This window comes from Streptomyces wedmorensis, from assembly GCF_000716445.1.
In the GTDB taxonomy this organism is placed as follows: Bacteria; Actinomycetota; Actinomycetes; order Streptomycetales; family Streptomycetaceae; genus Streptomyces; species Streptomyces wedmorensis.
This window is the reverse complement of the sequence record NZ_JNWK01000001.1, coordinates 115,083-172,753: the sequence shown is the minus strand read 5'-3', so window position 1 is coordinate 172,753 and position 57,671 is coordinate 115,083. Positions and strand designations below refer to the sequence as shown.

Annotated in this window: 45 protein-coding genes (1 of these 45 only partly in view); 24 read left to right on the top strand and 21 right to left on the bottom strand. The window is 74.2% G+C overall.

The annotated features are described in order from the left end of the window. The first annotated feature begins 28 nt into the window (after positions 1-28). The 3 genes from OO54_RS00705 to OO54_RS00695 all read left to right on the top strand — a co-directional run bounded on the left by OO54_RS00705 (position 29) and on the right by OO54_RS00695 (position 12,001). Positions 29-5,317, top strand: coding sequence for a DUF3892 domain-containing protein (locus tag OO54_RS00705; RefSeq protein ID WP_033200895.1), 5,289 nt, complete (start codon positions 29-31; stop codon positions 5,315-5,317). 145 nt (positions 5,318-5,462) lie between these two features. Then, positions 5,463-10,313: a hypothetical protein gene (locus OO54_RS00700; protein ID WP_033200894.1), complete on the top strand. Its 4,851-nt coding sequence runs from the start codon at positions 5,463-5,465 to the stop codon at positions 10,311-10,313. 5 nt (positions 10,314-10,318) lie between these two features. Beyond that, a complete protein-coding gene (locus OO54_RS00695) occupies positions 10,319-12,001 on the top strand; it encodes a hypothetical protein (RefSeq protein ID WP_033200893.1) in 1,683 nt (560 codons plus the stop codon). A 7-nt stretch (positions 12,002-12,008) separates the two neighbouring features. Here OO54_RS00695 and OO54_RS00690 read toward each other — a convergent pair whose 3' ends face one another. Beyond that, positions 12,009-13,664 (bottom strand): alpha/beta hydrolase, encoded by a 1,656-nt coding sequence (locus OO54_RS00690; protein ID WP_033200892.1) that lies wholly within the window; start codon positions 13,662-13,664, stop codon positions 12,009-12,011. A gap of 130 nt (positions 13,665-13,794) precedes the next feature. Here OO54_RS00690 and OO54_RS00685 point away from each other — a divergent pair, with 130 nt between their 5' ends. The 8 genes from OO54_RS00685 (at position 13,795) to OO54_RS00650 (ending at position 23,214) form a co-directional block, all read left to right on the top strand. After that, entirely contained in the window at positions 13,795-14,730 is a 936-nt protein-coding gene (locus OO54_RS00685; RefSeq protein WP_033200891.1) for a helix-turn-helix domain-containing protein, read from the top strand. 167 nt (positions 14,731-14,897) lie between these two features. Beyond that, complete coding sequence (locus OO54_RS00680; RefSeq protein ID WP_033200890.1) at positions 14,898-15,665, top strand: GntR family transcriptional regulator; 768 nt, start codon at positions 14,898-14,900, stop codon at positions 15,663-15,665. A gap of 60 nt (positions 15,666-15,725) precedes the next feature. After that, the gene (locus OO54_RS00675) at positions 15,726-15,953 is read left to right on the top strand and encodes a 4Fe-4S dicluster domain-containing protein (protein WP_017236562.1); all 228 of its coding nucleotides are present in this window, start codon (positions 15,726-15,728) and stop codon (positions 15,951-15,953) included. A 14-nt stretch (positions 15,954-15,967) separates the two neighbouring features. Further along, positions 15,968-17,317 (top strand): ABC transporter substrate-binding protein, encoded by a 1,350-nt coding sequence (locus tag OO54_RS00670; protein WP_033200889.1) that lies wholly within the window; start codon positions 15,968-15,970, stop codon positions 17,315-17,317. Between the two features lie 101 nt (positions 17,318-17,418). Further along, a complete protein-coding gene (locus OO54_RS00665) occupies positions 17,419-18,339 on the top strand; it encodes an ABC transporter permease (protein ID WP_234439195.1) in 921 nt (306 codons plus the stop codon). Next, positions 18,336-19,133: an ABC transporter ATP-binding protein gene (locus tag OO54_RS00660; RefSeq protein ID WP_033200888.1), complete on the top strand. Its 798-nt coding sequence runs from the start codon at positions 18,336-18,338 to the stop codon at positions 19,131-19,133. The genes OO54_RS00665 and OO54_RS00660 overlap by 4 nt, the downstream gene beginning before the upstream one ends. 111 nt (positions 19,134-19,244) lie before the next feature. Then, positions 19,245-22,109 carry a fumarate reductase/succinate dehydrogenase flavoprotein subunit gene (locus tag OO54_RS00655; RefSeq protein ID WP_234439196.1) on the top strand — a complete coding sequence of 955 codons (2,865 nt, stop codon included), beginning with the start codon at positions 19,245-19,247 and terminating at the stop codon, positions 22,107-22,109. Between the two features lie 265 nt (positions 22,110-22,374). Continuing rightward, positions 22,375-23,214, top strand: coding sequence for a VOC family protein (locus tag OO54_RS00650; protein ID WP_033200887.1), 840 nt, complete (start codon positions 22,375-22,377; stop codon positions 23,212-23,214). A gap of 223 nt (positions 23,215-23,437) precedes the next feature. Here the strand turns inward: OO54_RS00650 and OO54_RS00645 are convergent, their stop codons facing one another. Next, positions 23,438-24,907, bottom strand: a complete 1,470-nt coding sequence (locus tag OO54_RS00645; protein ID WP_033200886.1) for an MFS transporter — start codon at positions 24,905-24,907, stop codon at positions 23,438-23,440. Positions 24,908-25,030: 123 nt separating this feature from the next. Between OO54_RS00645 and OO54_RS00640 the strand changes: the two genes are divergently transcribed. Then, a complete protein-coding gene (locus OO54_RS00640; RefSeq protein ID WP_033200885.1) occupies positions 25,031-25,498 on the top strand; it encodes a MarR family winged helix-turn-helix transcriptional regulator in 468 nt (155 codons plus the stop codon). 123 nt (positions 25,499-25,621) lie between these two features. Here OO54_RS00640 and OO54_RS00635 read toward each other — a convergent pair whose 3' ends face one another. Continuing rightward, the gene (locus OO54_RS00635) at positions 25,622-26,458 is read right to left on the bottom strand and encodes a LysR family transcriptional regulator (RefSeq protein ID WP_033200884.1); all 837 of its coding nucleotides are present in this window, start codon (positions 26,456-26,458) and stop codon (positions 25,622-25,624) included. Between the two features lie 105 nt (positions 26,459-26,563). Between OO54_RS00635 and OO54_RS00630 the strand changes: the two genes are divergently transcribed. Beyond that, the gene (locus OO54_RS00630) at positions 26,564-27,289 is read left to right on the top strand and encodes an SDR family NAD(P)-dependent oxidoreductase (protein WP_033200883.1); all 726 of its coding nucleotides are present in this window, start codon (positions 26,564-26,566) and stop codon (positions 27,287-27,289) included. A 56-nt stretch (positions 27,290-27,345) separates the two neighbouring features. Here the strand turns inward: OO54_RS00630 and OO54_RS00625 are convergent, their stop codons facing one another. Next, on the bottom strand, positions 27,346-27,738 hold the full coding sequence (locus tag OO54_RS00625) for a YrdB family protein (RefSeq protein WP_078904983.1): 393 nt from the start codon (positions 27,736-27,738) through the stop codon (positions 27,346-27,348). A gap of 182 nt (positions 27,739-27,920) precedes the next feature. Between OO54_RS00625 and OO54_RS00620 the strand changes: the two genes are divergently transcribed. Further along, positions 27,921-30,899: a carbohydrate binding domain-containing protein gene (locus OO54_RS00620; protein WP_033200882.1), complete on the top strand. Its 2,979-nt coding sequence runs from the start codon at positions 27,921-27,923 to the stop codon at positions 30,897-30,899. A gap of 78 nt (positions 30,900-30,977) precedes the next feature. Here OO54_RS00620 and OO54_RS00615 read toward each other — a convergent pair whose 3' ends face one another. Further along, positions 30,978-31,304: a branched-chain amino acid transporter permease gene (locus tag OO54_RS00615; protein WP_033200881.1), complete on the bottom strand. Its 327-nt coding sequence runs from the start codon at positions 31,302-31,304 to the stop codon at positions 30,978-30,980. Then, positions 31,297-31,938, bottom strand: coding sequence for an AzlC family ABC transporter permease (locus tag OO54_RS00610; protein ID WP_209440895.1), 642 nt, complete (start codon positions 31,936-31,938; stop codon positions 31,297-31,299). Before OO54_RS00610 ends, OO54_RS00615 begins: the two co-directional genes overlap by 8 nt. A 206-nt stretch (positions 31,939-32,144) precedes the next feature. Here OO54_RS00610 and OO54_RS00605 point away from each other — a divergent pair, with 206 nt between their 5' ends. From OO54_RS00605 to OO54_RS00585, 5 genes are all read left to right on the top strand, one after another. After that, on the top strand, positions 32,145-32,603 hold the full coding sequence (locus OO54_RS00605; RefSeq protein WP_033200879.1) for an Lrp/AsnC family transcriptional regulator: 459 nt from the start codon (positions 32,145-32,147) through the stop codon (positions 32,601-32,603). 350 nt (positions 32,604-32,953) lie between these two features. Then, positions 32,954-33,337, top strand: coding sequence for a hypothetical protein (locus OO54_RS44820; protein WP_037944138.1), 384 nt, complete (start codon positions 32,954-32,956; stop codon positions 33,335-33,337). 517 nt (positions 33,338-33,854) lie between these two features. Then, positions 33,855-35,642: a S8 family serine peptidase gene (locus tag OO54_RS00595; protein WP_033201000.1), complete on the top strand. Its 1,788-nt coding sequence runs from the start codon at positions 33,855-33,857 to the stop codon at positions 35,640-35,642. A 242-nt stretch (positions 35,643-35,884) separates the two neighbouring features. After that, a complete protein-coding gene (locus tag OO54_RS00590; protein ID WP_033200877.1) occupies positions 35,885-36,796 on the top strand; it encodes an AurF N-oxygenase family protein in 912 nt (303 codons plus the stop codon). 33 nt (positions 36,797-36,829) lie between these two features. Then, a complete protein-coding gene (locus OO54_RS00585) occupies positions 36,830-38,488 on the top strand; it encodes an FAD-dependent oxidoreductase (RefSeq protein WP_033200876.1) in 1,659 nt (552 codons plus the stop codon). A gap of 86 nt (positions 38,489-38,574) precedes the next feature. Here the strand turns inward: OO54_RS00585 and OO54_RS00580 are convergent, their stop codons facing one another. Both OO54_RS00580 and OO54_RS00575 read right to left on the bottom strand, forming a co-directional pair. Then, complete coding sequence (locus OO54_RS00580; protein ID WP_033200875.1) at positions 38,575-39,153, bottom strand: type-2Aa cytolytic delta-endotoxin; 579 nt, start codon at positions 39,151-39,153, stop codon at positions 38,575-38,577. Positions 39,154-39,330: 177 nt separating this feature from the next. Continuing rightward, positions 39,331-40,098 carry a LysR family transcriptional regulator substrate-binding protein gene (locus OO54_RS00575; protein WP_033200874.1) on the bottom strand — a complete coding sequence of 256 codons (768 nt, stop codon included), beginning with the start codon at positions 40,096-40,098 and terminating at the stop codon, positions 39,331-39,333. Between the two features lie 193 nt (positions 40,099-40,291). Between OO54_RS00575 and OO54_RS00570 the strand changes: the two genes are divergently transcribed. The 4 genes from OO54_RS00570 to OO54_RS00555 all read left to right on the top strand — a co-directional run bounded on the left by OO54_RS00570 (position 40,292) and on the right by OO54_RS00555 (position 43,421). Then, positions 40,292-40,690, top strand: a complete 399-nt coding sequence (locus OO54_RS00570) for a DUF5997 family protein (protein WP_033200999.1) — start codon at positions 40,292-40,294, stop codon at positions 40,688-40,690. Between the two features lie 88 nt (positions 40,691-40,778). Beyond that, positions 40,779-41,750: a universal stress protein gene (locus OO54_RS00565; protein ID WP_051786617.1), complete on the top strand. Its 972-nt coding sequence runs from the start codon at positions 40,779-40,781 to the stop codon at positions 41,748-41,750. Between the two features lie 251 nt (positions 41,751-42,001). Next, entirely contained in the window at positions 42,002-42,502 is a 501-nt protein-coding gene (locus OO54_RS00560; protein WP_033200873.1) for a nucleotide triphosphate diphosphatase NUDT15, read from the top strand. Between the two features lie 118 nt (positions 42,503-42,620). After that, positions 42,621-43,421, top strand: a complete 801-nt coding sequence (locus tag OO54_RS00555) for a VOC family protein (protein ID WP_033200872.1) — start codon at positions 42,621-42,623, stop codon at positions 43,419-43,421. A 52-nt stretch (positions 43,422-43,473) separates the two neighbouring features. On the opposite strand, the gene OO54_RS00550 is transcribed toward OO54_RS00555, so the two are convergent. Continuing rightward, positions 43,474-45,063: a hypothetical protein gene (locus OO54_RS00550; RefSeq protein ID WP_033200871.1), complete on the bottom strand. Its 1,590-nt coding sequence runs from the start codon at positions 45,061-45,063 to the stop codon at positions 43,474-43,476. Between the two features lie 151 nt (positions 45,064-45,214). Here OO54_RS00550 and OO54_RS00545 point away from each other — a divergent pair, with 151 nt between their 5' ends. Further along, positions 45,215-45,880, top strand: coding sequence for a response regulator transcription factor (locus tag OO54_RS00545; protein ID WP_033200870.1), 666 nt, complete (start codon positions 45,215-45,217; stop codon positions 45,878-45,880). A 93-nt stretch (positions 45,881-45,973) separates the two neighbouring features. On the opposite strand, the gene OO54_RS00540 is transcribed toward OO54_RS00545, so the two are convergent. The 12 genes from OO54_RS00540 to OO54_RS00485 all read right to left on the bottom strand — a co-directional run. Then, on the bottom strand, positions 45,974-47,368 hold the full coding sequence (locus OO54_RS00540) for a sensor histidine kinase (RefSeq protein WP_234439198.1): 1,395 nt from the start codon (positions 47,366-47,368) through the stop codon (positions 45,974-45,976). After that, complete coding sequence (locus tag OO54_RS00535) at positions 47,361-48,728, bottom strand: FtsX-like permease family protein (RefSeq protein WP_033200869.1); 1,368 nt, start codon at positions 48,726-48,728, stop codon at positions 47,361-47,363. Before OO54_RS00535 ends, OO54_RS00540 begins: the two co-directional genes overlap by 8 nt. A gap of 5 nt (positions 48,729-48,733) precedes the next feature. Further along, positions 48,734-49,486 (bottom strand): ABC transporter ATP-binding protein, encoded by a 753-nt coding sequence (locus OO54_RS00530; RefSeq protein WP_033200868.1) that lies wholly within the window; start codon positions 49,484-49,486, stop codon positions 48,734-48,736. A gap of 88 nt (positions 49,487-49,574) precedes the next feature. After that, complete coding sequence (locus tag OO54_RS00525; RefSeq protein ID WP_033200996.1) at positions 49,575-49,769, bottom strand: hypothetical protein; 195 nt, start codon at positions 49,767-49,769, stop codon at positions 49,575-49,577. A 153-nt stretch (positions 49,770-49,922) separates the two neighbouring features. Beyond that, positions 49,923-50,594 carry an ABC transporter ATP-binding protein gene (locus OO54_RS00520; RefSeq protein WP_033200867.1) on the bottom strand — a complete coding sequence of 224 codons (672 nt, stop codon included), beginning with the start codon at positions 50,592-50,594 and terminating at the stop codon, positions 49,923-49,925. Then, on the bottom strand, positions 50,587-51,636 hold the full coding sequence (locus tag OO54_RS00515; protein ID WP_033200866.1) for an ABC transporter ATP-binding protein: 1,050 nt from the start codon (positions 51,634-51,636) through the stop codon (positions 50,587-50,589). Before OO54_RS00515 ends, OO54_RS00520 begins: the two co-directional genes overlap by 8 nt. Further along, positions 51,633-52,469, bottom strand: coding sequence for an ABC transporter permease (locus tag OO54_RS00510; protein WP_033200865.1), 837 nt, complete (start codon positions 52,467-52,469; stop codon positions 51,633-51,635). Before OO54_RS00510 ends, OO54_RS00515 begins: the two co-directional genes overlap by 4 nt. Then, a complete protein-coding gene (locus tag OO54_RS00505; protein WP_033200864.1) occupies positions 52,462-53,454 on the bottom strand; it encodes an ABC transporter permease in 993 nt (330 codons plus the stop codon). Before OO54_RS00505 ends, OO54_RS00510 begins: the two co-directional genes overlap by 8 nt. Next, positions 53,451-55,049, bottom strand: a complete 1,599-nt coding sequence (locus OO54_RS00500) for an ABC transporter substrate-binding protein (protein WP_033200995.1) — start codon at positions 55,047-55,049, stop codon at positions 53,451-53,453. Before OO54_RS00500 ends, OO54_RS00505 begins: the two co-directional genes overlap by 4 nt. Before the next feature lie 111 nt (positions 55,050-55,160). After that, the gene (locus tag OO54_RS00495) at positions 55,161-56,258 is read right to left on the bottom strand and encodes an acyl-CoA dehydrogenase family protein (RefSeq protein ID WP_033200863.1); all 1,098 of its coding nucleotides are present in this window, start codon (positions 56,256-56,258) and stop codon (positions 55,161-55,163) included. Beyond that, positions 56,255-57,436 carry an acyl-CoA dehydrogenase family protein gene (locus tag OO54_RS00490; protein ID WP_033200862.1) on the bottom strand — a complete coding sequence of 394 codons (1,182 nt, stop codon included), beginning with the start codon at positions 57,434-57,436 and terminating at the stop codon, positions 56,255-56,257. The genes OO54_RS00495 and OO54_RS00490 overlap by 4 nt, the downstream gene beginning before the upstream one ends. Further along, on the bottom strand, positions 57,433-57,671 hold the 3' portion of the coding sequence (locus OO54_RS00485; protein ID WP_033200861.1) for an NADPH:quinone oxidoreductase family protein. The gene runs 730 nt beyond the window's last position; 239 of the gene's 969 nt are visible here — the last part of the coding sequence; the start codon falls outside the window, past its right edge; its stop codon occupies positions 57,433-57,435. Before OO54_RS00485 ends, OO54_RS00490 begins: the two co-directional genes overlap by 4 nt.

Here is a 57,671-nt window from a genome sequence, read left to right as displayed (position 1 = left end):
CCGTCGACACCACCACCGGAGGGACGCGTTGAGCGGCCTGACCTTCCTGTCCTGGGTCCGTGAGGGACTCGCCGCCGCCGGGGGCGCCACCGACCCCACGTCCGGGCCGATGGCGTCGCGGACCGAAGTCACGCTGCGGCCGCGGCTGACCGGTCGCGACTCCGTGGCCGTACCGGCACGGCTGCTCGGGCCGGGGGACGTGACCGGGCTGGACGCCGGGCAGGTGCTGCGCGTGTTCCCGGCCGCCGAGGCGGCGGACGCGGAGCCGCACCTCTTCCCGGCGGTCGAGTTCGACCGGCCGGACCTGCCGTGGCTGTTCACCCCGGCGGGGGCCACCGAGCTGGGGCGGCTGCGCCCCTGGCTGGTCCTGGTGGTGGCCGAGGCGGACCACGCCGAGGTGCTGCCCTCCGACGGCGCGCTGCCCCGGCTGCGGTGCCGCCGGTCCGAGCTGCCCGACCTGGCGGAGTCGTGGGCCTGGGCACACGCCCAGGTGGCGACCGACGAGGGCGCGGACGAGGCCGAGGTGGACCGGATCCTGGCCGAGGAGCCGGACCGGACGCTGTCCCGGCTGCTGTGTCCGCGCAGGCTGCGCCCGCGCACCCGCTACGTCGCGGCCGTCGTCCCCGCGTTCGACGCCGGGCGACTCGCCGGCCTCGGCCATCCCGTGCCGGAGGGCGCTCTGCGGCCCGCCTGGCCCGCCGCGGGCGAGCAGCCCGAGGTGACGGAGTGGCTGCTGCCGGTGTACCACCACTGGCGGTTCACCACCGGGCTCGACGGCGACTTCGAGTCCCTCGTCCGCGCGCTCACCCCGCGCGCGCTGCCCGGTGACGTCGGGACCCGGCCGGTGGACGTCGGCGCGGCCGGCGGGGGCCTGCCCGAGCCGCCGTCCGGGCACCCGGGGCGGGTGCTCGACCTGGAGGGGGCGCTGCGGACCGCGGGCACCGATCCGCACCCGTGGCACGCGGAGACGGCCGCCGCCTTCCGTACCGCCTACAAGGCGGCGCTGGACCCCGGCCCGCTGAACACGGCGCTCACCCCGCCCGTCTACGGCTCCGCGCAGGCCGGCACCGCCGGTCTGCCCTCGGCGCAGGCCGGGCCCACCTGGCTGCGCGAGCTGAACCTCGACCCGCGACACCGGGCGGCCGCCGCGCTGGGCGCCGAGGTCGTGCGCCGCAACCAGGAGGACCTGGTCGCGGCCGCCTGGGACCAGGCGGCGGAGCTGCGGCGCGCCAACGAGGTGCTGCGGCAGGGCCAGTTGGCCCGTACGGTCGCCGAGAGCCTGCACCGCCGGCTGCCCGGGGCCACCCCCGGCACGGTCCCGGCGGGCGACGACCGGCTCGCCGCCCGGATGCTCCAGATGACCTCGGCGGTACGGGACGCCGTCGGCTACGGCGACGGGACCGCCGCCGGCGAGCTCGGCCGCAACAAGGAGGCCGACGCGGCGATGGACCCGGCGTTCCGGCGGCTGCTGCGGCCGGGGGGTCCGGTCGCGCGCCGGGCCGCCGCGTCCGGGACGGCTCCGGCGGCCGGCGACAGCGCCGCGACCGGGCTCGCCGCCTCGCTCGCCCGCCGCACCGAGGCGGCGGTGCCGCCGCTGCCGACGCCCGCCGGGCTGACCGGCGTCGACAACCTCTCCGGCCACGAGACCTTCGAGCAGCTGAGGGCCGACCGGCTGACCACCCGCTGGTGGGAGAAGGATCCGACCGAGCCGAAGGAGGACGTGGCCCCCGCGGTGCCCGTGGTGCGCTGGGTGGGCGCGGCGATACCGAACCGGGTGTTCGTCGTCACGGAGGACGGCCGGCTCATGTCCCGGGTCACCCAGCAGAACGTGCCCGGCTGGGTGGACCACGGATTCCCGCCCGGCACGACCTGCGCCTCCCCGCCCTCGGCCGTCCGTGACCTGCACGTCTTCGTCGTCGGCGCGAACGGGAACCTGTATCAGCTGCGGTGGGACGGCGACCAGTGGCTGTGGCTGCACCACGGCATGCCGTACGAGCACTCCACGGGCTACACCAGGCCCGTGGTGACCGGCGAGGGCCGGCTCGCGACGATCGCCCGGTTCGAGCCGGCGGACGGCGTCGGCCAGTCGGGCTACGTCGACCAGGCGGCCTATGTGGTGGACGACCGGGGCAGGCTGTGGGAGCTCAACGGCCGGGGGACGACCTGGTCCTGGAGGTCGCACGGGATCCCGGGAGGCACCGGGATCGCGGGGCTGCGCGTCCAGGGCGCGTGGGAGCTGCTGCTCGTCGAGACCACTCCCGCGGGAGCCCCGGCCGACCAGCCCGTGGGCAGCCTGATCCGCTACCGCCACAACGGCGCCCAGTGGGTCCAGGAGGACATGACCGGTGTGCGGCCGGCGGCCGGGGGACGCGGGTTCGACCCCGCGCGCGGCGTGCCCGTGCGGAACTCCGACGGTTCGTACCTCGGCATGGGGGTCGACAACCGCCTGTACCTGAGCTGGTGGCTCGGCGGCGTGCACCTGGTCTGGATGCCCGTCAACGACCTGCCTCCGCTCTCCCGCGTCCTCGGGCTCGGCGGCGACGGCTCCGCCGTCTTCTCGGACTCCACGTCCAGGGTCCTCGCGATCCCGTCGGCCACCGGCGTGCCCGGTGACGGCCGCGTCCCCTGCGGCCCCGACCAGGGTGTCCAGGGCGCCCCGTACGGCAACCTGATCCACGTGGTCGCGGACGGTCAGCTGATCGTCGTCGACCGCGCGGGCGACAACGACTGGTACCAGCTGGGGCGGCCGGAGTTCGGCGGCAAGGGCGACCCTGCTGCGCGGCCCCCGGCCCACATCCGCTGGAGTCCGAGGCTCGGGTTCCTGTCGAACCTGCTCGTCGGTCACGTCGACGTGCAGAGCGGCCCCAACGTCCCGTACCTGCGGGTCGGCCGGGGCACCGACTTCGACGGGTCCGTGCGCGGCGGCTGGCAGCTCAAGCCGGGCATGGCGGGGCGGATGAGCGCCGAGGACACCCAGGGCTTCGGCATCGCCACCGCCGACCTCGACAACTCGGGCCGTCCGGACGTCGCGGTCTTCTGGATCGAGAAGTTCAGCAACAACGGCCACGTCGGGAACTTCGGCCGCTACATGATCGGCCGCGACCTGGACACCGACGGCAACGCGGCCCGCTGGATCCCGCCGGTGGCCATGCCGACGCCGATGTCGACGGCCATGACCGCGAGCGGCGGCCTGAGCACACCCGTGAGCGTCCTCGCGGGCAGCTGCACGCTCGCCGACCTCGACGGCGACGGCAACCAGGAGCTGATCGTCGCCTACCTGGGCGGCATCAACGGCAACAAGCGGCTCTTCCTGCGCATCGGCTGGAACATCTCGCCCGAGAACGGCGTGGCGCGCGGCGGCTGGTCCGACTCCGTCGAACTTCCGTGGCCCGGAAGGCCGGACGAGTCCGCGCCCGTCGTCTGCGGCCTGGACGTCGCCGTCGCCGACCTCGACCACGACCTGCGCCCCGAGCTGATCGTGATGCTCGCCGAGAAGACCGCGGCCGGGGTCAAGGTCTCCTACCGGGTGGGCTGGGACATCAACGCCCGGGGCCGGGTGGAGCCGAACGCCTGGGGCCCCGTGGTGCAGGTGCCCGGCACGGTCCCCGCCGCCGCCGGCGCCGCCATCGCCGTCGCCGACTTCAGCGGCACGGAGAAGCCGGACCTCGTCGTCCTCGTCCTGGAGGACGGACCGACCACCAACTCGGCCACTTACCGCATCGGTTGGGACGTCGACGGGGGCGACGGATCACCGCGCTCCTGGTCCGCGCCGTTCGCCGCCGACACGGGCGGCTCGTACGGCTGGACCAACCAGGGCGCGGGCGTGGCCCTCGTCGACCTGCCCGGCACCGTCGCCGAACGCCGCCGCAAGATCACCTCGGACTTCCGGACCGCCGCCCAGGCGCACCAGAACGCGCTGCTCGCGGCGCAGGGCAGGGCGCTCCAGGAGACCGAACCCGCCCTTCCGCTCAGGCAGCTGGCAGGGGCGGTACGGGAGGCGACGGAGCCGGAGACGGCCGTCACCGCCCGGGTGGCCGCCCGCATCGACGGCGCGGACCTGGCCGGCTCGGGGCTTCCGGACCCGCTCGGGCCGCTCCTCGCCCCGCCGTCCTTCGCCCAGCCCATGGCGGAGCTGCTCACCGAGCTGGGCAGCGACCACCTGCTGCCCGGGGTGCAGAACGTCCCGGCGGACACGGTCACCCTGCTGCGCGCCAACGGACGGTTCATCGAGTCGTTCCTCGCCGGTGCCAACCACGAACTCGGCCGCGAACTCCTGTGGCGCGAGTACCCCACCGACCGGCGGGCCACCGCCTTCCGGTACTTCTGGGACGCGCGCGGCACCGTGGAACCGGGGCTGGAGCAGCCGGACGTGCCGCCGATGCGCGACTGGGGCCGCCACAGCTCGCTCGGCGAGACCGTGCGCCGGCCGGCCGGCGGTGACGACGCGGTGGTGCTGCTCGTCCGCGGCGAGGTCGTACGCCGATTCCCCTCGCTCGGGCTGCACGCCCGGCGCGCGCTGCCGTCCGCGGTGCCCGGCGGGCCGCGCCGGCTCGGCGAGCGGCGCCTGGAGCCGGTGTTCTCCGGGGAGATCGGCGCCGACGTGCTGTTCTTCGGCTTCCCCCTCACCGTCGCCGAGTCGCTGGGCTCGGAGACCGACCCCGGGTGGTTCTTCGTCTTCGAGGAGCACGCCACGGCGCCGTCCTTCGGCCTGGACGAGCCGCCCAGGGACGCCGTCTACGGGCCGAGTTTCTCCACCTGGCGGGACGTCGACTGGGCGAAGACCGTCCGCAGCGCGGAGGAGCTGGCCGCGCTGACGCACGTCGGCACCCGGCCGGCGTTCGGCGCCGACCCGCGCCCGCTGCACCCCGGCCCCGGGGCGCCGAGGCTCTCCTGGGGCCGCAACGCGGCCGCCCTGGCCCACATCACGCTCCAGCGGCCGGTACGGGTGGCCCACCACGCCTCCGCCCTGCTGCCGCTGCACGGCCCCGGCCTGCGGATCACCCACGTCCGCAAGAGGGCCCCCGGCAGCGACGGCGTCTTCGTCCGCGAGATCGCCGGCCGCCGGCCGGACGGCCGCTGGTGGCGCATGTCGCGCGCCGAGGCGCTCACCGCGCTCGACGGCCGTCAGGCCCTGTACGTGGAGCAGACCCCCGGCACCCGGGCCGCGGTCCTCGCGGTCCCGGACGGCAGCGGCGATCGCTACCTGCGCACCACCCCCAACGCCGACGCCGCCGACAACCTGCTCTCCCTCCCGACGATCCCACCGGAGGCCTACGAGGTCCCGGTGGCGTACCCGCCGCAGGGGGCGAGCTCGTGACGCCGCCGCCGTCGCCCGCGGCGCCGGCCCACGCGGCCCGGCCCTCTCCCGGAGGCGGCCCCCGGCCCGCCGCCGGGGCGGTCCGCCCTCCCTCGTACTCCGCGGCCCAGCCGCCCACCTCCGCACGCCACCTGGACGGACGCACATGACCACGCCACCGCCACCCGCCTGGACCCTTCCCACCGCGCTGCCCGTGGTACTGCTGCCCGTCCGGCTGGAGACCCGGTTCACCGCCGCCGAACTGCTCGTCCGGATCTATCCGGACGAGATCCACGTCGACACCCACGAGGTCCTGCTCACCGCCGACGAGGAGGCCTACGGACACCGCTACTGGCGCGGCATATGGGCCGCGCGCGGCGACGGGCCCGCCGAGGCGGCCGCCTGGGGCGAGCTCGCCGACCGGTTCGGGCACGAGCGGGCCGCCTGGGTCGCGCGCGTCACGACGCCGGTCAATCCGATGGACCAGCCGGGCACGGGCGGGGCGGACGCCCAGCCCGTGTTCCCGTCGCCGGGCGAGCAGCGCGCGGCGAGCTGGACGCGGCGGCCGGTCGCGCGCGCCCTGCCGAGCCGCTGGTACGTGGTCGGCCACCCGAAGGACCCGGCGGCGCCCGCCGTCACGCGGGTCACGGCGAAGGTCGGGGGCGCGGCGGGCGGCCCGCTGCCGGTGGGCCCGGCGCCCACGGCCGACCTGGAGGAGCTCGACCCGGCGGCCCCGCCCACCGACGACGCCACCCGCTGGCTGGTGGACTTCGCCGCCGCCGAGGCGATCGGCATGGCGGTGCGGCTGCCGCGCGGCACCGGATACGACCGGCTCTTCGCGTACGGCGTCCTGGAGGACAAGCCGACGGTCGCCACCGCCGAGCTGACCGCGCTCATCGAGGCGCAGTACTACACCCGCGGCCTCGGGTACGTGCCGCCGGGCGCGCCGTCCAACAACACGGCCACGGCCACCTCCCGCTACAGCCGCCGTGACCCCGCCAACCGCGAGGCGTACCAGGTCCGGCACTTCGACAGCGCGCCGACCGACGTCGACACCAACGCCGCGGTGCTCGCCAAGGCGTTCGGCCTGCCGCTCGTCGGCGCGACCGGCGGCCCCGCGCCGCTGGCCCGCGCCCGGGACGCGCGCCGCCGCGACCAGGCCGCCGCCCGGGACATGGCCACCGCACTGTGGGAGGCCACCTGGGGCTACTACGTGCGCCAGTTCGCCGAGGACCGGTTCTCCGAGACGCAGGTGCTCGGCGCCCGCGACCACGCCCGCCGCTACCTGCGTCCCGGCGGCCCGCTGCCCACCCTGCGGATCGGGAGCCAGCCGTACGGGATCCTCCCCGTGCTGCCGCTGGACCGCTGGACGGACCTGGAGAGCACCGGGATGGGCGCGCTGCGCCTCGACCCGGCCGTCCCCGGCTTCCTGCGGACCCTGCGCGACCGCATCTGGGCGCCGTCGGCCGCCGACCCGGACGCCGTGCCCAGGATCACCCGCGGCGCGGCCTCGCAGAGCACCGTCGCCGAGATCCTCGGCATGGCCCCGACCTCCCGCCGACTCCACGCCCGCAGCGCCGTCGGCACCGAGTACGTGGCCGCGCTGTGGCGGTTCGGCCCGCTCGGCCTCAACGACGAGTGGCGCACCGGCCTCGCCGGTCACGTGCGCGACCTCACCGCCCGGCTCGGGCTGCCCGGCTGGGAGTACGGCCCCGGGCGCGTCGTGTACGCCGACAAGGCCTGGCCCCTCGACCACCCGTGGACCGACGCCCCGGCCGGCACGCCCGGCGGCTCCCCCGCCCAGTACCTGGCCGCCCTCGCCGACCCGCTGAACCCGCCCGCGTGGGCGCGGGTCCCGGGGACCGCCGAGCGCGACAACCTGCCGTGGGCGCGCTGGTGTCACGACCTCGGCGCGGCCGGCGGCGACCCGGCGGCCCAGGCCCTGTCGACGCCGCTGCTCTACCGGCTCGCCCGGCACGCGCTGCTCGCCGAGTACGCCCGCGCCGTCGACTACGCGATCGGCACCGGCCGGGCCGAGCGGAACGAACCCGAACTGATCGACGTCGACGAGGCCGTCAGGACGGCGACCGTGTGGAAGCGCGCCAAGCGGCCCCTGCCTCCCGGCACCCCCGGTCCCGCCACCGCGGACGCGTACGTCTGGAGCCCCGAGGCCAAGAACCGGTCCGAGCTCCAGCCGCTGCACCAGACGCTGGCCGCGTTCAAGGCGCTGGCGCCGCTGCCCGCCGAGGACCTCGAACGGCTCCTCGCGCAGAACCTCGACACGACCTCGCACCGCCTCGACGCGTGGATCACCTCGCTCGCCACCAAGCGGCTCGCCTGGCTGCGCCGACCGGGCTCCTCGTACCCGTACGGCTGCCATCTCGGCGGCTACGGCTGGCTCCTCGACGTGACGCCCCGCGCGACCGGGCCGGCGGAGGTCGCGCCGGAGCGGCGCCCGGCGGGCGAGGAGACCGATCCCCTGGCCACGCCCGGCACCGTCGCTCCGTGGAAGCTGTTCGAGGCGGCCGACACCGCCGGACCGATCCACGCGCCCTCGTTCGCGCAGGCCACCACGGCCGCCGTGCTGCGCGCCGCCCAACGCGCCCACGGCGACCTGCCGGACGCGCCGACCGCGATCGACCTGCACTCCGCCCGCGCCCGCACGGCGGCCTGGCTGCTCGACGGCGTCCGGCAGGGGCAGCCCCTGGGCGCCCTCCTGGGCTACCGCTTCGAACGGGCCCTCAAGGACCACCACGTCCGGACGCTGACCTCCTGGGCCGACCGCTTCCGCACGCTCGCCCCGACGACCGCGACCCACGTCGACCACGACGGCACGGTCAGCGAGACCGTCGCCGCCCACGACGTCGTCGACGGCCTGCGGCTCCACCGGCGCCGCGCCTCCGGCCGTCTCGACCTGATCCACGACGTCGGCGTCCCGTCGACCGCGACGGAGGAACTCGCCGCCCTGGAAGCCGTCCTGGCCGATCTCGACGACGCCGTCGACTCGGTCGCCGACGCCCTCCTCGTCGAAGGCGTCCACCAAGCCGCCCAGGGCAACCCCCTCCGTGCCGGCGCCACCCTCGACGCCATGGGCAACGGCGAGGCCCCGCCCCCCGAGCTCGAGTCCCTCCGCACCCCCCGCACCGGCGACGCGATCACCCACCGCGTGATCGTGCTCCTTCCCGACCCGGCCGGTACGGGCTCCGCGGCGCCCACGCTCGCGCGTGCGGCCTCGGCGGGCGGCGAGGACGACGGTACGGCCCCGGCGCCGGCCCGCGCGCTCGCCGCCGCCGGCCCCGGCGGCGGAGCCGGGGACACCCCGCCGATCGTCGTCCTCCCGCCGACCGACGACGGCTCCGGCGACGGACCCGGCGGACCTCCCGGCAGCGGGGACCTCCCGGACGACGGGACCGGCGGCCCGGGCTCCGGCGGCGACCCCGGCACGGGTACGGGATCCGGCACGGGTTCCGATGACCCCGGACCCGACTCCGGTACGGGCACGGGCGGTTGGGCGATCGACCCCCTCACCCAGACCCGCGCCCTCGCCGAACCCGCCCTCGCCGCGTGGCTGACCGCACTGCTCCCGGCGCCCGACACCGTCACGTACGGCGTCCGCCTCGCCGACGGCAGCGGCCGTACGGTGCCGCTGGCCGGGATCCCGCTCTCCCCGCTGGACTGGCCGGCCCTGGGGCTCGACCCGGAGGCGCTGCCCGGTTCCGACCTGGAGCGGCACCTGCTGCTGCACGCCGACCGACTGCTCGCGGCGGACGAGCCGGATGCGCCGCGGCCCGTCTCCGTGCCCGTCGACGACGAGGGGCTCGGGCTGCTCCTGGAGACGGTCCGGGCGGCCCGGGAACTCCTTCGTGCGGCACGTCCGTTGCGACCGGCGGACCTCGCGCCGCCGGAGGCGGCTCCCGAGGGCGCCGACGCCGGGCCGGACGATCCGGCGTTGGAGCCGAGGGCCGTCGCCGTCCGCGAGGTCGTACGGCGCGCCGCGGCCGATCTCGCCACGCCGGGCGACCTGCCCGCCGCCACTCGCGTCGAGCGGCTGCACCGGGGCCTGGTCACGGCCAATCTCGTCGGCGTCCCGGCCGCGGCCCCGCCGCTGCCGCCGCGCCCCGGCGCGACGGTGGAGGAGCTCGCCGCGCACGCCGCGCTCCTGGCGCCGCTCGCCACCACGGTGGCTCCCGAACTCACCCGCAGGCTCGCCCTGTCGGCCACTCTCGACACCGCCCGCGCGCAGGGCGGGCTGCCGGTGGGAGCGTGGGCGCGGGAGGTGCTCGGAGCGCTGCTCGGCAGTGAGCTCGTGGTACTGCCCGGCTTCGCCGCGCCGGCGCCCGGACCGCTCAACGAGTCCCTCGCGCACGCCGACACGCTGCTCGCCGGCGACCCGCACGCGCCCGCCGGCTGGCTCGGCCGCCTCGGCCGGGTGCGGCGGGGGGTCGAGCGGCTCGTGACGACGCTCGGATACGCGGAGGCGCTGGAGAGCGGCGACGCGCTCACGGCGGTGGTCGCCCAGACCCCGTACACGGCGACCTCGGACCCGGCGCGCGCCGAGCGCTGGGCCGCGCTGCCCCCGGCGGCCGGGCAGAGCCCGGGCCCGCGGCTGTCCCTGGTCCTGCACACTCCGGACGGTGGCGTCGCCCCGGAGGAACTGCTGTCGGGGCGGCTGCGGGGGCTGATCGTGGACGAGTGGACGGAGGTCGTGCCGCGCGAGCGGCAGACGACCGGCGTCGCCCTGCACATCGACGCGCCGGACGCGGCGCCGCCGCAGACGGTGCTGCTCGCCGTACCGCCGGACGCGTCCCCCACGTGGACGCCGGACCTGCTCGGCGCGACCGTCCGGGCGGCACTCGACCTGGCGCGGCTGCGCGCCGTGGACTACGAGGCCCTGCACCCGGACAGTCCGACCGCGGTGGCCGACATCGGGCAGCTCGCCCCCGCCGCGCTCCTCGCCATGAACACCCGGTTCGAGGACGCGGTCGCCACCGACTTCACCCGCGGCCTCCGGAGGTAGGCGCCATGACTTCGATCACCAGCTGGACCCGGCTCGAACCCCGTGCCCGCACCGGGGACCTGCGGCCCTCCCTGGAGGGCCAGGTCCACGACCCCGCGTGGATGCTGGCCCGGCAGTGGCAGTTGGGCGAGTTCCTCGGCGACGACGCCGGAACTCCCGTATGGGTGCGGGTCCGTGGGCACGCGGACCGGATCACCCGCTACCGGCCGGGCCGTCCGGCGGGCGCCGGCACCGACTACGACGGCGCGACGCCGCTGGAGGCGCTGGTGGAGGCCGAGCCGGGCGGACCGCGGGCCACCTCCGCCGATCTGCGGTCCGGCGCCGAGGCGGGCCAGCACCTGCTGCGGCTGCTGCGTTCGGCCGGACTCCCGGCGGACGCGGTCGCCGAGGCCGTCGGAATGCTCCTGGACGACTTCCCGCTCGGTCTGACCGGCGAGGAGGGCGGAGTCGACGCGGCCACCCTGCGCTTCCTTTCGGTGCTGCGGGGTCGGGTGCCGGACGGGCACGCCCTCGCGTTCAGCCTGCACGCCTCGGCGCCGACCCCGGAGGAGCCGGGCTGGGGGCTGCCCCCGGCCGCGTACTCCGTGCTCCGCTCCTGGCTCGCCTGGTACGACGGACGTCACCTCACGGCGGTCGAGGGGGATCCCGCGTGGGACGCGCGGCGCCTGGAGCACCGCTTCTCGGTCGGCCTGTCCGAGGGCGGTACGGAGACCACGCTCACCGCTCCCGCTTATCAGGGCGGCACGCTGGACTGGACGGACTTCACGGCCGGCGGCGACACCGGTCTGGAGTCGCCCGCAGACCGGGAGTCCCTGCTCTCCACCACGTTCCCGGCGCCCGTGCGCTTCCCCGGGATGCCGGCCCGCCGGTACTGGGAGTTCGAGGACGCCCGGGTGGACCTCGGGGGTGTCGAGGCCGCTCCGTCGGACCTGGCCCGGATGCTGGTCGCCGAGTTCGCCACCGTGTACGGCAACGACTGGTACCTGGTGCCGCTCGACGTGCCCGTCGGCAGCCTCACCACGCTCACCTCGGTGGTCGTCGGGGACACCTTCAGCTCGGAGCTGGGCGGTCCGACGCTGCTGCCCGCGCCCGGTGCGGGGGCGGGGGACGCCCACTGGTCGGTGCACCGGCTCAGTACCGGGGACGGCGGCCGGCGCACCGGCCTGTTCGTGCCTCCCGTGACCGTCGGCGGCCTGGAGGGCGAGCCCGTCGAGGAGGTGCTGCTCGCGCGGGACGAGGGCGCCAACCAGGCCTGGGCCGTGGAACGCCGGGTGCCCACGCCGGTGGGCGGCTCCCTCGACCGCACCCGTACGGCTCCGACGCCCCGCCCCGCCCCGGCCGTGGCGGGCGGCACCGCCGTCTACCGGCTGATGAGCGACGTGCCGCCGCACTGGTTCCCGCTCCTTCCCCGGGAGCCGCGTCCCGGCGCTTACGTCCTGCGGCTCGGCCATCTCGACGGACCCGACGGCGCACCGCTGCGCCCGCTGGGGCGGCTGCTCGCGCCGGGTCTGCCGAACGCGTACGACCTGTTCTCCGAGGAGGTGCCGCGCGAGGGCGTCACCCTCACCCGGGCCCACCAGTACGCGCGGACCCGGGACGGACGGGGCGTGCTCTGGACGTCCCGCCGCGCCCGTCCGGGGCGCGGCGAGTCCTCCTCGGGGCTGCGGTTCGACGGCTTGGAGGACTGACCCCGGCTCAGTCCCGCAGCCGGTCGAGGACGGCGGCCATGGCCCGTGCCACGGCCGCCCGGGACTCCTCGGTGGGATCGACCAGTTCGAAGCCGTGGCGCCCGTGCGGCACGTCGACGACCTCGACGTCCGCTCCGCGCCCGCCGGCGGCGTCCAGGAACTCCCGCACGGTCGCCGAGAAGGCCGGGTGTTCGAGACCCGCCCGGGTCAGGACGACCGGCGGCCCGTCCGCCGTGCCCACGGCGGCGACGGGACGGAAGCGCGGTTCCACCGCGTCCCAGCCGGGCAGCGGCGCGAGGGCGGGGTAGCTCGCCGCCACGCACCGCAGCCACGGCGGGGGCGCGGCGAGCCAGTCCGCCGCGAGGAGCCCGCCGGTCGAGAAGAACCAGAGCGCGATCCGCTCCCCGTCGACCCGCGGGTCGGCGCGGACCAGCTCGACGGCCTCGGCGAGGTCCTCGGCGGCGATCGGGTAGTCGGCGACGCCGTGCAGCCGATGGTCCAGGGTCACCCCGATCACGCCCTCGCTCGCCGCGTAGCGGCCGTATCCGAGGAAGAACGGGGTGTCGCGTGGGGTGGGGCGCTGGTCGGGCGACACGGGGCCGCCGTGGACGAAGACCACGGCCGGCCTGGGGTGATCGGCTCCGGCCCGTCCTTCGGTGGCCGGGAGGTGGTCGGCGCCGTCCAGGAGGTGGTCGGCGTCGTCCGGGAGGTGCTGGGCGTCGTCCGGGAGGTGCTGGGCGCCGTCCGGGAAGTGGAGGTCGATCCGGCCCCGCCGCTCGCGCGGCACCTCGGGGAGGTCCATGAGGAAGGGCAGGAGGTGCGACGGCTGCTCGTGCACGCGCGCGGGTCCGTGCCCGTGTCCGGCCGCGCCCACCCGGTGACCTTCTCCGGCCGCCGCGTCGATCAGCACCCCGGCGAGTTCGGCGGGGGCGGAGAGCATCGGCCAGTGGCCGGTGGCCAGTTCGAAGAACCGCACCCGGGCGTCGGCGAGCTCCCGGAACTGCGGCGGGCCCGATTCCACCAGCATCTCCACCATGGCGATGCTCGACCCGTTGCCCGTGCAGAGCACTCCGGCGACCGGCAGCACGCCGGCCGCGCCGGTGAGCCGGAGCGGTTGCGTGAGGGTGGCGGGCGGCTGGGGCGCGGCGAGCCGCTCCAGGCGCTCCCAGGCGTAGGCGGGGATCCCCTCGGTGCTGCCCCAGCGCCGCCAGGTCTCGCGCGTCGGCGGCGGAACCGGCCCATGACCCCCGTCCCCACCCCCTTCGTGGTCGCCCCCGCCCGTCCCGTAAGCCAGGAGTTCCCGGACCTCCGGGTCGGGTACGGAGCCCACGGCGGGCCGTCCGTCCTCGGGGAGGCCCGTGTCCAGGGCGACGATCCGGGCCACCCGCTCCGGGCGCCGGTCGGCGGCGCCGAACACCGGGTGCAGGGCGTACCCGTGGCCGACGAGCACCACCTCGGGGGCTCCGATGCCGTCGATCAGCCGCACCAGGTCCTCGATGTGGGTCTCCAGATCGGTGCCTGGCCCGGCCTCGTCCCGTCGGTCCCCCATCCCGGTCAGGGTCGCGGGGTACGGCTCGGCTCCCGCGGCCCGGAGCCGGTCGGCGGTCTCCTCCCACACCCAGCCCCCGGTGAAGGGGCCCGACACCAGCACGAACGCGGTCATGATCGTCTCCTTGCGACTCCTCGGGGATGTCCCGCACCGCACGCTAGGAACTCCCCTCGGGGGAGATGCAAGCCCGGGCGGCACAATGGGTGCTCGTAGCCGATGCCGACCGCTGACGGAGGTTCACATCGTGTTGTCCGACGGTCTGTGGAGCATCGGGGAGCTCGCCGAGCGCGCGGGGGTCACCGTGAAGACCGTGCGCTTCTACTCGGACCGCGGTCTGCTGCCGGAGGCGGGGCGCAGTTCGGGCGGACACCGCAGGTACGGGCCCGACGCGCTCGACAGGCTCCGGTTGATCCGCTCGCTGCGCGCCCTCGACGTGCCCCTGCCCGAGGTCGACCGGGTCGTCCCCGGGGCGGAGGTCAGGGAGGACGTGCTGGAGGAGGTCGTCGCGGGGCGGTTGAGGCAGGTGGGCGCCCAACTGGCGGAGCTGCGCTGGCGCGAGGCGTCGCTGCGGCTGGTGCGGGACTGCGCGGCCGGGGAGCGTGCGGAGCGGCTGCGGTTGCTCGGTGCCGTGACCGTGCCGCCCGACACGGAGGCGCTGGCGCGCTTCTGGCGGCGCGTCCTGCCGGTCCGGCTCCCGGGCCGGGTGGTGTCGCTGGTCCTGGACTCGGTGGTGCCGCGGCCGCCTGAGGATCCGAGCCCGGCGCAGGTGCTGGCCTTCGCCCGGCTGCACGCGCTGGTCACCGACCCGCTCCTCGACACGGTGGAGTACCGGCCGGCGCCGCCGCTGCCGGACGGGGAGTACCGGCCGGCCGTGCTGTACGAGGGGCTGGCCGAGGCGTACGCGCTGGCCGCCTCGGAGGCGCGGGCCGGAGGGGCGCCGCAGGACGGCGGGGCGCTGGACTGTTTCGTGGCGGCGTACGCGCACGCGAGCGGGGTGCGGGACACCCGGGCGTTCCGCCGCCGGCTCGTCGGCCTGCTCGCCCTGCACGACGGTCCGGTCATCGGCCGTTACTGGAAGCTGGCGGCGGGCCTGTTCGCCCCGGACGAGCCGGTGCTCGGCGTCCTCCACCATCACCTGTCCGTCGCGCTCAGGGTCCAGGTCCACGCGCGGACCGCCTGAGGTCTCCCACATGGTGGGCGCCCGGCCGTCCACGTGCTGGGCGCCGGAGTGGCGGGTCTTGCCACCCGCCCAGTGTCGTCGCAGGTCAGAGGCGTACGCATGAGGTGTCAGGTGGCGCAATACTGCCGCAACACCACGGGAGCCGGTCCCCCGCTACGTTCCGTCCCATGCCCGCCGAACCCGCTTCCGCCGCCCGTCCCGTCGCCGCCGCCCGCCGCAGGCGGCTGCGGGCCGACCGGGCGCGGCAGCTCGCCGACCTGCTGCGCCACCAGATCCTGGCGGGCGGCTTCCCCGGCGGGGTGCTTCCGCTGGAGGACGCCCTCGCGGCGGACTACCGGGCCAGCCGCAACACCGTGCGCCAGGCCCTCGACCTGCTGCGGGGCGAGCGGCTGGTCGAACGGCGGGCGGGTGTGGGCACGGTGGTGGTCTGCGAGAAGTACCCGCACGGCCTGGACCGGCTCCAGGGGCTCGCGGAGACCCTGCGCGAACACGGGCGGGTCACCAACGAGGTCCGGACCGTCGGACCGGTGACCGCGTCCGGCCCCGTGGCCCACCGGCTGGGCCTCCCCGAGCACACCGACGTGCTCTGCGTCGAGCGGCTGCGGCGGCTCGACGGGCTGCCGCTCTCCCTCGACCTGTCGTACCTGCCGATGGACATCGGCGGCGAACTCCTCGGCTGCGACCTGGAGAACACGGACGTGTTCCGGCTCCTGGAGGAGCTGACCGGCGGGCCGCTCGGGCACGCGGAGATCACGCTGGAGGCCGTCAACGCCGACGCGCACTCCGCCGCCGTGCTCCAGGCCCCGCGCGGGGCCGCGGTCCTGATGCTGGAGCGGCTGACCTGCCTGCCCGACGGCCGGCCGGTGGACCTGGAGTTCATCCGCTTCCGCGGCGACCGCATCACCATGAGCGGCCTGCTGCACCGTTCGATCTGACCCCCAGGTCCTGTCCGACAGTCCCTGGTCCTCCCCGTACCCCCCTTCCTGGAGACAGTCATGCCTCTGGTCCCCCAGCGCGCCGACGTGCCCGTGACCATCGACGAGTCGAAGTGCATCGACGGCTGCACCCTCTGCGTCGACATGTGCCCGCTCGACTCGCTCGCGATCCGCGAGGACGACGGCAAGGCGTACATGCACGTCGACGAGTGCTGGTACTGCGGCCCCTGCGCGGCCCGCTGTCCCACCGGCGCGGTCACCGTCAACATGCCCTACCTGCTCCGGTGAAAGGCCTGACTCCCATGCGGTCACGAAGACTCGCCCTCGCACTCCCCCTCGCCCTGTTCCTCCCGCTCGTCACCGCCTGCGGCGACGCCGCCGACGGCGCGTCGGGTCCGTCCGGCGCGAAAACGGTCACCGTGACCGTCGGCTACCAGTCCAAGACCATCAACACCGTCACCGCCGGCACCCTGCTGCGTTCCCTCGGCTACTTCGAGCAGGAACTCGCGGCGGCCGGGAAGAAGGACGGCCTGACCTACCGGGTCGTCTGGCAGGACTACGCGACCGGCGCCCCGATCACCGCGCAGATGACGGCCGGAAAGATCGACATCGGCTCGATGGGCGACTTCCCGCTGCTGATCAACGCGGCGCGCGGAAAGCAGCTCAAAGAGCCCACCCGGCTCGTCGCGGTCACCGGGTACAACCTGCGGGGCGGCCTCAACACCGTGGTCACCGCCCCCGGTTCGCCGCTGAGGTCGCTCGCGGACCTGAAGGGCCGCAAGGTCTCCACCAGTGTCGGCTCGGCGGCCGACGGCACCCTGGTCCGGGCCCTGCGCCGGGCCGGACTCGACCCCGCGAAGGACATCTCCAAGCTCAACCAGCAGCCGAGCGTGGGCGCTTCGGCGCTCGCCGCCGGCAGCGTCGACGCGCTGTCCCAGTTCGTCGCCTGGCCCGGTCTGCTCGCCTTCCAGGGCCGTGCGACCGCCCTGTACGACGGCGCCGAGCTGAACCTGCCGACCTTCCACGGGGTCACCGTCCGCGAGGAGTTCGCCGAGCGGCGGCCCGGCGTCCTCGACGCCTTCCTCCGCGCCCAGCGGCGGGCGACGGACGAGCTGCGCGCCCGGCCCGTCGCCGCCGCCGAGTCCGTGGCGAAGGAGACCGGGCTGCCCGCGGAGGTGGTCTACCTCTACAACGGCGCCCAGGGCATCGCCACCTTCGACCCGGCGCTCCGCCCGGAACTGATCGCCGCGCTCAAGGAGGACGTACCGGTCCTGAAGGAAGCCGGTCTGGTGAACGACGTCGACGTCGACGCCTTCGTCGACACGGCGCCGCTGCGGCGCGCCGTCCCTGCGCCCGCCTATCCGAAGGCGACGGCGGCCAAGCCCGAACTGTGGCTGCGGGGACAGGAGTCGACCCGCTCCCTCGACAGCCCCGGCGCGCTCCTGCGGGCCCTCAAGGGCGCCGACGTGCGCGCCGCTTACGTGCCGGACGCCGTCACCGGCACGCTCTGGTTCGCGGACCGCGCCGTGTGGGTCGCGGACGGCGGCGAGTGGCGCGCCTTCGTGACCCGGGGGGCCGCGGAGCGGTACGTCTCCGGGCACGCGGGCTCGCGCATCGTCGCCTACGCGGACGCCGTGAGGCTCGCCTCGTGAGCGACGTGAGCGACGTGAGCGGTCCGAGCCGTACGGGCGGTCCGACCCGTGAGGGCGGTACGGGCGGTGCGGGTCGCCTGAGGAGCGGGAGGGGCACGGGCGTGGGCCGTCGGCTGGTGCGGGTGGCGTCCCTGGTCGTGGCGCTCGGGCTGTGGCAGCTGCTGACGTCGCTCGACGTGCGGCTGTGGCTGCGGTTCGACCAGTTCCCGACGGTCGTCGAGGTCGCGTCCGCGTTCGCCGACCGGCTGGGCACGGAGGCGTACCGGCAGGACCTGGGCCACAGCCTGCGCCGGATCGCGGTCGGCTTCCTCCTCGCCGCGGTCCTCGGGGTGGCGGCCGGCACGGCCGTCGCCCGGTCCCGGTGGGCCGCCGACCTCCTGGGTCCGCTGGTGGAGGTGGTGCGGCCGGTGCCGGCCATCGCCCTGGTGCCCGTGGCGATCCTGCTGCTGCCCACCAACGAGCAGGGCATCGTCTTCATCACCTGCGCGGCCGCCCTCTTCCCCGTCCTCGTGTCGACCCGGCACGCGGTGCGGGCGCTCAGCCCGGTGTGGGAGGAGGCCGTGCTGACCATGGGAGGCGGCCGGGCCCGGGTGCTGTGCTCGGTGGTGCTGCCGGGTGCCCTGCCGGGGATCTTCGGCGGCCTGTCGGTGGGCATCGGCGTCGCGTGGATCTGTGTGATCTCGGCGGAGATGATCTCCGGCGAGTACGGGGTGGGGTACCGCACCTGGCAGGACTACACGGTCGTCGACTACCCGGGGGTCTTCGTCGGCATGGCGACCATCGGCGCCCTAGGCTGGCTCACCTCCACGGCCGTGGAGACCCTCGGCCGCCGGGTCACCGCCTGGCTGCCGCGCCCGGCCGACCGCGTCCCGGCGGGTCCCGCCCGCACACCGGGGACCACCCGTTCCGCGGGGCCGGCCCCTGCCCCGGACACCGCCCCGACCGCCGACTCCGCCTCTTCCGCCCCCTCCGCCGCCTCCGCCCCGGCGGTGTCCCTGCCCGAGAAGGAGCCGGTTCGATGAGCACCGTGAGCCCGTCCGCAGACGCCGCCGACGCGACCGCGGCGCCCGCCCCGGCCTGGCCCGGTCCGGGGCCCGCGGGCGCGGAACTCGCCCTCCACGGCGTACGGCTCGGCCGCCCTGGCGCGGCCGACGTGTCGGGGCCCGCGGGGCTGCGGATCGCCCCGGGTGAGCTGGTGACCGTGGTCGGTCCGTCGGGCTGTGGCAAGACGACACTGCTGCGCACCCTCGCCGGGCTGCTGCCGCCGCTGGAGGGGCGGGTCACGCAGGACGGGGAGCCGATCCGGCGGCCGGGCGCGGACCGGGCGCTCGTCTTCCAGCACGACGCCCTGCTGCCGTGGCGGTCGGTCCGCGCCAACGTCGAACTGCCGCTGGCCATCCGACGGGTCCCCCGGGCCGAGCGGCGGCGCGCGGCGCGGGAGTGGCTGGAGCGGGTCGGGCTCGCCGAGCACGCGCTCAAGCTGCCGCACCAGCTGTCCGGTGGGCAGCGGCAGCGCGTCCAGCTGGCCCGCGCGCTGGCCGGCGGGCCCCGTGCCGTCCTGATGGACGAGCCGTTCGGGGCGCTCGACGCGCACACCAGGGCCGGGATGCAGGACCTCCTCGTGGAGATCCTGCGCGGCACGGGCGCGACCGTCGTCTTCGTCACGCACGACGTGGACGAGGCCGTCCATCTGGGCGACCGGGTCGTCCTGTTCGGCACCGGGGAGGTCCTCGACGTGCCGTACCCGCGGGTGCGGGAGGCCCGGAACGAACCCGCCACGGCGGCCCTGCGCCGCCGCGTGCTCGACTCCCTCTGAGGCCTCCGGTCCTCGATCCCCCCGTCACCGTTCTCCGTGCTCGGGGCGTCCGCGCCCCCGGCGCCCGAGGGCCCTCCGACCCTTCCGACCGCCTGCTGCGAAAGGCACTCCGTGGACACCCCCCTGACCGTCCCCGACCTCTCCGACGCGACCGAGCTCTCCTGTGACGTGCTCGTCGTCGGCGGCGGCACCGCCGGCACCATGGCCGCGCTGACCGCCGCCGAGCGCGGGGCGAACGTCCTGCTCCTGGAGAAGGCGCACGTCCGGCACTCCGGCGCGCTCGCCATGGGGATGGACGGCGTCAACAACGCGGTCGTGCCGGGCCGGGCCGAACCCGACGACTACGTCGCCGAGATCACCCGCGCCAACGACGGCCTCGTGGACCAGTCGACCGTCCGGCAGACGGCGACCCGCGGCTTCGCGATGGTCCGACGCCTGGAGTCGTACGGGGTGAAGTTCGAGAAGGACGAGCACGGCGAGTACGCGGTCCGGCAGGTGCACCGCTCCGGTTCGTACGTCCTGCCCATGCCCGAGGGCAAGGACGTGAAGAAGGTGCTGTACCGGCAGTTGCGACGGCGCGAGATGCGGGAGCGGATCCGGATCGAGAACCGGGTGATGCCGGTCCGCGTCCTCACCCACCCGGACGACGGCCGGGCCGTCGGCGTGGCCGGACTCCACACCCGTACCGGGGAGTTCGTCGTCGTCCGCGCGGGCGCGGTGATCCTGGCCACCGGGGCCTGCGGACGGCTCGGGCTCCCCGCGTCCGGCTACCTGTACGGCACGTACGAGAACCCGACGAACGCCGGCGACGGCTACGCCATGGCGTACCACGCGGGCGCGGCGCTCACCGGGATCGAGTGCTTCCAGATCAACCCGCTGATCAAGGACTACAACGGGCCCGCGTGCGCCTACGTCGCCAACCCGTTCGGCGGTTACCAGGTGAACCGGCACGGCGAGCGGTTCGTGGAGTCGGACTACTGGTCGGGGCAGATGATGGCCGAGTTCGCCGCCGAACTCGCCTCGGACCGGGGTCCCGTCTACCTCAAGCTGAGCCATCTGCCGGAGGAGACCGTCGACGCCGTCGAGTCCATCCTGCACACCACCGAGCGTCCCACCCGCGGCACCTTCCACGCGGGGCGCGGGCACGACTACCGCACCCACGACATCGAGATGCACATCTCCGAGATCGGCCTGTGCGGCGGCCATTCCGCCTCCGGGGTACGGGTGGACTCCCACGCCCGGACCACCGTGCCCCGGCTGTACGCGGCCGGCGACCTGGCCTCCGTACCGCACAACTACATGATCGGGGCGTTCGTCTTCGGTGACCTGGCGGGCGAGGACGCGTCGCGGTACAGGGCGTACGAAGGTGAGTTGGACCGGCGGCAGCTGGCGGACGCGCACGAACTCGTCTACCGGCCGCTGCGGCACCCCGACGGTCCGCCGCAGCCGCAGGTCGAGTTCAAACTGCGGCGGTTCGTCAACGACTACGTGTCTCCGCCCAAGACGGGGGCCCGGCTCTCCCTGGCCGTCGAGGCGTTCACCCGGATGTCGCGGGAGATCGCCGGTATGGGCGCGCGCACCCCGCACGAACTGATGCGGTGCGCGGAGGTCTCGTTCATCCGGGACTGCGCCGAGATGGCCGCGCGGGCCTCGCTGGCCAGGACCGAGTCCCGGTGGGGGCTCTACCACGAGCGGCTCGACCACCCCGAGCGGGACGACACGGACTGGCTGTGCCACCTCGACCTCCGCAAGTCCCCCTCCGGCGCCATGGAGTTCACCGCGCGGCCGGTCGAGCCGTACGTGGTCCCCGTGCCGGAGTTCGCACCGCCCGCCGGACCGGAACGGCACATCGGCGAGGTGGAGCTCGTACCGGTCGCCACCGCCGGACCCCGCGAGGCCGCCCCGGCGGCCCGCGCGACGGCCGGCGCCGCCACCTCTCCCGGCGCGGACCGCACCGCCCCGCACGTGGCCGCCACGGGCCTCACCGACCCGCCGGAATCCACCGCGAACCCCGCCGATTCCGACGCGACGGCCGCGGCCGACCCCGCCACGTCGGGTGACGCTCCCTCGGACGGCGCCCCGCGTCCCCGTCTGCTGCGGCTGCTCTCGCTCGTCGAGGACTCCCCCGACCTGGAGGCGCTGGATCCGTACCTGGACGACGCGGATCCGGCGGTGCGGGCCGCCGCCGTCACCGCACTCGGCGAGACCGCGCCGGTCGGGACGGGTCCGGCGCTCGCCGCCCGGCTGCGGGACGGGTCGCCACGGGTGCGTGCCGCGGCCTCGGCCGCCTTGCGCGAGCTGGTCGAGGTGCTGCCCGCCGATCCGGCACTGGGGGCGGGCCTGCGGGAGGCCCTCGGCGTGCCCGACGCCGCCGTGCGTGCCGCCGCGCTCGACGTGCTGCGGGCGCTGAGGCTCGGTGACGCCGCGCTGTACGCGGTCGCCCTCGCCGACGACGCCGTCGACGTACGGGTGCGCGCGGTCCGGGCGCTGGTCGCGGTGGACGCCGTCGCGGAACTCACGGTGGCCGCGGGCGATCCGGCGCGCGAGGTCCGGGTCGCGGTGGCCCGCGGGCTCGCGGCCGTGCGGGATCCGGCGCCCGAAGCTCTCGGCCCGCTGCTGGCCGACGTCGACCCCCTGGTCAGGGGCGCCGCGCTGGCCGCCCTGGCGGACACCGGCTGCCCTCCGCGCCTCGCCGAGACGGCGGAGGCGGCGCTCGCGGACACCGCCTGGCAGGTGCGGGCCGGTGCCGCGACGGCCCTCCGGGCGGCTCCTGGCGCCCTCGCGGTCCCCGGCCTCGCCAAGGCCCTCGCCGATCCGAACGCGGACGTCCGCAAGGCCGCCGTCCTCGCCCTCCTGGCTCACCGGGAAGATCCCGCGGCCCGTGCCGCGCTCGCCGGCGCGACCGGCGACGCCGACGCCGACGTCCGCGCCTACGCCGCCCGTGCGGCCGCCCCGGTTCCGAGCGGCGTCGGCTGAGCCGGTCAGGAGGCCTGCCCGGCGGCGCCGAGCAGAGGGGCCGGCGGCGGCCGCACACGGGGGCGGTTCGGCACGGACGCCCACCGCCCCGGTCGGGTACGGGCGGCCGCCCCCTGCCCGGGCACGCGGGCTCGGGCGGCCCGGCGCACCCGGGCGGGTGACGGGTGGCGGCATCCGGGTGAGCGGGCGCATGACGGGAGGCGAAACCGGGAAGGGGCGCAGGCTGGATCTGGATTCAGGTCGCGGGACGCAGGACGACGAGGAGGTGGTGCCGGTGTCGGGGCCGACGACGACCGGGGAAGCGGTGGGAGCACCGTGCTGGCTGAGCCTGAGCGCGCGTGATCTCGACGCGGCGGAGCGCTTCTACGGGGCGGTGCTGGGCTGGACGTTCCGCCGGGGCGGCCTGGGCGAGGATTACGCGGTGGGCGAGCTGGACGGGGTGCCGGTGGCCGGGATCGCGTCGGTGGCGGTCGAACTGGCCGTCCCCGTGGCCTGGACGGCCTTCTTCTCGGTGGCGGACGCCGACGCCACGGCGGCCCGGATCCGGGAGCGCGGCGGCACCATCGGCGTGGGTCCCGTCGCCTACCCGCCCCGGGGGCGCGCGGCTCTCGCCACCGACCGCGAGGGCGCGGCGTTCGGGATCTGGGAGGGCCGCACGGAGTCCCGCTGGCACATCGGCGAGCACACGGCGCCGGCCTGGCTCGAACTCCACACCCGCGACGCCTTCGAGGCCGCCGTCTTCTACGGCGGGGTCTTCCGCTGGACGGACGGCACGGACGAGGCCGCGGGCGGACTGGAGGTCTCGTACGAGCAGGACAAGGTGGTCCTGCGGCAGGACGGCGACGCCATCGCCCGCCTGAACAGCGGCCCCGTCGAGTCCGGCTCACCCCGGCCCCAGCTGCGCCCGCGGTGGATCGTCTGCTTCCGCGTCCCCGACCCGGAGGCCGCCGCGGCCGCCGCCGTGGCCCACGGCGGGTCCGTCGTGCCGGGCGGCGAGTGGGGCGGCGTGCGCGGTCACGACGACGCCGACGGGCGCCGGGTGGTCGTGCGGGACCCGGACGGGGCTCTGTTCACCCTGGAGGCCATGGAGGAGCGGAAGGACTGATCCGGTGCGGGTACGGGCTCGGCCGCGTGCCCGTACCCGCGCCGAGGTCAGGCCGAGGAGGCACCGGGGCGGCGCGAGGGGTCGATGCCCGGACCCGCTCCGGAGTGCGGCCGTGTGGGCGGCGGGTACGGCGCGAGGGGTCAAGGCCCGGACCCGCTCCGGAGTGCGGCCGTGTGGGCGGCGGGTACGGCGCGAGGGGTCAAGGCCCGGACCCGCTCCGGAGTCAGGCCGTGTGGGCGCCCGAGGCTGCGCGCGGGCCGGCCCCCTGTTCCTTTCCCGACGCGTCGGCCGGGGCCGCGGTGGGAGCCCCCGCGGGGATGAGGGCGGCGACGAACGCGGCCGCGAGGCCGACGCCGCAGCCGATGAGCATGGCGACGCGGAATCCGTCCTCGGAGGGCAGCGTGTGGCCGCCGAGGGAGGTGGTCAGCTGGGCGAGGACGACGCCGATGACGGCGGCCGAGACGGAGGTGCCGATGGAGCGCATCAGCGTGTTGAAGCTGTTGGCCGACGCGGTCTCCTCCTGCGGCACCGCGCCCATGATGAGCGCGGGCATGGCCCCGTAGGCCAGGCCGACGCCGGTGTTGCAGATCAGCGTCACGACGAGCAGGCCCCAGGTGGTTCCCATCAGGGCGAGCGAGGAGCCGTATCCGACGGAGATGACCAGGGCTCCGACGGACAGCGTGACCTTGGGGCCGCGGGCGGCCGACAGCTTGGCGCCGAGCGGGGCCAGGACCATCATCATCAGGCCCGCCGGGGCCATCCAGAGGCCCATCGCCATCATCGACTGGCCGAGGCCGTAACCGGTGGCCTCGGGCAGCTGGAACAGCTGGGGCACGACGAGGGACTGGGCGTACATCGCGAAGCCGACCAGGACCGAGGCCGTGTTGGTCATCAGAACGACCGGCCGGGCGGTGACCCTGAGGTCGACGAGCGGGTCGCGGGTGCGCAGTTCCCAGGCGCCCCAGGCGAGCAGGACGACGGCGGCGACGGCGAAGAGGCCGAGAGTGGTGCCGCTGCCCCAGCCCCAGGTCGCGCCCTTGGAGACGGCGAGCAGCAGGGCGACCAGTCCGACGCCGAGGCCGAGCGCGCCGGGTGCGTCGAAGCGGCCCGGGGCGGGGTTGCGCCGGCCGACGGGGGCGACGCGCCAGATGAGGACGCCTACGAGGGCACTCAGTCCGGCGGCGACCCAGAAGAGGACGCGCCAGCTGGCGTTCTCGGCGACGGCCGCGGAGAAGGGCAGGCCGAGGGCGCCGCCGACGCCCATGGAGGCGCTCATGAGGGCGATGGAGCCACCGAGCTTCTCGGGCGGCAGGATGTCGCGCAGCAGGCTGATGCCGAGGGGGACGACGCCCATGCCGAGGCCCTGGAGTCCGCGTCCGACGATCATCGGGACGACGGAGGAGGCGAGGGCGCACACGACCGAGCCCGCGATCAGCGGGATCACCGAGACGAGCAGGACCCGCCGCTTGCCGAGGGTGTCGCCGAGCCGGCCGGCGACGGGGGTGGCGACGGCGCCCGCGAGCAGGGTGGCGGTGATCACCCAGGAGGCGTTGGACGCGGTGGTGTCGAGCAGCCTGGGCAGGTCGCCGATGAGCGGCACCACCAGGGTCTGCATGAGTGCGGCCACGATGCCCGCGAGCGCGAGGACGCCGACGACGCCTCCGGGTCGGGCGTCGGGCTTGGAGCCGTCCACGGGTTCTCCCTCGGTCTTGCACGGCGACTCCGTGCGCGTTGCTTTGTGCATCATGCATATTGATGGTGTCATACACAAGTCGTGCATGATGCACATCGCAGCGCTTCAGGAGAGAATGCCTCCATGGACAAGCCCGTGGACAAGCCCACCCACCTGGTCGAATTCGAGACCATGCTGCTCAGCAGGCACACACACCTGTACGCGCCCCGCTCCCGGGCCGGCGGCGCCCAGCTCGACCGCAGCGCCTACGTCCTCCTGAGCCGCATCCGCATGCACGGCCCCCTGTCCATCGGCCAGCTCAGCGAGGCCTTCGGCCTCGACGCCTCCACCCTCAACCGCCAGACCGCCGCCATGCTCCGCGCCGGGCTCGTCGAACGCATCCCCGACCCCGAAGGCGGCATCGCCCGCAAGTTCCGCATCAGCGAAGAAGGCGAACGCCGCCTCGACGCCGACCGCACCTCCAACATCGAGGGCCTCGACCGCGTCATGGAGCACTGGTCCCCCGACGACGTCACCCTCTTCGCCACCCTCCTCGAACGCTTCAACCGCGACATCGAACGCCTCGAAGGCCGCCCCTGGCCGCGCCCCTGAATCCGTCCGACGCGCGGCAACCGGTCGCGGCCGCCGGCCCGCCGGAGAGGGTGTGCTTCGCCTGGGGGGGCTTGGGCACCCACGTTCGACACCCGTCCTCCGGCTACCCGCCCTTGCCGTCGGCTAGAGGCGTGTCGCGGTGCGGACGAGGTCGGCGACGGCTCGGGATCTGCTGTGTGGTGGCCAGGCGATGACGGTCGTGACAGCCGGCGCGTCCGGCACCGGCACCGTCGCGTGACCGTCGCGCAGGTGGGCTCGGAGGGACTCGGGCACGACCGCGCAGGCCCGTCCGAGCGCGATCAGCTGGAACAGCTGGGTGTGGTCGCGCACCTGCGGGCCGGGTCCGTCCGGATAGCCCCCGCCCCGTCGAGGCCAGCGCGGCAGGGGCAGGTCCAGGGTGGTGACCTCGGCCATCGACATATGAGGTCGGTCGGCCAAGGGGTGCCCCGCGGGCAGGACCACGACCTGCTGTTCGGTGCGCAGGTCCTCGGTGGCGAGCCCGGCCGTCGTGTCGAAGGGCCGCTGGAGCAGAGCAACGTCGGCACGCCCGTCGCGCAACAGCCCTTCCTGCTCGCCGGGCCCGCACAGCATCACCTCGACGGCGACCGCGCCGGGCTCGGCGGCGTAGGCGTCCAGCAGCTTCGACAACAGTTCGCCGGACGCCCCGGCTTTCGTGGCCAGCACCACACCAAGCGGTTCGGCAGCTGCGCGGCGGGTGCGGCGCTCGGCGGCTTCGACCGCGTCGAGTGCGGCCCGGGCCTCCCGCAGAAGCACCGACCCGGCCTCGGTCAAGGCGACCGCGCGAGCAGTGCGGTGCAGCAGAACCACTCCGAGCCGCCGCTCGAGCTGCTGGATCGCCCGCGACAGGGGTGGTTGCGCCATGGAGAGCCGCTGCGCCGCCCGCCCGAAGTGCAACTCCTCCGCGACGGCGACGAAGTACCGTAGCTCCCGCGTCTCCACCGCGGCATCCTATCCGGCGCTCACCACGACCGATATCCGTGCGGTATCACCGCCCACCCAGTAGGTCTTGGACGTCCCACCCGAGTCCGCACCACGCTTGACGACATGAGTGGACAGACGATCGCGCTGGTGACCGGTGCGAACAAAGGAATCGGATACGAGATCGCGGCGGGCCTGGGCTCCCTCGGCTGGCGGATCGGCGTGGGCGCGCGGGATCGACAGCGCCGCGACACCGCGGTGGAGAAGCTGCGCGCAGCCGGGACCGACGCGTTCGGCGTTCCGCTCGACGTGGCGGACGACGCGAGCGTGGCCGCCGCGGCCGAGCTGATCGCCGACCGCGCCGGAGGGCTCGACGTCCTGGTCAACAACGCCGCGATCACCGGCGGCATGCCGCAGACGCCCACCACGGTCGATCCCGCGACCGTACGACTCGTCGTGGAAACCAACGCGATCGGGGTCATCCGCGTCACCAACGCGATGCTGCCCATGCTGCGCGGCTCGGCATCGCCGCGGATCGTGAACATGTCCAGCAGCGTCGGCTCGCTCATCCTGCAGACCTCGCCCGGCATCGACATGGGCCCGGTTCCCGCCGCGTACTCGGCGTCCAAGACCTTCCTCAACGCCGTCACCGTCCAGTACGCCAAGGAACTGAGCGACACCGACATCCTGATCAACTCCGGCTGTCCCGGCTTCACCGCCACCGACCTCAACGGCTTCCAGGGCGTCCGCACTCCCCACCAGGGTGCGGCGATCGCGATTCGCCTCGCGACCCTGCCCGACGACGGACCGACCGGCGGATTCTTCGACGACGGCGGAACAGTGCCCTGGTGACGGGCTCACCGGCCCCTGGTGGTCCGGCCGATGTTCGTCGCCGGCGTGGTGCGGCCTCAAGCGCCGCGGTGCATCGCCGCCTGCCGGTCCGCCGTCGCCAAGGCGGTGTTGAGCAGTGCCACCAGGGCGAAGGCGACGGCCCAGGAGGGGCGGTCGAGGGTGTGGAGGGCGAGGGCCGCCGCGCCGAAGACCAGGGCCTTCACGAGCAGAACTCCCGCCAGGGGAAGCCGGATCCGGGCCTTGGGTGCGGCGAAGAGGCCCCAGACGACGGCAGCGAGGGTCGGTGCGGCGAGGGCGAGGGCGAGGCGGAGGAGGACCGGCTCCGCGCTGCTCCAGCCCCACCAGGCCAGCACCGCGAGGGCGGCGAGTTCCAGGAGGAACGCGAGGCCTTCGTTGAGGACATGGAGAGGGCCGGGGAGCTTCATCAGGAGCCTTTCGACGTCGATCACGCGCGCGAACGGCCCTGAGCGTAGGCGCCGGTTGTGACAGAAGTCTTTACCTCCAGGTCTCGGCAGGAGTAACTTCCGGCCGACGCAAAACGTTTCAGAAACTTTCCGAGAGCGTTTCCAGCGGTGCTGATCCCCATCCCCAACCGGCCCGTACCGGAACGCGCCCCTGCCTGGAGAATGAGATGACGCGTACCCCCACGCGGCCACCGGGACGTCCGGTGGCCGCCCTGGCCGTGGCCGCCGGCCTGCTCGGCCTGGTCGCCGTGCCGTCCGAGGAAGCCGCACCGCGGACCGCGCCGGTCGCGGCCGTCGCGGAGAACACGGCGACGGTCTTCTACTGGACGAAGACGAAGAACTGGGCTGCCTACAAACTGCATTACGCACCCGACGGCGGATCGTGGACGACCGTGCCCGGGGTGGCCATGGAGGCCGCCTGTACGGACTGGGTGAAGAAGACCGTGACGCTCGGGGCGGCGACCGGACTGCAGGCGACGTTCAACAACGGGACCGGCACCTGGGACAACAACGGCGGGAGGAACTACGCCCTGGGCACCGGGGCGATCACCGTGAAGGACGGGGTCGTCGCCCACTCCGACCCCTGCTCCGGGACCACGCCCACGCCTTCCGCCAAGGCCACGGTGTACTACTCCACCGAGGCGCTCGGCTGGTCGACCGTCAACATCCACCACCAGCCCGCGGGCGGCTCCTGGACGGCCGTCCCGGGCGTCGGGATGCAGGCCGCGTGCACCGGCTGGTGGAAGCGGGAGATCGACCTGGGGACGGCGGCGTCACTCAAGGCCGCGTTCAACAACGGCAACGGCACCTGGGACAACAACGGCGGTGCGGACTACGCCATCGGAACGGGCGTCAGCACCGTGCGGAACAACGCGGTGACGGCGAACGCGACCGACCCGTGCGCCGCCGCGACGCCCGACACCCAGGCGCCGACCGCCCCCGGTCGCGTCACCGCCGCCGCCGACGGGACCTCGGTGCTGCTCACCTGGGACCCGGCGGCGGACGACAGGGGTGTGACGAAGTACCAGGTCACGCGGGTCGGCGGCAGCGGTGGCACGGTCGTGACCGACGTCGGCTCGACGGTGTACTCCGACACGGGCCTGGCCGAGCGGACCGCCTACAGCTACACGGTGAAGGCCGTGGACGCGGCCGGGAACGTCTCCGCCTCCTCGGCCGCCGCGACCGCCACCACCGGCGACAAGCCGGCGACGCCCGCCACGGGGAAGCCGCTCGGCACCGACCCGCGCAAGGACCCGATCTACTTCGTCCTCACCGCGCGCTTCAACGACGGCGACGCGACGAACAACCGCGGCGGCAGCCAGCACGTCAAGTCCGGCAACGCGGCCAACGACGACCCCATGTTCCGGGGCGACTTCAAGGGTCTCATCCAGAAGCTGGACTACGTCAAGGGCCTCGGCTTCTCCGCGATATGGGTCACCCCGGTCGTCCTCAACCGGTCCGACTACGACTACCACGGCTACCACGGCTACGACTTCTACAAGGTCGACCCGCGCCTGGAGTCGGCCGGCGCCTCCTACCAGGACCTGATCGACGCCGCCCACGCCAAGGGCATGAAGATCTACCAGGACGTCGTATACAACCACTCCTCCCGCTGGGGCGCCAAGGGCCTGTTCACGCCCACCGTGTACGGCGTGCGGGACAGCCAGTGGAGCTGGTACTACGACGAGAAGCAGCCCGGATTCGAGTACGACGGCCTGACGATCGACCCGAAGACCGGGAAGTCGTACTACAACGGCGACCTGTGGTCGACGGCCGAGCCGACCGGGAACACCTGCCTCGACTGGGGCAAGCCGACCGGGGGCAAGAGCGCCGAGGGCTACACCGTCTACAACTGCCAGTGGCCCAGCCCGACCTCCGGCATGTTCCCGAAGGCCCTGTACCACCAGTGCTGGATCGGCAACTGGGAGGGCGAGGACTCCCGTTCGTGCTGGCTGCACGAGGACCTCGCCGATTTCGACACCGAGAACCCGACCGTCCAGAGCCATCTGATCGGCGCCTACAACAAGTACATCGACATGGGCGTCGACGGATTCCGCGTCGACACCGCCGTGCACATCCCGCGCACCACCTGGAACCGCCGCTTCCTGCCCGCCATCCAGGAACGGGTGACACGGAGCCACGGCGCCGAGGCGGCCGAGAACTTCTTCGTCTTCGGCGAGGTCGCCGCCTTCGTGAACGACAAGTGGAACCGCGGCTCGGTGAACCACTCGGCGCAGTTCTACACCTGGAAGGAGCGCAAGGAGTACGACATCGACGACACCAAGGCCGCTCTGGAGATGTACGACTACGAGCAGCAGCAGGGCACCGGCAACCAGCCCACCTCCACCAACGCGTTCCTGAACGGGAACAGCTACCACACACCGGACCACAGCCGCTTCTCGGGCATGAACGTCATCGACATGCGCATGCACATGAACTTCGGTGACGCGCCGAACGCCTTCCACAACGGCAAGGACTCGGACGACAGTTACAACGACGCCACGTACAACGTCGTCTACGTCGACAGCCACGACTACGGCCCCAACAAGTCGAGCGAGCGGTACACGGGCGGCACCGACGCCTGGGCGGAGAACATGTCCCTGATGTGGACCTTCCGCGGCATCCCGACGCTGTACTACGGCTCCGAGATCGAGTTCCAGAAGGGGCAGAAGATCGACTGCGGACCCTCCTGCCCGCTGGCCACGACCGGCCGCGCGTACTTCGGCGCCCATGTCGCCGGCTCCGTCACGGCCTCCGACTTCTCCCAGGTCTCCTCGGCCTCGGGAGCGGTCGCCACCACGCTCGCGCAGCCCCTGGTGAAGCACGTCCAGCGGCTCAACCAGATCCGCCGGGCGATCCCCGCGCTCCAGATGGGGCAGTACTCCACGGAGGGCATCTCCGGCGACATGGCGTTCAAGCGCCGCTACACCAGCGGCGGGACGGACAGCTTCGCGCTCGTCACGATCTCGGGCGGGGCGACGTACACGGGCATCCCGAACGGCACGTACACCGACGCCGTCACCGGTGACGTGAAGACCGTCGCCAACGGCACCCTCACGGTCGCCGCACCCGGTAAGGGCAACCTCCGGGTGTACGTCCTGAACGGCCCCGGCAGGATCGGAGCCGCCGGCCCGTACCTGAAGTAGCGGCCCCCGCGAGGGTCGACACCGTACGGGACGGGCCCAGCCCGCCCCGTACGGCCGTCCCCGCCGCACCGGCGCCGGTCAGGCGAAGAGCGTGTTCGCGAGGAGGACGTGGACCGCGGTGCCGCCGAGGATGCTCAGCAGGGCGTCGCGGCGCCAGAGGTGCAGCCCGATGGTGACCGCGAGCGCGAACAGCGTGGCGAGCACGTCCGGTTCGGTCAGCGGGAGGTCCCGCAGGCAGTAGACGAGGAGGATCACCATGACGCCCGCCGGCATGCGGGTGCTCAGGTAGCGGACCGTCGCGCTGGACCGCAGCGGGGCGAGCGCCGCGAAGGGGAGGGCACGCAGGGCCCAGGTGACGGCGGCGGAGACGACGACCGCGGCGACGAGGTACGGGGTGTCAGGCACGGCGCGGCCCCCTGCCGGTGAGGTGACGGGCCAGCAGGCCCGCGGTGAAGAGGAGGAAGGCGGCCAGGAGCATCTGGCCCGGGAAGAGCACGCGCGCCGCCAGTGCGGCGAGGAGCGCGAGGAGCGGCGTCGGCAGGTCGCCGCGGCGGTCCCTGAGGGCGTCGAGCGCGAGCACGGCGAAGAGCGCGGTCAGCGCGAAGTCCAGGCCCTTGACGGTGCCGGGCAGGAACGAGCCGAGCAGCGCGCCGACGGTGGCGGCGCCGGCCCAGTACAGCTGCATGAACAGCTGGAGCCACAGGACGCGCCGGCCCGACCAGGTGCGGGCCCGTCCGCCGGCGGTCAGCGCGTACGCCTCGTCGGTGAGGGCGAAGGTGCTGTAGGCCTTGGCCGCGCGGCCCTTGACGCGGTCCAGGGGGAACGACAGGGCGTAGAAGACGTGCCGGATGTTCACCAGGAAGGCGGTCAGGGCGACGGTCGCCAGCGGCGCGACGGCGACGGCCAGGCCGATCAGGAGGAACTCGAAGGATCCCGCGTAGATCACGGTGGTGAACGCGGTCGCCCACCACCAGTCGAGTCCCGACTGCGTGACGAGCAGTCCGAACGCCAGGCCCAGCGGCACGAGGCCGAGGCCCACGGAGGCCGAGTCCTTGAACGCGGCCCTGGCGTCGGACCGCACCTGGGGCGGATCGGCGGGAGGCGGAGCAGCGGCAGCCCCGGGAGGAGCGGGGGAAGCGGCGGGCCGTGCGGGTCCGCCGACGGTGGCAGGAGGTATTCCCATGGAGCAATTTTAGGGCGAATCGGACCTTATATGGTTGCCGATCATGACCGTACGATGGCTTCATGAGCAATGAAGTGCATGTCGATGCCATCGACCGCGACATTTTGTTTCATCTGGAGCGGGACGGCAGGCTGACCAACGTCGAGCTGGCAAAGCGCGTCGGGCTCACCCCGCCGCCCTGCCTGCGCCGGGTCAAGCGGCTGGAGGAGACGGGAGTCGTCTCCGGCTATCGCGCGGTCATCGATCCGGCGGCGGTGGGCCGAGGTCTGGAGGTCCTCGTGGACGTCGAGGTCTACGCGACCGACCGCAAGACCGTGGAGGCGTTCGAGGAGACCGTCGCCTCGTACGAGGAGGTCGTCGAGTTCCGCCGCCTCTTCGGCCGCCCGGACTACTTCCTCCGCGTCGCGGTCGCCGACCACGCCGCCTACGAGGCCTTCCTGACCGGCAGGCTCACCGGGCTTCCGGGCGTCCTGCGCACCGAGTCCCACCTGACGATGAAACAGATCAAGGCCGCCCCCTGACCGCGCCCCGAACCGCCCCTCCGGGACCCCGGCATCGCGGGCGGGCGTTGGTTCGACACCCCCGTCGGGCGGGCGGACGGTGGGAGACGGGGCAAGGGAGACGAGGCCCGGATGGCCGGCGGCATGGAGTTCGGAGCGGCGCCGCTCATGGCCCTGCACGCCTCACCGGCCGTGGTGGCGTTCGCGTCCTTCCTCCGGCTCCCCGCCTGCGAGCTCGAAGCCCGAAGGGGCCGAGGAGCTCGCCGAGAACCCCGCGCTCGAAGAGGACCCGACGGCCGTCGCCTGCCCCCCTCTGCGGGGCGCCCCTCCGGTCGTCGGGCCCCTGTCCCTGCCTGTACGGGACGGGCGGGATGCCGGCGAGCCCCGTCGCCGCGCCCGAGCCGCGTACCGAGGACCGGACCGCTCGGCTCCTCGCCGAGGTCACGGCGGCGCCGCCCCCGTCGGAGGCGCCGATCGCCGCGTACCTCGTCGGCAGCCTGGGACCGCGCGGGCGGCTCGACGCGTCCGTCGATGAGGTCGCCGCCCTCGGTCTGCACGAGTCCGCGGTCTCCCGGGCCGTCGCGGGGCGTGTCGCGCTGCTCCCGTGCCGCCGCGCGCTGCCGCTCGCCGGGTACTGCACCGGCCGTACGAGCCGACCGCCCGTCACAGCGAGCAGGTGGCCGCCGCCGTCACGCGAACGCCGTACGGGAGGTGGCGGACGAGGCGGCCGCGTTTCCGGGGCGCTCGGACGGTGAGGCGGAGGGCGAGACGGGCGGCGGGTGGAGCGGTACGCCCGAACAGGTCGCCTTCCGGCAGCGGGTGCTCGACGCGCATCTGGCCCGCAGGCGGAAGCGGAAGGGCCGGCCGGGCCCCGACCGCGGCCGCTCCTGGAGAACCCGGCGGCCGAACTCTTCGGTCTGGAGGCCGGGTCGGGCGACCCGCGGGAGAGCGAGTTCGAGGTGGCCCGGCGTTTCGTCCGGCTCTCCGCCGCGGCCGCGCGGAACGCGGCGATGGCGGTCCGCGGCGGCGCCGTCGGAGGGCCCGGGAACGAAAGGTGCACGAGGGCGGATAGGACCGTCTTCCCGGCGCCGTCAGATCAACAGTGCGTCACACGAACTGGCTTTTCGGACAGAACACTTCCCTCCGCCCCGCGAGTCTGGGATCTTGCGTCCACCCCACACATCACAGGGCCCGGCAGGCGCCACCCGCGCCACCGGGTCATCGGAGGACGCATTGTTTTCCCACATATCCAGCCGGCTGAGGGCTTCGGCCATCGCCGTGGCGGCGCTCGGTACGACCGTGGCGCTCGCCGCTCCCGCCGGATTCGCCCAGGCAGCAACGTCGGACACCGCGCCCGTCGCGGCCCGTTCGGCGGGGGCGGACCAGGCCACCACGACCACCACCGTCGCGGCGGCGCCGGCGGCCTGGGTCGCCGGCACCCGCGCGTACCTGGTGATCACCGCTCCCGGTGGCACCTCGGCGGTGAGCGGTGCCGTGGCGACCAGCGGCGGTTCGGTCTTCGCCACGTACGACGCGATCGGCGTGATCGTGGCGCACTCGGCGTCCGCGTCGTTCGCCACGTCGATGCGCGCGGTCAGCGGCGTCCAGCAGGTCGGCGCGACGCGGACCTCCGACGTCCCGGCCGACGCGTACAACCCGGCCCTCCCGGCCAACCCGGCGCAGTCCGCGACCACGCTCACCGAGTCCAACCGCTGGGACATGACCCAGATCAAGGCCGACCAGGCCTGGGCGGTCACCACCGGTTCGTCGACCGTGAAGGTCGGTGTCCTCGACACCGGCGTGGACGACCAGCACCAGGACATCGCGCCCAACTTCAACGCCGCCGACTCGGCCTCCTGCGCCTACGGCAAGGCGGACACCCGCACCGGCGCGTGGCGTGACGTCGGCACCCACGGCACGCACGTCGCGGGCACGATCGCGGCGTCCAAGAACGGCAAGGGCGTCATCGGCGTCGCGCCGGGCGTGAAGATCTCCTCGGTCCGCATCGCGGAGCCGACCAGCAGCCTGTTCTTCGCGGAGAACACGATCTGCGGCTTCATGTGGGCCGGTGACCACGGCTTCAAGGTCACCAACAACAGCTACTACACGGACCCGTGGCAGTTCAACTGCCCGGACAACGTGGACCAGGCCGCCATCATCGAGGGCGTCCGCCGGGCCCAGGTGTACGCCGAGGGCAAGGGCTCGCTCCAGGTCGCCGCCGCCGGCAACTCCAACTACGACCTGGCGAACAAGACGACCGACTCCGAGAGCCCCAACGACTCGACGCCGGTCACCCGCACGATCACCAACGCCTGCATCGACATCCCGACCGAGCTGCCGGGCGTCGTGACCGTCGCCTCGCAGGCGAGCGGCGGCGCGAAGGCCTCGTACTCGAACTTCGGCAACGGCGTCATCGACGTCGCGGCGCCGGGCGGCGACGGCTCCACGCAGGTCTACTCGACTCTGCCGGGCGGCAAGTACGGCAACATGAGCGGCACCTCGATGGCGTCCCCGCACGTCGCCGGTGTGGCCGCGCTGATCGCGAGCGTGAACCCGACGTTCACGCCGGCTCAGATCCGTGACCAGCTCGGGGTCCAGGCCAACGACCGCGCGTGCCCCTCGGACACCCGCTGCACCGGCACCACGGCGAAGAACGGCTTCTTCGGTGAGGGCGCGGTCGACGCCCTGAAGGCCGTCGGGGGCTCCACCCCGCCGCCCGGCGCGTACTTCGAGAACCTCGCCGACGTCACGATCGCCGACAACAGCACGGTCGAGAGCCCGATCACGGTCAGCGGGGTGACGGGCAACGCCCCGGCGACCCTCAAGGTGGGCGTGGACATCAAGCACACCTACATCGGTGACCTGAAGGTCGACCTCGTCGCCCCGGACGGCACCGTGTACACCCTGCACAACCGCACGGGCAGCGGCACCGACAACATCGCGCAGACGTACACGGTCAACGCGTCGGCGGAGGTCGCCAACGGGGTCTGGAAGCTCCGCGTGAACGACAACGCGAGCCAGGACACGGGCAGGATCGACGCCTGGAACCTGACCTTCTAGAACGCCGGGACCTGACCCAGGACACGGGACCCGACCTTCCCGCACATCCCGACCCGGGGAACGGGGCCGGAGCCGCCATGGCTCCGGCCCCGTTCGCGTACCCGGGGTAACCCCAGGGGAAAAAGTCCGTACCGGGGGGTAGGCCTGCCCCGGACCCTTGCTATACGTTCCGTCTAACAAGCTTGCTAGACGCGATGTCTAACAAGAGCCCGAGCCGCTCGCGCGACCCAAGGAGCCGCACCATGGCAAGCAGCACCGTTCGCCCGGACGACCAGGACGTCACCGACTCGGACGTCGCCGAGCGGCTGCTCCGGTCGGCGGCGAAGCTGTCGTACGACCCCGCCGTCGAGGTGGACTGGGACACCCCCCTCGACAAGGACTTCCACGGCCAGAGCCCGGAGTGGAACTCCCTCTACGGCACCGCGTACTGGAACGAGATGACCGAGGAGCAGCGCAAGGAGCTGACCCGGCAGGAGACCGCGTCGGTGGCCAGCACCGGCATCTGGTTCGAGATGATCCTCCAGCAGATGGTGCTCCGCGACATCTACCGCATGGACCACACCGACCCCCGGTTCCAGTGGGCCCTCACCGAGATCGCCGACGAGTGCCGGCACTCGATCATGTTCGCGCGCGGCTCCCAGAAGCTCGGCGCTCCCTCGTACCGGCCCAAGCGCGCGGTGCTCGAACTCGGGCGGTTCATGAAGACCGTCGGCTTCGGCGAGGCCGCGTACGCCGGCATCCTCGTCGCCGAGGAGGTCCTCGACGTCATGCAGCGCGACTGGATGCGCGACGAGCGGGTAGTCCCCTTCGTCCGCACCATCAGCAACATCCATGTGGTCGAGGAATCACGCCACATGAAGTTCGCCCGGGACGAGACGCGCCGCCACCTCGCCCGCGCGGGCAGGACGCGCCGCCACTTCCAGGCCCTCGTCGTCGCCATCGCCGCGTACTACATCATCACCAGCCTGGTCAGCCCGGAGGTGTACGTCCGGGCCGGACTCGACCCCGAGCGCGCCCGTCGCGAGGCCGCCGCCAACGAGCACTACAAGGCACAGCTGCGGGCCAGTTGCGCCGGTCTGATGGAGTTCCTGGCCGACGTCGGGATGCTGACCCGGCCCGCGCTCTTCTTCTACCAGCGCGCCCACCTCGTCTGACCCCTCCGAGCCGAGCAGAGCAGAGCCGACGACATGACCTACGCGATCACCCAGACCTGCTGCAACGACGCGACCTGCGTCGCCGTCTGCCCGGTCAACTGCATCCATCCCACGCCCGGGGAACCGGACTTCGGGACCACGGAGATGCTGTACATCGACCCGAAGTCCTGCATCGACTGCGGAGCCTGCGCCGACGCCTGCCCCGTCGACGCGATCTTCCCGGCGGACCGCCTCACCGCACGCCTGCGGGAGTACGAGGGGATCAACGCGCGGTACTACGCCGAGCGGACGCCCCCGCCGGTCGTGGCCTCGCCCAACTTCCACACCTGGGGCGGACCGTCCTTCCCCCGCTCGCTGCCCGCCGACTTCGCCCCGCTCCGGATCGCGGTCGTCGGCACCGGACCCGCCGGCATGTACGCGGCCGAGGACCTGCTGCTGCACACCAACGCCGAGGTGACGCTGATCGACCGGCTGCCGGTGGCCGGCGGCCTGGTCCGCTACGGCGTGGCCCCGGACCACCCGGCGACCAAGGGCGCCGGGGAGACCTTCGCCCGCTTCCACTCCCACCCCCGGGTCCGGATGCGGCTCGGCCTCCGGGTCGGCGAGGACGTCACGGTCGAGGAACTCGCCGCACACCACGACGCGGTGGTCTACGCGGTCGGCGCACCGGCCGACCGGCGCCTCGGCATCCCCGGCGAGGACCTGCCCGGCAGCGTCCCCGCCACCGACGTCGTCTCCTGGTACAACGCGCATCCGGAGACCGCCGGGGACGCCGTACGGCTCTCCGCCGAGCGGGTCGTCGTGGTGGGCAACGGAAACGTCGCCCTCGACGTCGCCCGCGTCCTCGTCATGGACCCCGCCGCACTCGCCGCCACGGACATCGCCGACCACGCCCTCGCCGCCCTGCGGGGAACCCCGGTCCGCGAGGTGGTGCTGCTCGGCCGGCGCGGCCCCGAGGACGCCGCGTACACCGCCTCCGAGCTCCTCGCCCTCAAGCACCTGCCGGGCGTGGACCTGGTGGTCGACGCCCGGGATCCCCGCACCGGAGCGGCGATCGACGCGGCGGAGCCCGGGACGAAGGCCGCCCTGCTGCGGGACGTGGCCCGGGAGGCGGTCGATTGGACGCCCGCCCCCGCGCCCGGTCGGCGCCGGATCGTGCTGCGCTTCCACTCCGCCCCGGTCGAGGCCCTCGGCACCGACGGCGTGCGCGCGGTCCGGGTGACCGGGGCCGGATCGGAGTCCGGTACGGAGATCGGGACGGGGCTGCTCGTCCGGGCGATCGGGTACCGCGGCGTCCCGCTCCCGGGGCTGCCCTTCGATCCCGCCACCGGCACGGTGCCGCACGACGGCGGGCGGGTGGCCGGACTGCCCGGCGGCTACGTCGTCGGCTGGATCAAGCGCGGGCCCTCCGGCGGCATCGGCGCCAACCGGGCGTGCGCGGAGGAGACGGTCGGGACCCTGCTCGCGGACGCGGTCGCCGGCGCTCTGCCCACCCCGACGGGCACGGCCCAGGACTTCCGCCGGCTGGCGCGGAGCCGCAGCCGCGGTCTCGTCGACGCGCGCGGCCTCGCGGCCATCGATCGGGCCGAACGGGCCCGCGGCCGGGACACGGGTCGTCCCCGGGTCAAGCTGGCGACGGTGCCGGAGCTCGTCGCGGCGGCCCGCGGCGGACGGTGGCGCCGGAACGGCTGAGGGGAGCGGTGGGGGAAGCTGCCGGAGCGCTCCGGGCCCCGGGGGATCCGGCCCGGGACGGCGGGCCGGTGCGGAGCCGGTACGGATCAGACCAGGACGCCCAGGGCCTGGCGGACCACGATCGCGTCGAGCCGCACCGCGAACGGGACGACGTCCGTCAGGTCGAGCGCGAGGGCCCGCGCCTTCGGCAGCTCCACGGTCACGTCGACGCAGAAGGCCAGGGCGTACATGTACTCCCCGGTCTCCTCGTCCTGGAGGGCGAAGAACAGGTCACGGTAGAACCGGGTGCGCTCCGCGGACTCCTCGTACACGGAGAGGCCGGGCTGCCCCTCCTGGGCGGCGAGGCCGGTGAAGGCCCCGACGAGCTCCCGCTCGACGGTGGCCCAGAAACCGGCCTCCGCGCATTCGGCCGGCAGCGCCTGCCGGACGGCCTCCTTGAGGGAGAGCACCATGACCAGGACGGGGGCGTACTCCTGGAGCCCCCAGCCCCTGACCATCTTCACGACGGTGCTGTCCGGGACGGCCGCGGCGGCCTCCCGGATCGCCTCGAAGTCGAAGTTGACGGTCGCCGGGGCGATCGCCTCCTGGAACACCCGGTCGATGGACCGGGCCTGGTCGAGGTGGTCCGGTGCCACCTCGACGACGGTCCTGAAACTGGCGGCCAAAGCTCCTCCTGGATGATCTCGGTGATCAGGAGGGGTCAGTATGCCGAGGCGCCCCCGCCCCGGTGAGGGGCGTCCGCCGTGCGGACAGGGGGCTCGGCCGTACGGAGGCCGGGCCCGGGGATACGGACGCCGGGCCCGGTCGTACGGAGGCGCGGCCCGGTCGTGCGGAGGCGGTGCTCAGCCGCGGCCGCGGCGGGGCTTGGTGCTCTTGCCGCGGGCCGCGGCGCCCTTGCCGCCCGTACGCATGCCGCTCTTGGCGCCGCCCTTGGGACCGCCCTGCTTGGCACCGCCCGACTTCGCGCCGCCGGACTTCGCGCCACCGGGCCTCGCGGGCTTCTTCTGGTCCTTCCGCGGCTGCTTCTGGCCCTTCAGCTCCTCGGCGCGGCGGCCCCGGGTGCTGTTCACCGTGCGGCCGCGCACGATCCCGATGAACTCCTCCACCAGGTCCGGGGCCTCGTCGGCCGCCGGCCACGACAGGGCCACGCGGGACTGCGGCACGTCGTTGAGCGTGCGGTAGGTCAGGTCCTTGCGGTGGTGCAGCCGGGCGAGGGACTGCGGGACCGCGAGCACGCCGACGCCCGCCGCGACCAGCTCGATCGCGTCGGCGGTCGTCTCGGGGCGCTCCATCGCGGGGCGGCCCGGCGGCTGCTCCCAGCCGAGGGTGTCGTCGAGCGGGTGCAGGACGAGCTCGTCGGCGAGGTCGCTCGCCGAGATCTGCTCGACCTGCGCGAACAGGTGGTCCTTGGGGACGACGACGACCGTGGTCTCCTCGTAGAGGGGAATGGCGCTGAGGTCGTCCCCGTCGACGGGCAGCCGGACCAGTCCGGCGTCGGCGGCGCCCTCCCGGAGCAGTCCGAAGGACTCGACGGGGGTGGCCGCGAGAAGCGTGAGGGGTACGTCGGGCAGGCGCTCGTTCCAGATCCGCACCCACTTCGAGGGCGTCACCCCGGGCACGTACGCGAGCCGGAACGAGGGGCCCGAGGGGGCCGGGGAGGAGACCGAGGGGGTTTCCGCGGGGGAAGCCGAGCCGGAATCCGAAGGGGAATCCGCGAGGGGAACGTCCGAGCCTGTCACCCCGCCAGGCTACCGGTAGCGGGCGTGGTCGGAGGTCGCCCGCATGCTCGATACCCTTGACACCATGACGTCGCACCAGAACACCCAGACGATGAAGCCCGCGACCGCGGCGAAGAAGCTGGGTGTGTACCTCGAGGCCACCCCCGCCGACTTCCAGGAGGGTGTCGTCTCGCGCGCCGAGCTGACCGAGCTCCAGGCCAACCCGCCCGCCTGGCTCCAGGAGCTGCGCGCCAACGGCCCGCACCCCCGCCCGGTCGTCGCGAACAAGCTCGGCGTCTCCATCGCCGGTCTCGCTCGCGGCGGGATCACCGAGCCCCTCACCACCGAGCAGATCGAGGCGATCAAGCAGGAACTCCCCGAGTGGCTGAAGAAGGAGCGCGCCACCCAGTCGGAGGTCCGCAAGGAGACCGTCCGCATCAAGGAGCGCGACGCGGAGCGGGCGCGCCGCAGCCAGGACGCCTGAACCGTCCCCACACGCCACGCCACGCCGGTCCGGACCGAGGGGGTCCGGACCGGCGTGGCGCGTGTGCGGGTGAGGGAGGCATTCCCTCATGAGTGACACGAGCAGCACGAACACCGCGTCCGAGCCGCCGGTCGTCGTCGGCGTGGACGGATCCGAGCACAGTCTCCGCGCCCTCGAGTGGGCCCTGGGCGCGGCGGAGAGCCTGGGGACTCCCCTGGTCGTCGCCCACGTGCGGTCCGACGCGCTCCAGCTGGGCGCCGCCCGGATCGCCTCCCTGGGCACGGACCCGGAGCTTCCCGACACGGTCCTGAAGGCCGTGCGGACCGTCGTCGAGGAGGGCGGGCACTCCGTTCCGGTGCGGTACGCCTCGCTCGACGGGTCCGTGACCGACGCGCTGCCGGCGGCGGCACGCGGCGGCCGGCTCCTGGTCACCGGCTCCCGGGGACACGGCGGCTTCGCGAGCCTGCTGCTCGGTTCGACCAGCCGCACCCTCGCGATGACCGCGCCCTGTCCGCTCGTCGTCGTGCCGCACGAGGCACGCGCGGCCGCTCTGGGGGGCGGGGCGGAGGCGGGCCGGGTGCTGCTCGGCCTGCACCCGGAGGAGACTCCGGACGAGGTGGTGGACTTCGCCTTCGAGGCGGCGCACCGCCGGGGCGTGCCGCTGGAGGCCGTGACGGCGTTCCGGCTGCCCCCGCAGTCGGGCGCCCTGCTCGCGGCGCCGTCCCCGGCGCTCCAGGTGCCGCCGCCGCTTCCCCTGACGGACGACGGCGCGGAGCTCGTACGGGAGGCGGAGCGGGAGCAGGAGGAGCGGTTGCGGCCGTTCGCCGCGCGGTGGCCGGGGGTGGGGCTCGTCCCCGTGGTGGCGCCGGGCGACGCGGCGGGGCGGCTCGTGGAGGGTTCGCGGGACGCGGGCCTGCTGGTGGTGGGACGGCACCACCGGCACCATCTGGGCTCGTTGCTCATCGGTTCCGTGGCGCACGCGGTCCTGCACCATGCCCACTGTCCGGTGGCGGTGGTACCGGCTGCGTCCTCGGGTGCCGGAGCGGGGCCCGGGGCATGACAGTCCCCGGCGGTCCGGGTCGGTTCGCGCGGGTCGTAGGCCGTCGCCGACGGTTCCCGTGGCCGACCGGCCCCGCCGGGGGCCTGGCCAGAGCCTGCTGAAAGGGTCACGCGGGCCTTCGAACGTCTTCGGAGGCGGGTGCGGCTCTCTCCGGTTGTCCGGTGTAAGAAAGAGTTTCCTCCTTTTCGCGCCCGAATCAAGAGGTTTCTCACTTTTGTTACGTGTCAGTGCCTCCTGGTAGACAGGGGCCCATGACGACCGCAGATCACGCCGCCACCGCCCGCCGCAACGTCGAGCCGCCGCCCGCCCAGGCCTCCCTCGGCGCGGGGGTCGTGGTCGTCGACGACACCGGCCGGGTCCTGCTGGGCCTGGACCGCTCAGGGGTGTGGGAACTGCCGGGCGGCAAGGTCGAGCCGGGCGAGTCGATCGAGGCGGCGGTCGTCCGCGAGCTGGCCGAGGAGACCACGCTCGTCGCCGATGCCGCGGACGTCGAGGTGCTCGGGCTCGTCCTGGACGCGGTCACGTCGGCGCGGCTGACCCGGATGACCGTGGCCACGGTGGTGCGGGTCTTCGACGGGGTGCCCGCCGCGGCCGAACCGGAGAAGATCGAGCGATGGGAGTGGACGGAGCCGGACCGCCTGCCGGAGGCGCTGTTCCTGCCCTCCGCGCAGGTCCTTCGGATGTGGCGACCCGAACTCCCACTGCCCGACGGCCCGTTCCACCGGTACGCGATGGGGCGCCTGCCGGAATGACGTCCCCGCCCCGCGACGGCGATCTCCGGTCACTCTCCGTCACCGAGCGGGGCCCCGCCACCCTGGCTAGCGTGGCTCGAAGGAAACACGTCCTCGACCGGAAGAGAGAGTCACCGTCATGGCCGCACGACCTGAAGGCACGCCGGTCTGGACCGACGCGATGTTCACCGACGTCGAGGGCGCCAAGACGTTCTACGGCGAGGTGCTCGGCTGGACCTTCGGCGAGTCCTCCACGGAATACGGCAACTACACGCAGGCGTACAAGGGCGACAAGGCGGTCGCGGCCGTCGTCCCGCCCATGCCGGGACAGGACGGCGAGCCGCAGTCGGCCTGGTGTCTGTACTTCTCCTCGCCGGACGTCGCCGCCACGGCGGCGAAGATCCGGGCGGCGGGCGGCACGGTCCTGATGGAGCCGATGCAGGTCGGCGACTTCGGGTCGATGTGCATCGCGCAGGATCCGACCGGCGTCACGTTCGGCGTCTGGCAGCCCGGGGTGCACGAGGGCTTCGAGCTGGAGGGCCAGACCGGATCGTACGCCTGGGCCGAGGTCTTCACCCGGGAGCCGGACAAGTCCGACGCCTTCCTCACCTCCGTCTTCGGCTACTCCTCCAAGAAGATGAAGGACGAGCACGTGGACTACCGGGTCTTCGACCTCGGTGGCAAAGAGCCCGTGCTCGGCCGGATGAAGATGACCTCGGAGGACTTCCCGCCGGAGATCCCCTCGTACATCCAGATCTACTTCGCCGTCGACAACTGCGACAAGGCCGTCGAGAGGGCCGAGGCGGTCGGCGGGCGCAAGGTCTTCGGGCCGATGGACAGCCCCTACGGCCGGTTCGCGGCCATCCTGGACCCGCAGGGCGCCGCGTTCGCGGTCATCGACCTGCGGACCACGGTCGGCGAGATGCCCGAGATGGAATGACCGGTGCGGGACACCGCCCCGGCCCTGTGGCCCCGGGGCGGTTCCGTGCGGGTCAGGAGCCGTCGCGGACCGCGACGAGGCCGTTGAACACCCCGACGTAGGCGGTGCCGTCGGGACCGATGGTGATCGGCGCCCAGTTGTTGTCGTACGCGAGGCCGGTGCCGGTGAAGCGCTTGAAGACCCGCCGCCCGGTGCGGAAGTCGACGGCGGTGAGGTACCAGGCGTCGATGCCGAACGCGTTGGGCTCCTTCTCGTAGAAGTACAGCAGCCCGTTCGCGGTGGAGAGCTTCGGGACGGTGGACGGCGAGCGGACGTCGCTCTCCCACACGGTGTCGCAGCCGCTGCCGTCGGCGCGGACGTCGATCCGGGTCGCGCCGCCGACGACACTGCGGCCGAGGGCGAGCGTACTCGGGTTCTCGTAGCCGTAGTTGTTCTCGACGACCAGGCTGTCGCCCCAGCTGATCAGGGAGTTGTCGGTGGTCGACGCCCCGGAGCGGAACACCGGCACCTTGCAGACGAGCCGCTCCGCGGCGGGTACCCCGGCACCCCGCCGGTAGACGAGGACGTTCATGCGGTCGTCGGCGTTGTCGGTGATGGCGACGTACCGGTCCCGTTCGCCGAAGAGGTCGGGGGTGGTGCCCGAACCCTGGTTCACGGAACCGGGCTTGGTACCGGTCCCCCGGTCGTACGTCTCGCGCCACCGGACGCGCGGCGTGCCGTCGGCGTCGGCGCCGAAGGCGTACAGGGCGTGGTCGGTGACGATGGAGACACCGTCCTCGGCGACGGAGAACGAGTTCTGGATCTCCTCCCCGTCGAGCCGGATCGCGCGCAGGGCGCCCGTCGCGGGGTCGACGGTGCCGACGCGGCCGAGCCGGGTGACCCACCAGATCCGGCCGTCCCAGTCGGGCATGACGGAGGTGACGGGGTCGCAGACGCCGCTGGGGAACAGGTCGGTCCAGCTGATGCAGTCGTGCGGGACCAGGGACGTGAGGTCCCAGTCGTCCTCGACGACGAACTCCCAGGTCCCGTCGGCCTTCTGGCGGTGGGCGATCCGCAGGACGTGCTGGCGGGAGTCGGCGAGGACGACGCGGTCCCGGTCGTCCAGGTAGAAGTAGGCGCCGCCCGAGGTGTCCTTGAAGATCTTCTCGAAGTCGAGGCGGGTGACCGCCTCCACGGTGGAGGACCGCTGCGGCAGCCTGTACTCGGCGAGCGTGTCCAGGGTGCGCGGGTCGAGCAGCTTCAGGAGGAAGCCGCTGAAGGTGCCGCAGACGGTGATCAGACGGCCGGCGGCGTCGAAGGTGACGGTGGCGCACTCGCCGCCGACGGGGGCGATCTTCGCGCTGAGGACCTCGGGGTCGCGTCCGAGCGGCCCGGAGAAGGGGTGGGTGCCGCTGCCGGCGCCGTCGGCGTGCATGCCGCTGCGGCCGTTGGGGGCGAGGTACGGATGCTGGGCCGGCGCCCTGCCGGGCACGGGCCGCGCGGTCGCGGGGGCGCCCTCGTAGTGGTCGACGAGCCGGTGCCCCAGTGCGAGGGGTATCTCCTCCGCCTGGGCGACGGGCGCGGCGCCCGCCAGGAGGGTCGCCGCGAGCGCGGTGACCAGCGCGAGCGCGCGTGTTCGCCTGCGGGGCGGTCGGGTGGTCAAGACATCTCCTAGGAATCCGTTGGTGCGTCGCGCCGCCGCCCGACGTTAGGCCGGAGCGGATGAGAAGTACATGCGACCACCGCTGGTTTCACGCGCCGTTCACGAGTGGCGGGCGACCCGTGCCGGGACGCGGGGGGCCGATAATGGCGTGATGACCGAGAGACATCTGCGCGTGGTGCTGGCCGAGGACTCCGTCGTCCTGCGGGACGGGATGGTCGAGTTGCTCACCGCCCGCGGATGCCGGGTGATGGCCACCGCGGGTACCGCGGAGGGCCTGCTCACGGAGGTGGAACGGCACCGGCCCGACGTCGCCGTCGTGGACATCCGGATGCCGCCCACCCACACCGACGAGGGCATCCGCGCGGCCGTGCGGATCCGGGCGACCACGCCCGGCGTCGGCGTCCTCGTCTTCTCCCAGCACATCGAGACCGCCTGGGCGTCCCGGCTCCTGGCGGCCGGTGCCACCGGCGTCGGATACCTGCTGAAGGAACGCGTCGCCCGCACCTCCGAGTTCATGGACGCGCTGCACCGCGTGGCGGACGGAGGAACGGCACTGGACCCGGAGGTCGTCGACCGGCTGGTCCACGGCCGCGGCGGCAGCCGGGTCGACACCCTGACGCCGCGCGAGCGGGAGGTGCTCGAGCTCATGGCCCAGGGCCATTCCAACCGCTCGGTCGCCGCCCGCCTGGTGGTGTCGGAGCGCGCGGTGGAGAAGCACGTCGCCGCCGTCTTCACCAAGTTCGACCTGCCGGCCACGGAAGCGGACAACCGGCGAGTGAAGGCCGTGCTCGCCTACCTGTCCGAGACCGGCGGGTGACGGCCGCGCTCACCCGCCCGTCCGAGACCGGGCCGGTGACGGCCGCGCTCGCCCGGCCCCCAGGGCCGGCCGGTGACCGGCGTCCGCCGGCGGTCACAGCCGTGCGGGCAGGTCGGCGGTGATCTCCGTCGGTCCGCCGGGCGGGCTGTCCACCCGCAGGGTGCCGTCCACCGCCGTGAGCCGCTCGGCCAGGCCGGCGAGGCCGGTGCCGGACCCCGGAGCCGCGCCGCCCCGGCCGTCGTCGCGGACCGTCAGGCGGACCCGGCCGTCGCGCACGGATGCCGCGAGCACGGCCGTACGGGCTCCGCTGTGCCGGGCGACGTTGGTGAGCAGCTCGGCGGCGCAGAAGTAGACGGCCCGTTCGATCGCCTCGTGCGGGCGCTCGGTGAGGTCGAGGCGGACCGTGACGGGCACGGGCGAGGTGGCGGTCAGACCCGGCAGCGCCTCCCCGAGGCCGCCGTCCAGGGCCACGGGGTGGATGCCGCGGGTGAGCAGGCGCAGTTCGGCGACGGTCTCGTCGGTCTGGCGCCGGGCGCGGTCGAGCAGGGTCCGGAGGCGGCCGAGGTCGGGGCCGGTGGCGGGTTCCAGCGCGTCCTCGGTGAGCGAGAGGGTGATGGCCAGGGCGACCAGTCGGGCCTGGGTGCCGTCGTGCAGGTCACGCTCCAGACGGCGGAGCCGGTCGCCGCTGTCCGCGAGCAGGGCGACGCGGGCCGTCTCCAGTTCGCGGACGCGGCGCTGGGCCTGGGCGGGCCCGAGGAGGAGCCCCGCGAGGCGCCGGTTCGCGCCGCTCAGCACGCGCAGCACGCCGGGCACGCCGCACGCCAGGGCGAGGCCCAGCAGGACGGAGACGGCGTCCAGCCAGGCGGCCGGCGGGGAGTCCGGCTCCATCAGTCGGCCCCAGAACGGGAAGCCGATCAGCCAGCCGCATCCGAGGGGCAGGCCCACCGCGGCGACGAACCCCAGCACACCGAGCGGCAGTCGGAGCAGCAGGTACACCAGCGTCCGCCAGGCGACCGCGTCGGTCAGGACCGTCCGGCCACGGGCGAGGAAGCCCTCGGAGCGGGGCAGCGCGGCCGGTGCCTCGACGTGCTCGCCGAGCAGCCGGCCGACGAGGCCTCGGTGCAGGGTTCCGAGGCCGCGCGCACCGAGCAGGGCGCCGACGACGAACGGCAGCCCCAGCACGGTGAGGGAGAGCAGCGTCCCCGCGTACAGGACGGCCAGCGCGTACGCGCCGCCGCCCACCGCGAGCGGCAGCCCCAGGACGGCGAACGCCCACTCGCCTCCGCGCACGGAGGAGTACCGCCGCCCGCCGCCCGCGAGGCCGCCGCCGGCCGGCGTGGGCACCCCGCCCGTCGCGCTCCCGCCGCCGGACGGCCCGGCGTCCGTCCCGTCACCGGGCGCCCCGTCGCGCACGGGCACCGCCGCGGGCCCGCAGGGGCCGGTCGGGGGGCCTGCTGTCGGCCGACGGGCGGCGTCGGAGTCAGTCACGGGCGGAGCCCGCCTGTTCCGTCGGCGGGCCCTGGATCGTGCGGAGGCCGGTGGCGAGGATGCCCGGGACGGTCAGTGCCGCCGCGCCCGCGGCGATCCAGCCGCAGGCCTCGGCGGGGACGGCCGGGACGGCCGACCCGGTCGCCGCCGCGCTGAACGCGGCCGTGGCCGCGGCGGCGACCGCGGCGCCGAGGAGGACGCCGACCGCGGTGGTCAGCACGGCCTCGGCGGTCAGCATGCGGAGGAGCTGCCGTCGGGTCGCCCCGACGAGACGCAGCAGGGCGAACTCGCGCCGCCGCTCCGCCGTGACGGCGACGACGGTGTTGATCGTGGAGACGGCGGCGAAGCAGGTCAGCAGGGCGAGTTCGGCCTGGCGCAGCCAGACGTCGGTCGCGGAGGTGGCGCTGGTCGCGCGGGCCGCGTGTTCGGCGGTGCTCGTCATGATCGACATGGTCGCCGACAGGCCCACGAGGAGCGCTACCGGCACCACGGCGGAGGTCAGTCGGCGGGCGTATCCACGGAGGTTGGCCTCGGCCAGCCATCCCGTGCCGGGCATCAGCAGCCGCATCGGCGTGCCCAGGGCGGCCACCAGGGCGCGTGCCGCGAGCGGTCCCGTCAGGGCGACCGCGACCAGCAGCACCAGCGAGCCGAGCAGCGCGGCCTGTCCGGCCTTGTCGAGCTCGTCGGCCGGTCGTGTCGCGGCCAGCCGCAGCAGCAGTACGCCGCCCGCCAGGGCGCAGACGCCGGCGAGGAGGCGCGGCAGGCCGGTCCGTCCGTGCTCGGTGGAGGCCGCGGTGAGGGCGGCGGCGGGCGCGATCCGGGAGATCCGCCGGACGGCGACGGCCGACGCCGCGAGGCCGACGGCGAGGGTGATCGCGGTGGCGGCCAGGGCGGGCAGCGGTGTCGTCGGCACGCGCAGGTCCGGCGCCGCCATGCCTCGTTCGCGCAGCGCGGCGAGGAAGTGGTGGGCGGCGGCGGTTCCGGCGAGTCCTCCGGGTGCGGCGACGGCGAGCGTGGTGGCGAGGAGCTGGGCGCGGACCAGGCGCCGTACCTGGCGGGGTGTCGCCGCGATGGTGCGCAGGAGGGCCAGTTCGCGGAGCTGGCGTCGGAGTGCGAAGCCGGTCGCGTTGACGACGACGAAGAACGCGACCAGGACGGCGATCTCGCCGAAGGCTCCGGCGATCACCATCAGTCCGGGTCCCGCGACCTCCGTGTCGCGGACGGCGTCGGGCGCGGTGACGTCGATGGCGACGAGCGAGCCGAACAGGGTCGTGGTGGCGGCGAGGAGGAAGAGGGCGACGGCGAGTCCGGCGAAGGCGGCCGGGCGGCGGCGCAGCTGTCCGAGGGCGAGGGGGAACATCGCGCTCACCCGCCCGGTCGGCTGAGGCGTTCCGCGACCTGGGCGGCGGTGGGGCGGGTGAGTTCGTCCACGAGCAGGCCGTCGGCGAGGAGCAGGACCCGGTCCGCGTACCCGGCCGCGACGGGGTCGTGGGTGACCATCACGCAGGTCTGGCCTTCCCGGTCGACTCCGCCGCGGAGGAGGGCGAGGATCTCGTGGCCGGTGGCCCGGTCGAGCGCGCCGGTCGGTTCGTCGGCGAAGAGGACGCTCGGTCGGGAGACGAGCGCGCGGGCGATGGCCACGCGTTGCTGCTGGCCGCCGGAGAGTTGTCCGGGGCGGTGTCGCTCGCGTCCGGCCAGGCCGACCCGGGCGAGCGCGTCGAGGACGCGGCCGCGGTCCGGTCGGGCGCCGGCGAGTCGACCGGGCAGCTCGACGTTCTGGGCGACGGTCATCGCCGGCATCAGGTTGAAGGCCTGGAAGACGAACCCGACGCGGGTGCGCCGTAGTTCGGCCAGCTTCCGTTCCGGCAGCCGGGACACCTCGGTGTCGTCCCACCGGACGGTGCCGCGGGTGGGGCGGTCCATGCCGGCGAGGCAGTGCAGCAGGGTGGTCTTCCCGGATCCCGAGGGGCCCATCACCGCGGTGAAGGTGCCGGGTGCGAAGGCCACCGACACGCCGCGGAGCGCGTGTACGGTGGCGGCGCCGCGTCCGTACGCGCGGTGCAGGTCATCGGCGCGGGCGGCGGTCGCCGTCCTCGTTTCGGTCGTCGTATCAGCCATGCCCTCATCGTCGGCGGGCACGGTGGGGCGGGTCGATCGTGCCCGCCCCCGATTCGGGGGTTCGGGTATCCGAACCCCGTCGCGGGGGTCACGGCCTGAGGCTGGAGACCACGTTGGCGGTGGCGGCGACGCCGTTGTGGATGGTGGGCGCCATGCTGGTGCCGGCCATGAAGAAGCCGAGCAGGGCGCAGACGAGCGCGTGGGTGAACTTGAGCCCGCCGCTGCGCAGGAAGATCACGGCCAGCACCAGCAGCAGCACCACGACAGAAATGGAAACGGCCATCGCGTTCACGTCCCTCCGTCGCCGCACCGGAATTGCGGCGTTCGGCGGACAGTGTGGCGGAATGGGCGGTCCGTCCGGGCGTATGGCGGGGCGGCCATACGGGTGAGATTCGGGCGGGCCCGGGCCGCGCGGGGCCCGATGTCCGCGGCGTCGTCACGGGGTGCGCCCGACGGGCAGGCACTCCTTCCAGTCGACGGTGCGGTCGCACCAGCGGCGCAGCAGGACGCGGTCGTGGCCCACGGCGAGGAGACCGGCGCCGGTCTCGGCGCGGTAGGTCTCGACGGCGGCGACGAGGGCGGCCGTGGTGGAGGCGTCGAGCATGGCGGTCATCTCGTCGCAGATCAGCCAGCGGGGTCGTAGGACCAACGCCCGTGCGAGGCAGGCGCGTTGGAGCTGGCCGTCGCTCACCTCGTGGGGGCGGCGGGCGAGCAGGTCGGGGGTGAGGCCGACGGCCGGGGCGAGTGCGGCGAGGCGCCCGGCGGCCTCGGCGCGACGCCCGGTGGCGCGGAGGGGTTCGGCGATCAGGTCGGCGAGGGTGAGGCGGGGGTCGGCCGCGGTGCGGGGCTGCTGGAAGACGACGCCGACGGCGGTGCGCTGCTCGCGCGGGGCGCGGTGGCGCCAGGCGCGGACCTCGGTGCCGTCGAGGACGAGCCGGCCCGAGTCGGGGCGGTGCAGCAGCGCGGCGACGCGGGCGAGGGTGGACTTGCCGCAGCCGCTGGGGCCGAGGAGTCCCACGGACTCGCCCGGGGAGACGGTGAGCGAGGCGCCGCGGAAGACGGGAGCGCGGCGGTCGTAACCGGCGGTGACGGTGTCGAGTTCAAGCACGGGCGTCCTCCGGGTGGTGGCAGGCCACTCCGGCCCGGGGCTCGGGGCGGGTGGCGCAGAGGGCGGTGGCACGGGGGCAGCGCGGGGCGAACGCGCAGCCTTCGGGCAGGTCGGAGAGTTCCGGCGGCATGCCGGGGATCGGGGTGAACCTCCGCTCGGGGAGGGCGTCGAGGAGGCCGCGCGCGTACGGGTGCCGGGGGCCGATCGGGCCGAAGAAGCGGTGGGCGGGGGCCAGTTCGACGATGCGGCCCGCGTACATGACGGCGACGCGGTCGGCGACGCGTTCGGCGGCGGCGAGGTCGTGGGTGATGAGGAGCAGGCCCCGGCCCTCGTCGACGTGGCGGCGCAGTTCGCCCACGGTGCGGTCGACGAGGTCCCGGTCGAGGCCGGTGGTCGGTTCGTCGGCCAGCAGGAGCCGGGCGTCTCCGATCAGGGCGAGCGCGGTGGCCGCGCGCTGCGCGAGCCCGCCGGACAGCTCGTGCGGGTACCGGTCCAGGTGGCCGGCCGGGAACGCGGCGCGCCCGGCGGCGGCCTCGGCGGCCTCGCGCCGTGCGCGGCGCGGCACCGCGGTGAGGGCCCGCACGGTCTCCTCCAGCTGGGCCCGCACGGTTCTGACGGGGGTGAGGTGGGCCGCCGGGCTCTGCGGCACGAGGCCGACGCGCCGTCCTCGTACGGTGCGGGCGAGGGTCTTCTCGTCGGCGGCGAGGAGGTCGGTCGCGTCGGGCCCCGCCCCGGCTCCCCGGGTCGCCGCGTCCGTGCTCGCGCCCGCCAGCAGCGCCGTACCGCTCGTCTCCGCGTTCCCCGGCAGCAGTCCGAGGAGCGCCGAGGCCAGGACGGACTTGCCGCAGCCGCTCTCGCCGACGAGGGCGAGGCACTCCCCCGCGGCGAGGTCGAAGTCCGCGTCGGTCACGGCGGCGACGCCGCGCCCGCCGCGGAGCCGGAAGCGGACGGTGAGTCCGCGGACGCTGAGCAGGGCGTCCTCGGCTCGTTCGGCGGTGACGGCCTCCAGGGCACGCAGGACCTTGCCGTTCGCGGCGTTCACAGGGTCAGCTCCGATCGGCGGCGGGGGTTGAGCCGGTCCCGCCACACGCCCGCGAGGCCGGCGATGGCGAGGGTCGGGAGGATGAGGAGGAGGCCGGGGAAGAGCGTCGGCCACCAGTGGCCGGTGAGGAGGGAGGACCGGGCGTTCTGGACGAGGTTGCCGAGGCTGGCCTGGTGGCTGGGGAGGCCGAGGCCGAGGAAGGAGAGCGCGGACTCGTGCCACATGGCGTGCGGGACCATGAGGACGGCGGCGAGGCCGGCCTGCGGCAGGACGGCGGGCAGCAGGTGGCGGACGGCGACGCGCCACCGGGTGGCGCCGCCGGAGACGGCGGCGTCCACGAAGGGCCGGGTGCGCAGCGAGAGGACCTCGGAGCGGACGATCCGGGCGGTGGAGAGCCAGTGGGTGACGGCGACGGAGGCGATGACGGGCCACACCCCGGGCCGGAAGAGGGCGACGACGAAGATGCCGAGCAGCAGGTGCGGCACGGAGGAGAAGGCGTCGACGAGCCGCATGAGGGTGCGGTCGGTCCAGCCGCCGAGCGCTCCGGCCGCGGCGCCGACGGCGGTGCCGACGACCGTGGCGACGAGTGCGGCGACGAGGCCGACGAGCAGGGAGATCCGCAGGCCGTAGACGCAGCGCAGGAGGAGGTCGCGGCCGAGGTCGTCGGTGCCGAAGGGGTGCTCCCAGGACGGCGGGAGGAGCTTGCGGGAGAGGTCGACCGCCTGCTCGTCGAGCTGGACGAGCGGGGGTACGAGCAGGACCGCGAGCAGGAGGACGCCGACGGTCGCGGCGGAGCTCCACAGGCGTGGGCGGTGGGTGCGCGGGTCAGCCATCGAAGCCCGCTCTCGGGTCGGCGAGCCCGTACAGGAGGTCGGAGAGGAGGTTGCCGAGGAGTACGGCTGCGGTGGCCAGGACGGTGAGCGCGGCGAGCAGCGGGAAGTCGACGGCGGTGGCCGCGGTGACGGTGGCGGCGGCGATGCCGGGCCAGCTGAAGACGGTCTCCACCAGGAGTGCGCCGGTGATGAGTTCGGGGACGCGGGAGCCGACGAGGGTGAGCATGGGCAGCATGCCGGAGCGGAGGGCGTGGCCGGTGAGGACCGTGCGTTCGCGCAGGCCGCGGGCGCGGGCGCCGCGCACGGGGTCCTCGTCGAGTGCGTCGCCGACGCCCTGGCGGACGTACAGGAAGAACCACGGCAGTTGGGTGAGGCCGAGGACGAGGGCGGGCAGCACGAGGTGGCGGGCGACCTGGCCGGCGGTGACGGTGTCGCTGGCGGTGTCGGTGAGCCCGCCGGCGGGCAGGGCGCCGAGTCGCAGGGCGAAGAACCAGATGGCGAGCAGGCCGAGCCAGAAGGCGGGGGCGGCTTCCAGGGTGTAGGCGGCGGAGCTGACGGCCCGGTCCAGGAGGCCGCCGCGGCGGCGGCCGGCGAGGACGCCGAGGAGGGTGCCGAGTGCGATGGCGATCAGGAAGGCGGTGGCGGCGAGGAGCACGGACCAGCCGAGCCGTTCGCCGATGACGTCGGCGACGGGCCGGCGCATGACCGAGGAGTCGCCGAGGTCGCCGGTGAGGGCGGCGGTGAGCCATTCCCACCAGCGGGCGAGCAGGGGCCGGTCGGCGCCGAGGTTGGCGCGGAGCTGGTCGAGGTTCTCCTGCGAGGCGGTGAGTCCGGCGGTGCCGGCGTAGGCCTTGACGGGGTCGAAGGGGGAGGCCGCGGCGACGGCGAACACCGCGAAGGTGACGACGAGGAGGACGGGGAGGGCGGCCAGCGCCCGGCGCCCCGTCATCCGTGCCATGGCCCCCCAGGGGAGGCGGCGGCTCAACTCTTCGGCTTCCAGTTCTCGACGTTCCACCAGGGGCCGGAGGCGAGGCCGTGGTCGTGCGGTTCGACCTGGGTGTTCAGGCCGTCCCAGCGGTCGTTCACGACGTAGAGGTGGTCGATGTGGGTGAGGAAGGTGTAGCCGGGGTTCTTCGCCAGTTCGCGCTGGACGGTGTCGTAGGCGGCACGGCGCTCGGCGGGGTCGTTCGTCCGGCGGCCGTCCTCCAGGGCCCGGTCGACGGTCTCGTTGTCGTACCAGGCCATGTTGTTGAAGCCGTCGCCGGCGAGGGAGGACTTCAGGAGCGGGTACTGGTCGAAGTCGGGGTCGCCGGGCGAGCCGCCGCCGGCGAGGACGGCGTCGGTCTTCATCCGGGGTTCGATGACCTCCCAGGTGCCGGCCTGGGTGGTGACGTCGATGCCGGCCTTCTTCGCGTCGGAGGCGTAGGCGAGGGCGTGGTCCTGCCGGAGCTTGTCGCCGGAGAGGTACCAGAGCGGGAACGCGGCGCGGGCGCCGTCCTTGACGCGGACGCCGTCGGGTCCGGGCTTCCAGCCGGCCTCGTCGAGGATCTTCTGCGCGCCGGCGAGGTCGTGGCGGCGTTCGGTGCCCTCGGCGAACCAGGGGTTGCCCGTGGGGACGGGGCCGTAGGCGGGCTTTCCGGCGCCTTCGAGGATCTTGTCGACCATGGTCTGCCGGTCGACGGCGAGGTCGAGGGCGCGGCGGACGGCGGTGTCGCCGGTGACCCGGTGGTGGGTGGGAAGGGTGACCGTGCGGTAGTCGTAGGTCGTGGCCTTGTAGGTCTTCTTCGCCGGGTCGTGGGCGAAGCCGGCGGCGAGGTTCGGCGGCAGGACGGCGCCGTCGAGGTCGCCGGCGCGGAGCCGGGTGGCGCGGACGTCGTCGTCCTTGACGATCGCCATGGTGAACCGCTTCACCGCGGGTGCGCCGTCCCAGTAGGCGGGGTTGGCCTTGAAGGTGAGCTTCTCGCCCTTGGACCAGCCGGTGAGGACGTAGGGACCGGTGCCGATCGGCCGTGTGGTGAACGCGCCGGTGTTGACGTCCTGGCGTGCGGCGACGTGTTCGGGGGCGATGGCCTGGACGGTGCGCTCGGCGAAGGGGGCGTACGGGTACTTGAGGGTGAAGACGACGGTGTCGTCGCCGACGGCCCGGACGCTCGCGAGGGCGTCGAGTTCGGTGCGGGAGGCGTTGTTCGTCTTCGGGTCGAGGATCGTCCGGTAGGTGAAGACGACGTCCTTCGCCGTGAAGGGCACGCCGTCGCTGAAGGTGACGCCGTGGCGGAGCGTGTACGTGTAGGTGAGCCCGTCGGCGCTGACCTGCGGCAGCTTGCTCGCGAGGGCCGGTTCGAGCTTCATGTCGGCGTCGAAGGCGAGCAGCCCGTCGAAGATCTTGGAGTTGCCGTCCTTGCCGTAGCCGAGGAGCGGGCTGAGCGTCTCGGGTTCGTACGCGATGCCGACGACCGCGGAGTCCTTGGGTCCGCCGGAGCCGCCGGCGGGGGCGCCGGGGTTCGAGCAGGCCGCTGTGACGAGGGCGAGCACCCCTGTCGCCATCGCGGCGGTCGCTCGGCGAACGGATCGGGCGGCCATCGTGTCCACACCCCTTTTGAAGATCGACTGTTATTGCGAACAGATTGCAATTAAACAGTAGGTAAAGGGGTGCGGACACAGGGGGCCCCTTACTCGGAGCCCTCGGCTCCGTTACGCGGGTGCCGGCAGGTCCATCAGCACGGCGATCGCGTCCTGGTGGGCGCCCGCCGAACCGAGCGCGATCTGGTCGGACTTGGCCCGCTTGAGCGCCAGGTGCGCGGGGTGTTCCCAGGTCATCCCGAGCCCGCCGTGCAGCTGGACGCACTCCTCGGCCGCGCGGACCGCGACCTTGGAGCAGTAGGCCTGGGCGACGGCCACCGCCAGCGGGGCGTCCGGACCGCCGACGGCCAGTGCGTCGGCCGCGGCGCGGGCCGCGGCCCTGGCGCCGACGAGGTCCAGCCAGAGCTGGGCCATCCGGTGCTTGAGGCTCTGGAAGGAACCGACGGGACGGTTGAACTGGTGGCGCTCGCGGGTGTGCCGGACCGTCTCCTCCAGACACCATTCGGCGATTCCGAGCTGCTCGGAGGCGAGCAGACCGGCTCCGGCCAGCAGACCCCGCCGCACCGCCGCGCGGGCCGCGTCGGCTCCGGCGAGCCGGGTGCCGTTCCCCTCCCGCGTGGTGACCGCGGCCAGCGGCCGGGTGAGGTCGAGCGGGGTCCTCGGCTCGACCACGGCCTCCCCGGCCGGCACGGCGTACAGGCCGTCGGCGCGCGGGACGAGGAACACGTCGGCGGCGACGGCGTCGGCGACCCCGGTCACCGTGGAGCCGGGCCGCGCCTCCGCTCCGGGCCCGGCCGAGAGCGGTACGGCGAGCACCGCGACCGTACGGCCGCTCGCGACCCCGGCGAGGAGCTCGGCCGCCGGGCCGCCCTCCCCGGCTCCGTCCTCGACGAGAGCCAGCAGGGCCTCGACGGCCACGACCGCACTCGTGAGGTACGGCACCGGGGTCACCGCGCGGCCCAGCTCCTCCAGGACGACGGCCGCCTCGCGGTGGCTCGCGCCCTGGCCGCCGAGCTTCTCGGGGACGAGGAGCCCGGCGGCGCCGATGTCGGTCGCGAGGGAGGTCCAGACGCCCGGGAGGTACGGGCTGTCCGACTCGACGCGGTCGAGCACGGCCCGGTGGCCCGCCCGGTCGGCGAGCAGGGCGCGGACGGCCGCCCGCAGGTCGTCCTCGGTGTCGGAGTAGAGGAGGTTCGGCGATCGCGTCATCGGGCGAGGTCCTTCCAGGCGACGTCCTTGTCGTTGCGGGGCTCGGGCGGCAGGCCGAGGACCCGTTCGGCGACGATGTTGAGGAGGACCTCGGTCGTGCCGCCCTCGATCGAGTTGCCCTTGGAGCGCAGGTAGCGGTATCCGGCGTCGCGGCCGGTGAAGTCGACGAGTTCGGGACGGCGCATCGTCCAGTCCCCGTACAGCAGGCCCTCCTCACCGAGGAGTTCGACTTCGAGGCCGCTGATGGCCTGGTTGAGGCGGGCGAAACCGAGCTTCATGGCACTGCCCTCGGGTCCCGGCTGGCCCGCGACGAGCTGCTGGCGGAGCCGCTCGCCCGTGAGGCGGGCCACCTCGGCGTCGACCCAGAGGTCGAGGAGCCGCCGGTGCAGGTCGTGGGTGCGCAGCTCGGGGCGGTCGCGCCAGGTCGTGGCGACCTTGCCGATCATGCCGCCCTCGCGCGGGATGCGGGCGCCGCCGATGGAGACCCGCTCGTTCATGAGGGTCGTCTGCGCGACCCGCCAGCCGTCGCCGGTCGCACCGAGGCGGTGGGCGTCGGGGATGCGCACGCCGGTGAGGAAGACCTCGTTGAACTCGGCCTCGCCGGTGATCTGGCGCAGCGGGCGGACCTCGACCCCGGGGTCGGTCATGTCGCACACGAAGTAGGTGATGCCCCGGTGCTTGGGCGCGTCCGGGTCGGTGCGGGCGATGAGGATGGCCCACCGGGCGACGTGGGCGCTGGAGGTCCACACCTTCTGACCGTCGATCACCCAGTCGTCGCCGTCCTTGACCGCGCGGGTGCCGAGCGCGGCGAGGTCGGAGCCCGCACCGGGTTCGCTGAAGAGCTGGCACCACACCTCCTCGCCCACCCACAGCGGCCGGAGGAAGCGGCGCTTGACCTCGTCGGAGCCGTGCGCGAGGAGGGTGGGCGCGGCCATGCCGAGGCCGATGCCGATCCGCCGGGGGTCGTTGTCCGGGGCGCCCGCGGCGGCGAGTTCGGCGTCGACGACGGCCTGGAGCGCGCGGGGCGCGTCGAGCCCGCCGAGGCCGACGGGGTAGTGCACCCAGGCGAGTCCGGCGTCGAAGCGGGCCTTCAGGAAGTCGGTGCGGTCGGTGGTGGCGGGCGGATGCTCATCGAGCAACCGCCGCACCAGTGACCGGAGTTCGTCGGCGTCGGTCATGCGCTGACCCCTTCCGGGAGGACGACGAGGCGGCCGGTGGTGGTGCCGTCGGCGACGCGCTGCACGGCGTCGGCCGCGCCCGCGAACGGGACGCGTTCGCCGATGAGCGGCTTGATCAGACCCTTGGCCGCGTAGGCGGTGAGGGCCTCGTGGCAGCGGCCGATCGAGGCCGGGTCCTTGGCCGCGTACAGGCCCCAGTGGAGGCCGAGGACGGAGTAGTTCTTCACCAGGGCGT

What these genes read in the sequence shown, in the direction of transcription:
- OO54_RS00570 (WP_033200999.1), top strand. Translation starts at nt 40,292, where the DNA reads ATGACGTCGCACCAGAACACCCAGACGATGAAGCCCGCGACCGCGGCG.
- OO54_RS00630 (WP_033200883.1), top strand. Translation starts at nt 26,564, where the DNA reads ATGAGTGGACAGACGATCGCGCTGGTGACCGGTGCGAACAAAGGAATC.
- OO54_RS00695 (WP_033200893.1), top strand. Translation starts at nt 10,319, where the DNA reads ATGACTTCGATCACCAGCTGGACCCGGCTCGAACCCCGTGCCCGCACC.
- OO54_RS44820 (WP_037944138.1), top strand. Translation starts at nt 32,954, where the DNA reads ATGCCGGCGAGCCCCGTCGCCGCGCCCGAGCCGCGTACCGAGGACCGG.
- OO54_RS00670 (WP_033200889.1), top strand. Translation starts at nt 15,968, where the DNA reads ATGCGGTCACGAAGACTCGCCCTCGCACTCCCCCTCGCCCTGTTCCTC.
- OO54_RS00690 (WP_033200892.1), bottom strand. Translation starts at nt 13,664, where the DNA reads ATGACCGCGTTCGTGCTGGTGTCGGGCCCCTTCACCGGGGGCTGGGTG.
- OO54_RS00660 (WP_033200888.1), top strand. Translation starts at nt 18,336, where the DNA reads ATGAGCACCGTGAGCCCGTCCGCAGACGCCGCCGACGCGACCGCGGCG.
- OO54_RS00495 (WP_033200863.1), bottom strand. Translation starts at nt 56,258, where the DNA reads ATGACGCGATCGCCGAACCTCCTCTACTCCGACACCGAGGACGACCTG.
- OO54_RS00585 (WP_033200876.1), top strand. Translation starts at nt 36,830, where the DNA reads ATGACCTACGCGATCACCCAGACCTGCTGCAACGACGCGACCTGCGTC.
- OO54_RS00620 (WP_033200882.1), top strand. Translation starts at nt 27,921, where the DNA reads ATGACGCGTACCCCCACGCGGCCACCGGGACGTCCGGTGGCCGCCCTG.
- OO54_RS00525 (WP_033200996.1), bottom strand. Translation starts at nt 49,769, where the DNA reads ATGGCCGTTTCCATTTCTGTCGTGGTGCTGCTGCTGGTGCTGGCCGTG.
- OO54_RS00640 (WP_033200885.1), top strand. Translation starts at nt 25,031, where the DNA reads ATGGACAAGCCCGTGGACAAGCCCACCCACCTGGTCGAATTCGAGACC.
- OO54_RS00605 (WP_033200879.1), top strand. Translation starts at nt 32,145, where the DNA reads ATGAGCAATGAAGTGCATGTCGATGCCATCGACCGCGACATTTTGTTT.
- OO54_RS00490 (WP_033200862.1), bottom strand. Translation starts at nt 57,436, where the DNA reads ATGACCGACGCCGACGAACTCCGGTCACTGGTGCGGCGGTTGCTCGAT.
- OO54_RS00535 (WP_033200869.1), bottom strand. Translation starts at nt 48,728, where the DNA reads ATGTTCCCCCTCGCCCTCGGACAGCTGCGCCGCCGCCCGGCCGCCTTC.
- OO54_RS00560 (WP_033200873.1), top strand. Translation starts at nt 42,002, where the DNA reads ATGACGACCGCAGATCACGCCGCCACCGCCCGCCGCAACGTCGAGCCG.
- OO54_RS00545 (WP_033200870.1), top strand. Translation starts at nt 45,215, where the DNA reads ATGACCGAGAGACATCTGCGCGTGGTGCTGGCCGAGGACTCCGTCGTC.
- OO54_RS00510 (WP_033200865.1), bottom strand. Translation starts at nt 52,469, where the DNA reads ATGGCTGACCCGCGCACCCACCGCCCACGCCTGTGGAGCTCCGCCGCG.
- OO54_RS00675 (WP_017236562.1), top strand. Translation starts at nt 15,726, where the DNA reads ATGCCTCTGGTCCCCCAGCGCGCCGACGTGCCCGTGACCATCGACGAG.
- OO54_RS00680 (WP_033200890.1), top strand. Translation starts at nt 14,898, where the DNA reads ATGCCCGCCGAACCCGCTTCCGCCGCCCGTCCCGTCGCCGCCGCCCGC.
- OO54_RS00500 (WP_033200995.1), bottom strand. Translation starts at nt 55,049, where the DNA reads ATGGCCGCCCGATCCGTTCGCCGAGCGACCGCCGCGATGGCGACAGGG.
- OO54_RS00590 (WP_033200877.1), top strand. Translation starts at nt 35,885, where the DNA reads ATGGCAAGCAGCACCGTTCGCCCGGACGACCAGGACGTCACCGACTCG.
- OO54_RS00530 (WP_033200868.1), bottom strand. Translation starts at nt 49,486, where the DNA reads ATGGCTGATACGACGACCGAAACGAGGACGGCGACCGCCGCCCGCGCC.
- OO54_RS00555 (WP_033200872.1), top strand. Translation starts at nt 42,621, where the DNA reads ATGGCCGCACGACCTGAAGGCACGCCGGTCTGGACCGACGCGATGTTC.
- OO54_RS00565 (WP_051786617.1), top strand. Translation starts at nt 40,779, where the DNA reads ATGAGTGACACGAGCAGCACGAACACCGCGTCCGAGCCGCCGGTCGTC.
- OO54_RS00700 (WP_033200894.1), top strand. Translation starts at nt 5,463, where the DNA reads ATGACCACGCCACCGCCACCCGCCTGGACCCTTCCCACCGCGCTGCCC.